Source organism: Gilliamella sp. Pas-s25, from assembly GCF_009795885.1.
GTDB lineage: Bacteria > Pseudomonadota > Gammaproteobacteria > Enterobacterales > Orbaceae > Gilliamella.
This window is the reverse complement of the sequence record NZ_WTEV01000001.1, coordinates 57,672-115,342: the sequence shown is the minus strand read 5'-3', so window position 1 is coordinate 115,342 and position 57,671 is coordinate 57,672. Positions and strand designations below refer to the sequence as shown.

The window sequence follows — 57,671 nt, the reverse complement described above, 5'->3', positions numbered from 1 at the left end:
GTCATTCAAAAGATAGAAAACTAAAAGTTTAAGCGATTACAGGTAAAACGTTTTATGAGCTTTTTAGATGATTATTTTCATCATGAAGTGTAAACAACCCGAAGTATTCCTACCAGCCATATAATTAGTTTTCTGAATAAATGTTAGCAGGATATAACAACAAACTACTAATGAACAAACCTCTGCCAGACGGCAGAGGTCATATCATTAAAATTTAGGAGCGGAAGGACGACCTCGTTTTTTAGCAAATCCTTTATCAGATGTATCAGATTTATTACCTTTACGACCTCGCTTAGGTTCGGACATTGTGCCATTAACTAGGCTCATCTTCATTGGTTGATTAAGCACTCTTACCTTTTCAAAGTGTTTTAATATGTCTTTCGGCATGCCTTTTGGTAACTCAACGGTTGAATAAGTATCATAAAGCTTGATATTACCAATATAACGGCTACTAATATCGGCTTCATTAGCAATTGCTCCAACAATATGACGCACTTCAACACCGTTTTCTTTACCTAGTTCGATACGGTACATATCCATGTCACCCACATCTCGGCGTTCACGACGCTTTGGTGCTTCGCGGTTATCTCCTCGTAGACGGCGCTCACCACCACGATTATCTCGATCACGACTATCGCGTGATGGCTTAAATACCGGATCAGGTGGAAGAATCAATGGACGTTCACCTTGTGCTAATTTGAGCAATGCAGTTGCAATTGTTTCAAGATCAGCACCACTTTCGGCTTGTATTTGCGCTAATAAATTTTGGTATTGATCTAAATCACTACTCTCTAACTGTTTTTGGACTTGCTCCGTAAATTTAGTTAAACGACGTTTTTCGAGCAGCTCTTTAGATGGTAAGCCAACTTCAGGAATCGGTTTTTTGATCGTTTGTTCGATATTTTTAAGCAAGCGACGTTCACGGCTATCAACAAATAAAATAGCGCGACCTGCTCGACCTGCTCGACCTGTTCGTCCGATACGATGCACATAAGATTCAGAATCTAAGGTAATATCATAATTGATAACCAAACTAATACGCTCAACATCCAAACCACGAGCTGCAACATCAGTTGCAATTAAAATATCTAATCGACCATTACGTAAACGATCTAATGTTTGTTCACGCAATTGTTGTGTCATATCACCATTTAAAGCGGCACAACTATAACCGTGTTTTTCAAGCACTTCTGCCACATCTAAAGTAGCCGATTTTGTTCGAACAAAAATAATCGCTGCGTCAAAATCTTCAGCTTCTAAAAAGCGAACAATCGCTTCATTTTTACGCATACCTCGAACAAGCCAATAGCTTTGGTCAATATCAGGTGCCGTTTGTTTAGTACCTTTAATTTGAACTTCTTTAGGATTATGCATAAATCGTTTAGTAATACGGCGAATTGGCGCGGGCATCGTTGCTGAAAATAATGCTGTTTGATGATTTTCGGGTATCGTTGCCATGATGCTTTCAACATCATCAATAAAGCCCATTCTTAACATTTCGTCAGCTTCATCAAGTACTAAACCTTTCAAATTGGAAAGATCTAGTGTTTTACGATTTAAGTGATCAAGCAAACGCCCTGGTGTACCAACCACTATTTGTGGCCCTTGTTTTAACGCACGTAATTGCACGTCATAACGCTGCCCGCCATATAAAGCTAGTACTTTTACTCCTTTCATATATTTTGAATATTCAGAACAAGCATCTGCAACTTGCATAGCCAGTTCGCGTGTTGGAGCTAGCACTAAAAGTTGTGGTGCTTTTAAGCTTGCATCGATATTCATCAAGAAAGGAATTGAAAATGCGGCAGTTTTACCACTACCCGTTTGCGCCATTCCCAATACATCGTTACCTGCTAATAATAGAGGTATACATTCAGATTGAATAGGTGATGGTTTGTTAAAACCAAGATCATTTAATGCATTAAGGATATCCTCGGATAAACCAAGGTCAATAAAAGAAACGTCTTTTGTCATGTAAACTCGCTTATAAACTTTGAATATATAAGCTTGCTTATTTAGTTAGCAAAAAGATTGATAATGATTAACCAATATCAATTAAGATTCCTCTTATTTTTGCTAAACCAAATAAAGAAAGCAGATATAAATTTATGCCAGCTCACTAAATTGAAAATTTACAACTCACCCCAATAACTAACTGCCGATATTGACTCAACAACTATTCGATATAGAAACAACTTAAATTTAAAGCTAATTAATGCTTATATAATCTAAGATAAAGTTAACTGCATTACAAATGTTGAGAATATGTTATTTGGCAAATCAGAACTACGCTATAACAATATTTTCACTTTTAAAACTGGCATGACCCTTGTTACTTTTCTTCAAGTAACTTCATTTCATAGAGTGCCTGTTGATGTTCAACATAGTTATAAATATTATTGGCTAAAGCATATTTAAATAACATTTTGGCACGCTCGTTGTCACCTTTACTTTGATAATACTTACCTAAGTAAAAATAGACTTCACAAAGGCGCTCGGCTAACTGCCGATTATTTTCAGCACCTTGTTGAAGGTTTTGCATTAATTTAGACTCACTTATTTTGTCTAAATAAAATGCAACAATATTGCTACTATAAATCGTTTTATCATTAATCAGATCATAACGTTTTTGTAGCTCATTTTGGGCAACTTTATTGTTGATCTCCTTCTCAATCAGATAAAGCCATAAAATCCTAATAGGTTCATTCACATCATATTGATAAAACTGCAATGCATCTTGCTCGGCTGCTTGATAATGCCCTGTACGATATAACGCAATTGCCCGATTTAAATAAGCATAAGCATAAGTAGGATCAAGCTCTAAGGTTGTATTAAACGATGTTAAAGCTTCATCAAAATTACCTTCTCTAAGCGCATAAGTCCCTAAAAAATTATGAACATCAGGGATTTCTGGATTAAAATTTAACAAATACGAAAAATCGCTTTGTGCAAAGGCTTTAAAACCTAATGAATCGTAAACAATACCACGCTCAAAGATAAGTTGCATTCGCGTTACAGTATCAAGATCTTTTCGTGATAACTGTTGGCTGATCTGAGCAATTTTTAATTCATCATCATATGAAACTTGCTCAGGCACAGCCAGCAAAGGCTGAGAATGAGAACAACCCGACAAAAGAATAACAACTAACAAAAAGCAGTATACAGTCCTCAGGTTGAATAATTTCACTTCTCCCCCCCTAGCCTAGTGACGTGAATCACAGTTTTATTCTGCAGTCGGAGCAACGTCTACTGTCGACTCAACAGCATCTTTCATGCTTAAACGGATTCTGCCTTGGCGATCAATTTCGAGTACTTTCACATTCACTTCTTGACCTACTTTTAAATAATCAGCCACTTTTTCGACTCGATGATCAGCAATTTGAGAAACATGGACAAGTCCCTCTTTTCCGCCAATAACAGAGACAAAAGCACCAAAATCAACAATTCGAGTTACTTTTCCTGCATAAATTTTACCAATTTCGACATCAGCAACTAAATTAGTAATACGCGCCATGGCATCTTTCGCTTTATTACCATCTGAAGCGGCAATCTTAACTGTACCATCGTCAGTGATTTCAATAGTTGTTCCTGTTTCTTCGGTTAAGGCTCGAATAGTTGCGCCACCTTTACCGATAATATCGCGGATTTTATCAGGATTTACATTCATCGTATAAATACGTGGTGCAAATTCTGATATTTCTTGACGAGGTTTATTAATTGCTTGTTCCATTACACTTAAAATGTGTAAACGTGCACCTTTCGCTTGATTAAGTGCCACTTGCATAATTTCTTTAGTGATACCTTCAATTTTGATATCCATTTGTAATGCACTAACGCCTTCACGCGTACCTGCTACTTTAAAGTCCATATCACCAAGATGGTCTTCATCACCAAGAATATCTGACAATACCACAAACTGCTCGCCTTCTTTTACCAGCCCCATTGCAATACCAGCAACCGATGACTTAATTGGCACGCCAGCATCCATTAGTGCAAGTGAAGCCCCACAAACAGAAGCCATTGAAGATGAACCATTTGATTCGGTAATTTCTGACACAACGCGGACAGTGTATGGAAATTCTTCACGACTTGGCATTACAGCTGCAACACCACGTTTAGCTAAACGACCATGACCAATTTCACGGCGTTTTGGTGATCCAACCATGCCTGTTTCACCAACAGAATAGGGTGGAAAGTTGTAATGAAGTAAGAAACGTTCAGTATATTCACCCGTTAATTCATCAATAATCTGAGCATCACGCTCTGTCCCTAAAGTTGCAGTAACTAATGCTTGGGTTTCACCACGTGTAAACAAAGCACTACCATGCGTTCTTGGTAAAACACCTGTACGGATATCAAGCGCACGAATCATATCTTTTTCGCGACCATCAATACGAGGTTCGCCGGCAATAACACGCTTACGAACAATTTGGCTCTCTAAATCGACGATGATATTGATAACTTCGTTTTCATCTAATTCTTCATTTTGTTCTTTTAGTGCGGCTAATACTTCTTCTTTGATTAAATCAATTTGAGCATAGCGCGCTTGTTTTTCGGTTATACGATAAGCTTCACCTAGGCGCTCTTTTGCGAGTTCAACAATGGCATTGTATAGCACTTCGTTTTTAGCTGGCGCTACCCAATCCCATTTTTCACAATTGGCTTTTCCTACAAATTCATTGATATTATCAATAACAACTTGTTGTTGTTCATGACCAAATACTACTGCGGCTAACATTTGATCTTCAGTCAGTAAATCAGCTTCAGATTCAACCATTAATACTGCACTTTTAGTTCCTGCAACCACTAAATCTAAACGACTTGTTGCAAGCTCTTTCACAGATGGATTTAAGACAAATTCATCATTGATAAAGCCGACACGCGCAGCACCGATAGGCCCATGGAATGGCACACCTGATAAGCAAAGCGCAGCAGAAGCACCGATCATAGCAACTAAGTCTGGGCTCACATCAGGATTAACTGAAACAACGGTTGCAATAATTTGGATTTCATTAACAAATCCTTCTGGGAACAATGGGCGAAGTGGACGGTCAATCAAACGTGCAATTAAGGTTTCACCTTCACTTGGGCGACCTTCTCGTTTAAAAAAACCACCAGGAATACGCCCAGCAGCATAGGTACGTTCTTGGTAATTAACTGTTAGTGGGAAGAAGTCTTGACCTTCTTTCACTTTTTTATTGGCAACAACGGTAACAAATACAGCGGTGTCATCCATATTAACCATAACAGCTGCCGTTGCTTGACGAGCCATAATACCTGTTTCTAAAGTAACAGTATGACGACCATATTGAAATTTTTGATGAATCGGATTAAACAAAATAATGTCCTCTTGTTATTTATTATGTTGAAGTTTGATATTTCGACAGGAAGCAGCATTATGCTGCACTTATTGATACTCTCTTCAACAATGTGGGGATAAATTCAACAAAAAGATTATTTCACTGTCACGACTAATGACAAATCTATAAATTATAGAGCTCTCATTAGTCGCGCGAAACATGAGATACAATCTTTACTTTGTTGACTTACATAAAATATTAATTTTTTCGAGCTCTGTATTATATCAGAGTGTCAATTTTTCACAACGAAAAAGAGGCCTAAGCCTCTTTTCAAGTAGATGATGAATTAGCGACGTAAACCTAACTTTTTAATTAATTGGCTATAACGTTCAATATCTTTACGACGTAAATAGTCTAATAATTTACGACGGCTAGACACCATACGTAATAGACCGCGACGGCTATGGTGATCTTTTTTGTGCTCAGAAAAATGACCTTGTAAATCATTAATACGTGCAGTTAAAAGAGCAACTTGAACTTCAGTTGAACCAGTATCTTTAGCATCACGACCATATTCAGCAACAATTTTCGCTTTAGTTTCTACAGTTAGAGACATAACAAACCTCTTAAAATCAAAATAAAATGTGGAGTGACCGATCTCTAATTCAGACACTCCTCGCTATTTTCATATAGTTCTATATGAACTGCGTAATTATACTGAAATTTATTAAAATAGCAATTTGATTTACTTAGTTAACCACAGGATTTACTTGAGTGCAAAACCGTACTCTTCTTGAATAAGTTTTTTTAACGCCTCAATATAATTTTGGGCTGATAGACTTAGTTGAGCTTTTTGCGATGTGATCCAACCAATTAGGATTTTTTCATCTACATCTAACGGTATTGATAAAATATCAGAGCCATTTAAATCGGTACTTAAAACCCCTGTACTTATGGTATAACCGCTAAGTCCATGCAATAGATTAAACAAAGTTGCCCTATCACTGACATGAATACTTTTTTTATGATAAACCGTACTTAAAATCTCTTCGGAAAAATAAAATGAGTTATATTCACCCTGCTCAAAAGAGAGATAAGGATAATCCTCTAAATCATCTAACGTTAATGACTTCATTTCCGCTAATGGATGATGAGTACTAATAAATACATGAGGATGCGCTTCAAAAAGTGGATTAAAGGTCAATCGATGTTCTTTCAGTAGTCGCAAAATTACCTTTTGGTTAAAATCAGTCAAATATAAGATGCCAACTTCACTGCGTAAATTAGCAACATCGGTAATAATATCGTATGTTCTTGTTTCTCTGAGTGTAAACTCGTATTCATCTGTATGATTTTTTTTTATTAAATTAACAAAAGCATTAACCGCAAAAGCATAATGTTGGGTAGATATACTACATAGCTGCTTAGACGGTGCTTTTTTTGAATAGTGTTGTTGCAATAACTCAGCCTGATCTAAAACTTGTTTAGCATAACCTAAAAACTCAACACCATCGCTCGAAAGTGAAACGCCTTTGGAGGTACGTACAAAAATTTCAATACCAAATTCAGCTTCTAAATCCTTTACCGCCGTTGATAAACTCGGTTGTGTAATATACAAATTTTTAGCAGCCTCATTAATTGAGCCTGAACGTGCAATTTCTAAAATATAGCGTAGTTGTTGGAGTTTCATAATATCAGTTAATGTCTTAACACAAACTATCTTGCTTAACACAAATATATACTAAATCATATTTAAGTGAAGTAAATAATTGTTATCGTTTTTATACTCAAACACATACTTTCCTGAAAGTTTTTAACAACGATTTTGTTGCGCTATAAAATAGTGATGAAAAACAAATATTAATGATTAAAATGGTGAGCAATTAAAAGAAGTTTTCGTAAATTAATTTTATACTCATAAGCGTTGAAACAGTAATTAACATTGGTCTGATTAATTTGCGACCTTTAGCAATGACCATCTTAGCGCCAAGTCTTGCACCTATAAATTGACCAACTAACATGACAAGTCCAATTGACCATATCACTTCGCCACCAATAATAAAAAACAGTAAACCGGCTAAATTTGAAGTGAAGTTTAACACTTTAGTATGTGCTGTGGCTTTAGTTAAATTAAAGCCAGCCAGTGTGATATAGGCTAACGCATAAAATGAACCCGCGCCAGGCCCAAAAAATCCATCATAAAAACCAATTGCCAAAGCTGGTATTAGTGCAAATTGGATAACTGAAAAGCGACTTTTACGATCGTTTTCACCAATGGTTGGAGAAAGCAAAAAATAAAGTCCCACGCCAATGGTTAAAATAGGTAGTAATAGCTTTAAAAAATCAGCTTGGACATGCATAACCGACAATGTTCCAACTGCCGATCCAATAAAAGCAAACATGATTGCCCATTTTTGCTGTTTTAAATCCACCATATGCTGACGAATAAAATATAAACTAGCTGAAAATGAACCACCACAGCTTTGTAATTTATTGGTTGCCAAGGCACTGGCTGGCGGCAGTCCAACTGCAAGTAAAGTCGGCACAGTTAATAGACCTCCGCCACCGGCAATTGAATCAATAAAACCTGCTAAAGTAGCAATAATAAACAGTAAGATAAGTAACTCATAACTCATAGCGAATTGACATCATTACATTGAGCGCGATAGCGAAGATAATGATCCATTAGCACAATAGCAACCATCGCCTCGGCTATAGGTACTGCACGAATTCCTACACACGGATCATGTCGACCATGAGTTGATACTGCAACGGTTTCGCCATGAATATTGATTGATTGCCCTGCAATTTCAATACTGGGGGTTGGCTTTAAGGCGATACTGGCTAATATCGTTTGTCCTGAGCTAATCCCTCCTAAAATACCACCAGCATGGTTAGATAAAAAACCTTGCTTAGTTATTTCATCTCGATTTTCACTGCCTCGTTTATTAACAACTGCATAACCATCACCAATTTCAACACCTTTCACCGCATTAATACTCATTAACGCATGTGCAAGTTCAGCATCTAATTTGTCAAATACAGGTTCACCAAGTCCTACTGGAACATTTTCGGCAACAATGCAAACTTTAGCCCCAATTGAGTCCCCTTCTTTTTTCAATGTTCTGAGTAACTGATCAAGCGCCTCTAATTTACTTTCATCAGCACAAAAAAATGGATTTTGTTCAACTTGTTGCCAGTCTTTTAATTCACATTTTACATCGCCCATCTGTGCCAAATAACCACGAATGGTTATGCCAAGCTTTTCTTGCAGATATTTTTTGGCAATCGCGCCAGCAGCAACGCGCATGGCAGTTTCACGAGCAGAAGAACGACCGCCGCCACGATAATCGCGTATGCCATATTTATTTTGATAAGTATAATCGGCATGACTTGGTCTAAAGATATCTTTAATTTTGCTATAATCTTGAGAACGTTGGTCAGTGTTTTCAATAAGTAACCCAATACTTGTACCTGTTGTTACACCTTCAAATACGCCAGATAAAATTTTAACTTGGTCGGCTTCTCGCCGCTGAGTAGTATAGCGAGATGAACCCGGCCGACGGCGATCAAGATCATGTTGCATATCGGATTCAGTTAATGCAAGTCCAGGAGGAACACCATCGACAACACATCCTAATGCTATGCCGTGTGACTCACCAAATGTGGTCACTTTAAATAATTTTCCGATTGAGTTTCCAGCCATAATAAATTTATTCCAATTATTGAAAGCAGCTTATTTAAAACAGTCATGATATTGAACTAGCTCTTCATAGGTGATCGAAAATACGCCCAGACCACCATGCTTAAATTCAATCCAATTAAATGGGACATCTGGATATTGTTGCTGTAAGCTAATCCAGCTATTGCCAACTTCACAGACTAATACACCCTCTGGAGTTAAATAATCCATCGCATCTCGTAAAATTGTTTTTACCAAATCTAAACCGTCAAAGCCCGCCTGTAATGCTAATTTCGGTTCATATAAAAACTCATCGGGCAAATCACTCATATCTTCACTATCAACGTAAGGCGGATTTGTGACAATTAGATCATATTGTTTTGCAGGCACATCATTAAATAGATCTGATAAAATAGGCTTAACTCGAAAATCCATTTCGTGCATTTCAATATTTGTTTGTGCAATATCTAATGCCTCTAATGAAATATCAGTGATATCAACTTGAGCATCAGCAAACTCATAAGCACAAGCAATACCAATACACCCACTGCCTGTGCACAAATCTAAAATATTTTTAGGCTCAGTAAATATTATCTGTTCAAAATGATTATTGATGAGTTCACCAATAGGAGAACGAGGAATTAATACACGTTCATCGACATAAAAAGAATGGCCACAAAACCAAGCTTGATTGGTTAAATAAGGAGTTGGTACGCGATCTTTAATTCGTTTTTGAATAACATCAAAAAGTTGATTTTTTTCATCATTAGTCAGATTTGCCGAATAAAATTCCGTAGGAATAAACAACGATAGTCCTAATGTTGCTAAAATGAGTTGTTTAGATTCATCAATAGGATTATCCGTACCATGCCCTAAAAAGACATCTGATAGATTAAGTTGCGATGCTGTCCAGCGTATAAAGTCCTGAACTGTGCGTAAGTTTTCCATAATGACTCCAAATGCTTTAGGAGAGGAAGGTGTTATTTGTCATTTTAGGCGACTGCCTTCAGTGGGTTTTGCTAGAGTAATCTTGACAGTATGCTTCTAACAACAATGTTGAACCTAATGTTCCACCCTTTAATGACTAACTATTTATGGCGGTGAGGAAGGGATTCGAACCCTTGATACGTTGCCGTATACACACTTTCCAGGCGTGCTCCTTCAACCACTCGGACACCTCACCTAATTATTAGCACCTGCCTTTTCAAGCAGGCTGCATACTATAATGATCACAAGATAATTAATCAAGCTTTTTTAATTCATACAAACAATAATACCAAATGTGGCTAAAACAGCGAGTATACCAACTGTTGTGAGCAAAGCATATTTTATATCTGAACACATTTTATTATCTCCAATTATTTTTTATAATTAATTAGTCTTTTCGATTGGCAAATCAAACGAAATAATCTTGTTAATAGGGCCACTACTTTCAATTTTTGGATATTTAGATGCAAAATCAAGAAGTATCTCGATTGATTCATCTAAGTAAGCATCAGGTTGTTTATAGTCCTTAGGTAAATCATCTAATTTAGTAATTGATGGTAAACCTGCTTTCTTTAGACGTTCATTCATTCTGGTTAAATCACGATCATCATTAGTTTTTTGTTCTGCTTCTCGTTTTTTCTTATTAAGCGAGACAATATATTGACGATCTTTTTTATCATTAAACCGCTTAATATCTTCATCAATATAGATAAATTCAGGATTTTTTGAAATTCGAGCCAAATGTTTAACTTCTAAATCAGGTAACAACGGCTTAATATTGGCAAGAGTCAAATAATTAGCTGATGGTATTTTATCCCAAGGTAACGCATTGTCTAAGAACCGTTCACCTGTCTCATCAACATATTTAACTCTATTCATTTCAATATCTGGTTCAACACCTTTCAATTGTGTACTACCGCCATTAATACGATAGAACTTCTGAATAGTGTATTGAGCACCGCCCAGTTCAGGCCAATTTGGATGTAACCTTGCATCAACTGGATAAGAAATGTTACGTGATGTTTGTACAGTTCCCTTACCATAAGTCGTTTCACCAACAATTAATGCACGTCCATAATCTTGCATAGCGGCAGAAAATATTTCTGATGCTGATGCACTATAGCGATTAATCATCACAACAAGTGGACCGGTATATTCGATACCTTTATTTTTATCATCATAAGTAATGACTTTTTGCAAATTATCTCGAACTTGAACAACAGGCCCGCTATCAATAAATAAACCAGTTAAAGTGATAACTTCGGCTAATGAACCACCACCATTATCACGTAAATCAATAACCAAACCTTGTAAATTTTCTTTATTTGCTTTCGATAAAAGTGATTGAACTTTTTCGGTAAGTCCCAAATAGAAACTTGGTATTTCAATAATACCTACTTTACCGCGCGGATTATCGATAATCTTTAATTTTGCCTCGCGATCTTCAAAATGAATTTTATCTCGAGTAAGCTCAATGACTTTGGCCTTACTATTGTTACCTGCTGGTAAAATTTCTAACTTAACGACAGTCCCTTTTGGTCCACGAATTTTATCGACAATATCATCTAAACGCCAACCAATAACATCTTCAATTGCAGAATTGCTTTGGCCTACGCCAATAATTTTATCCCCTACAGAAAGTTGCTTACTTTTTTCAGCAGGACCACCGGTAACAAAAGACATAATCACTGTATAATCATCTTGCTGACTTAATGTAGCTCCAATGCCTTCGAATGATAAACTCATTTCAGAGTCAAAATCGCGTTTTTTACGTGGCGCTAAATAGCTAGTGTGAGGATCGATCTCTCTTGCAAATGCATTCATAAATACTTGGAAAGCATCTTCATTATTTGATTGCATTATCGTTTTCAAAACACGATTGTAACGTTTAGTTAATACTTCCCGGATCTGCTTTTCATTTTTTCCTGATAAGGATAAACTGAGTTCGTCATATTTAACGCGTTTGTCCCAATAGGTATTGAGTTCAGCTTCAGAAGTTGGCCATGCAATTTCTTCACGATTGAAATCAACTTCATCATTGGCAGAAAAATCCATAGGACGCTGTAAAACTTCAAGAGCATATTGATAACGGTTATAACGCTTTAGTAAAAAAAGATTATAGATGTCATACGCCGTTTTTAGATCACCATCAATTAATTCCTGACCTAAAAACTCTTGTCTGTTTCGAAATTTATCAACATCACTTTGAATAAATATGGATTTATTTCCATCTAATAATTTGAAATAGCGATCAAAAATCTGAGCAGAAAAAACACCATCTAAGGCAAAATTGCGGTAATGTGATTGAGTAAAAAAATTGGTTACACGTTTAGCGACAACCTGATGAATCTCATCTTGCTTCAAAACTGGGATTTGTTCTTTAGCTTGTGGTTTTGCCTGAACGTTTTGGCTAACAATACCGAAAACAAGACTAAGTGCAATAATACCTTTCAGTAATTTATTCATTCAAATTCTCTACTTATTGATAATGTGTTCAGGTTTAACTGTTAACTCCATACCTGCACCAACCTTTACTTTAATATGCTCTTTTTCAATATTAATAATTTGTACTTTTATAGGTCTATTACCTACAATAACTTTAACAAAATCACCAATTTTTGGAGTTTTAGATTTTTTAAAAGGAGCACGAGTCGTTTTACGTTTTTCTTTTGCGCGTTCTTTAAAGCGCGCTTTAGCCTTTTCTTTGCTATCTTTCAACTGTTGTTGAGCATGATCCATCTGTTCTTGGGTGATGACTTCATGAGGGTTGCCATCTAAGTCAACACGATTAGCCCCTTCTTTTATACTATACAAGTAGCGCCAACTCATGGTGTATGCACGCAATGCGGCACGAAGTTTAGTTTTACTAAGCGCTTCACTACCATCTAGACGAGAAAGAATATCTTGAAAAATACCAATTTTTAATGGTTTTGCTTCACCTTCAAGGGTAAAACAATTCGGGAATTGTTGAGCTAAATAAGCAATAATCTCTTTACTATTTGTTAATTGAAACTGACTTTCCATTGTTTATTCCATAGCAACTAAATTTTACGGACGTTAAAGTATATCGCAGCTTATACAATAACACTAATCATCTTTTTTCTGTTTATTAATAAAAGTAATAAAATCTTTGATACCATTTCGCATCAACCATGAGGAGACAATAGATTGTTCATCAGCAGATAGCTGTTTAAATGCAGTCATCCAAAGTTGTAAAGGTTCGATCGGCGAAATGATATAGTTAGCGCTTTCTTCTTCACTATATAGTGCTTTTTTAACATTAAGTGGTAAGCTGCCAATATGATATTCCAAAGCTTTACCTTGAACACCCGCTCTTTTTCGAGCTGTCCAATTTTCAGCTCTGGCTTTACGATTAACACCTTGTATCGTTGACGGCATCCCTGCAATACTTGATAGCTCTTTTGATGAGAACCACTCTTTCATTTTTACTATCCCATTTTAACATATTTAAGAAAAAATTATAGAAATTAAAGAAACTTTGATACAATAAATAAGAAATACTTTATCATTAACAATTTCAGTTCAATTGAAAACTTACTTGTTTTAGTAACTTTAGAGCATAACATAGATATATAAGGTTATAAACTAGGAGGAAATAAAAAATGAAAATAAAGTCTAATGATTGGCATCCAGCAGATATTATCGCCGCCCTAAAAAAGAAAGGTACAACGCTTGCAAATCTATCACGTCAATCAGGTTTAAGCTCATCAACACTCAGCAATGCATTAGTTAGACCATGGACAAAAGGAGAGATCATTATTGCCAAAGCATTAAATTTAGAACCCCATCAAATATGGCCTAGCCGTTATATCGATTCGAAAACAAAGCAACCAATAAAGCGTGTAATCAGGCAGAGCAAAGAATAAATTTTACAATAAGCTGTAGGCAAGAAATGAATTTGAACAAAAATACAGAAAATATGGAAACATATAGAAACAAAATCGTTGTTTCCATGTTTCTGGCTTAATAACAATTTTGCTATGATTAAATATGAGTTAATTTTTCCCAGAAATTATAAATATTTCTTCATCTTGAACGTTGCCCAACATGTGCTATTATTAGCGATTATTAATAAAAGTATTACCATCTCAGGCAACAATATAATGAAAAATGTAACAAAATACCTTATCGCATTATTTTCAATTGTAATATTATCAAGCTGTTCACAAAAGAATTTTGTAGAACAAGGAACTCCGTTAACTAAAGAAAAAGTAAAAAATATAGTCGAAGGTTCAACGACTGAAGACCAAATCATTAGTCTATTTGGCAAACCAACAAGCCAAGAGGAACTTAATTCAAATGAAACACAATGGACTTATCAATACACGAAAAAGAGTTCAACCAGCCATATGTTAATTGGTGAAACTCAATACGATATTGTTGAAGGAAAACTCGATATTATTATCTCTAAAGGTGTGGTAACTTGGTTTAATTATGACGAACACCAAAAACAGAAAAAGTGGTAATTCAAATTATCCAGTGTTATAGCACATCGTCAAGGTGTGCTCATCGCTTAATGTCTCGTCTTTATTGAACATTCTTACCTTAAAAAATGTTTAAACTTCATTCAACTATTCTCTACAGGATACACAAATTCTAGACAAAATTGTGCATTAGGTTATACTCATCAAAGAAATTAACCAGACAATCGCTGCTTTGTTGCTGTCCTTTTATTAAAGGAGACAAACAGAGGGGAGGAAAGTCCGGGCTCCATAGGGCAGAGTGCCAGGTAACGCCTGGGGTTTTTTTGCGAGAGCGAAAATTCACGACTAGTGCAACAGAAAGTAAACCGCCGATGGCTTATTTTATAAGATCAGGTAAGGGTGAAAGGGTGTGGTAAGAGCACACCGCGCAACTGGTAACAGTTGTGGCACGGTAAACTCCACTCGGAGCAAGGTCAAATAGGGATTCATTGGCGCGGCCCGCGTTGAATCCGGGTAGACTGCTTGAGCTAATGCGTGAGCATTAGCCTAGAGGAATGATTGTCCACGACAGAACCCGGCTTATCGGTTAATTTCACTTTCTATTTTTTATTGTGATTTGATGTAGCTTTAGATTGTTTTTTATTACTTATCGAACGTTTGACCGCAAGAAAAACTGAAAATAGCAATCCTAATACCAATAAAAAAACAGGTATTAACATTAACAAAGACATAATTTGCTTTTCGTACTCTTTGAAAATTGGCGATAATCCAAATAAATAACCTAAGGTCACAATCAAGAAAATCCATAGTGTTGCACTGATCAAATTATAGATATGGAATTTTCGACTATGTAATCCTGATAATCCTGCCATCATTGGTAATAATGTACGTACAAAAGCAATAAATCGTCCAATAAATAGCGCCTGTAATCCATACTTATGGAATAATACTTCAGATTTATGATGATATTTTTCAGGTATATGCGCCATCCAACCTTGTACAAGCTTAGTATTGCCAAGCCACAAACCTTGTGCATAACCTAACCAAGTTCCTAAAGCTGCGCCAGCAATTAAAATAAGATTAATTAGACCAAAATGAAATACATTTTGACTAATTAACACACCCGTTAAGAATAATAGGCTGTCTCCAGGCAAAAAAGCTGCGGGTAAGACGCCATTTTCTAAAAGGATAATAACAAACAACATACCATATAGTGCCCATAGCACATTAGGATTTGAAAGCGTTGCAATATCCAAATTAACAAACGCATGATAAAGTGTCATTATTGTTTCCATCTATTCTAAAATCCCATTGATGTATTTTTATTAGTGGTTAATGGTACCACCAACGGTTAAATTATTCACTTTCAAAGTGGGTTGCCCAACCCCAACAGGCACACTTTGACCTGCTTTACCACAAATGCCTACACCTGAATCGAGTTCAAGGTCGTTACCCACCATTGATACTTGTTGCATAGTTTCAATACCTGAACCGATTAGCGTTGCGCCTTTTACTGGCGTTGTTATTTTACCTTTTTCAATCAAATAAGCTTCTGAGGCTGAAAAAACAAACTTACCGGAAGTGATATCAACTTGCCCACCAGCAAAATTCGGTGCATAAAGCCCGTAATCAACACTGCTAATGATATCGTCAAAAGAAGAACTACCCGCCAACATATAGGTGTTTGTCATTCTTGGCATAGGTAAGCAAGCATACCCTTCACGACGCCCATTGCCCGTTGAATGTGTATTCATCAATTTTGCGTTGAGTTTATCAAATAGATATCCTTTTAGGATACCATTTTCAATAAGGACTGTTTTTTGACTTGGTGTTCCCTCATCATCAATTGAAATTGAACCACGCCGATTTTCGATCGTACCATCATCGACAATAGTACAAACTTCTGAGGTGACTTTTTCACCCATTTTTCCAGAAAATACTGAGCTATTTTTACGGTTAAAATCGCCTTCTAAACCATGGCCTACAGCTTCATGTAACAAAACACCTGGCCAACCTGCACCTAAAACAACCGGCATAGTGCCAGCGGGTGCAGCTTTAGCCGAAAGAGAAACGAGTGCTTGGCGTACGGCTTCTCGCGTGTAACTATCCGCATAGCTTTCTGATGTTTTAGGATTGATCGTTAAGAAATATTCATACCCAAATCGCCCCCCTCCACCACTACTTCCACGCTCGCGTTTACCCTCTTTTTCAACCAAAACTGAAACTGACAAACGAACCAAAGGACGAATATCGGCACATAGTGTACCATCTGTTGCTGCAATTAAAATGTCTTCATAACTACCGGTTAAGCTAGCTGATACTTCAATAACGTTTGGGTCAATTGAGCGCGCTAACTTATCAACTTGCTGCAACAACGCTATTTTCTGCTCCTGACAAAACGAATTGATCGGGTTTATTGATGGATAGATTGATACTGTTTGAGTAGATTTAAATGGCGTCACAGCCATGGGCGTTTGTAATTTAGTGATTGAATTTGCCGCTAATACACTTTGTTCTAAACGCGCCAATGAAAGTTGATCAGTATAGGCAAAGCCCGTTTTTTCACCCACAACAGCCCTAACACCAACGCCTTGATCACGATGAAACGAGGCATTTTTTATAATACCGTCTTCAAGTAACCAACTTTCATAATAACCAGATAAGAAATATAAATCACCAAAATCAATTCGCCTTGAACTTAACATATCAAGCAAATGCAGAAGATCTTGTTGGCTTAGATTGTTTGAATTGAGCAATCGTTCACTCACTTGAGTTAGTATCATAAATTCCTTAAACTTTAATTGTGGATGCTAGCTTTTTTGATGGTCGAATCAAAAACTCGAACATAATAATTGTTTAGCTTTCATCATTTTTATACTAAAACGCATAGTTTCCTGAAACTTTTTTACAAAATAGTGCTTATTACATTAACACTACATCGTATTGTTCTTGAATATAAAGTGGTTCAACTTTTACTTCAACACGTTTTCCCACAAATACCTCAACTTCGGCTAAAGCATGAGACTCATCATTAGTTAAAGCATTAGCAACAGCGGCTGAGGCATAAACTAAAAAGTATTCTGAGTGATGCGCTTTATAAATACGCACTATTTCACGTAAAATTTCGTTGCAAACTGTTTCTACCGATTTGACCATACCACGACCTTTACATGCTGGACATTCCTGACACAAAATATGCCCGATACTTTCGCGTGTTCGTTTGCGAGTCATTTCGACCAAACCTAGAGTCGAAAATAAATTAACAGTCGTTCTGGCTCTATCTTTTGATAAAGAATCTTGTAAGGATTGTAACACCCGCTCTCGATGCAGCTCCTCTTGCATGTCAATAAAGTCGATAATAATAATACCACCTAAATTACGTAACCGTAACTGGCGTGCAATAGCAATGGTTGCTTCAATATTAGTATTAAAAATCGTTTCTTCTAAATTTCGATGGCCAACAAATGCACCGGTGTTAATATCAATTGTTGTCATGGCTTCGGTTTGATCAATAATTAAATATCCGCCTGATTTCAATTTAACTTTACGATCTAGTGCTCTTTGTATCTCGTTTTCGGTATCATAAAGATCGAATATCGGTATATTACCACGATAATGTGATAATTTATTGGTCACTTCGGGCATAAATTCTTGCGTAAACTCAATCAGTAAATCATACGTTAATTTCGAGTCTACCAAGATTCGTTCAATGGGATCACCAACAAAATCACGTAATACACGCTGTGATAATGCCAATTCACCATAAACGAGATTTTTACTTACCGGACGAGCCATACGCTGTTGAATTTTAGTCCAAAGTCGTTTTAAAAAATTGGCATCTTGCTCTAACTCATGCGCGCTTGCACCTTCGGCTGCCGTTCTAACAATAAAACCACCTTCGCATGTCACATATTGCTGAACAATATTTTTTAACCTTTCCCGTTCTTGTTCACTTTCTATGCGTTGCGACGTTGCCACATGAGCAGAATTTGGTCCAGGCATTAATACTAAATAACGCGATGGCAAAGTAATATCGGTTGTCAGTCTAGCGCCTTTGGTTCCTAGTGGATCTTTAACCACTTGCACCATTAAGTCCTGCCCTTGACGAACAAGTTCAGAGATATCTTTTACTTGAAATTGTTCTTGTTCAGTATCAGATACACACTCAGTATGAGGCATAATATCTGATGCATGTAAAAAAGCGGCTTTCTCAAGGCCGATATCTACAAACGCAGCTTGCATACCAGGCAAAATACGGATCACTTTGCCTTTATAGATATTTCCAACAATACCACGCCTAGATTCGCGATCAACATGGATTTCTTGCAATACGCCATCTTCTATGTAAGCAACTCTCGTTTCAGATGGCGTTACATTCATTAATAGTTCAACAGACATAAGATTCCCTTTTAATTGATAGCAAAGCTACGCCTTATTAGTCGCAATAATAGATAGATGACAATCCATAATAAACCATCAATACAGCTTGATAGTAAAATTAACGGTGATATCGTGATTGTATGATAAATACTCACTTGGAATAAAAATACCAGTAAATTGTAACATACCGAAACACCAAAGATGATAAACGACTGTTGCCATAACGCTAAATTGCGTATCACTTGGAATTTAAAAACAAGTAAATAAGCAATAAATGAATAAATAAAGGCATGGATCCCCAAGATCGAACCGGTACACAGATCCATTATAGCGCCAAATACAAAAGCAGTGCCAATCCCAACCCGATGCGGAAGAGCAATTAGCCAATAAGCAAAAATGAGGATCAGTAAATGGGGTTTAAACATGTTATATGATTGCGACCACGGAATAATTTGTAAACATAAGCCAATGAATAACGTTATCCAAATAATTAATATTCGATTACGACCCCTCATGTTTTACTCCTTGGTTTCCCCACAATAACAATAAATAACGTAAACGCTTCAGATCTGCTGTTGGTGTTGCTGAAATAATCGGGGTTGAATCGGTAATATCAAGTTTTACTGAACTGACTATTGCTACCGGGTATCCTTCGGGGAAACGACCATCAAGTCCCGAGGTAACTAAAACATCACCTACTTTTATATCAACGTTATTAGGCAAAAATTCTAGCGTTAAATCATTACTACACCCATTACCCACAGCAACCATACCAATATCATTTCTTAGTACTTGTACTGGGATTGCATGTTGATAATCACACACTAAAATTGCGCGACTTGTTGATTGCGCGGTTTCATAAATTTGTCCGACTATTCCTTTCTCATCGACAATAGGTTGCCCAACATAAACGCCATCTTCTTTGCCTTTATTGACAACAAATTGATAAACATAAGGATCAGTATCTGCTAGCAATACTTGCGCAGCCATTTTATGCTCATCATGCCTTAATGGGGAACCAAGTAATTCACGAAGTCTACTATTTTCATGTTTTAAGTGCTCAAGTAATAATAGATCGTTTTTTTGTTGCAATAACTCTGCATGCAATTTTGCGTTTTCATTTATTAGGCTTTCTCGCGTTTTTGACATCTCGTAAAGCGAATCAAACGATGATCTCGGCGCATTCGAAACATGATAAAGAGGCGAAATAATGGTATCGAGATAATAACGAATTTCTTTAAATGGGCGATAATTGACATCTAATACAATTAGAGCCAAGGCTAACGCTAGAGAAGTAAATAATTGCACACTGAGGGGCGAACGTTTAGAAAAAAGTAATTTCATTGTCCAGTACTTACCTGTTTTATGCTCAAGATCTAATTATTTCAAGATATGACTCCGCCGACAAAGTCGGCGGCAGAAAATATGAGATGTTTACTGACTAATTGTTTCATCAATATGAAACTAATTTACTTAACAATAAGGCAGCAATTACTCTTCACTAAATAAATCGCCACCATGCATATCTACCATATCTAGTGCTTTGCCACCACCTCTTGCAACACATGTTAATGGATCTTCAGCCACGACAACATGAATACCAGTTTCAGCTGATAATAATTTATCAATATTACGTAATAAAGCACCACCACCAGTTAAAACCATACCATGTTCTGAAATATCTGAAGCAAGTTCTGGCGGACACTGCTCTAATGCAACTTTAACTGCACTAACAATACCACTTAATGGTTCTTGCAGGGCTTCTAAAATTTCGTTAGAGTTTAAAGTAAAGCTACGCGGAACACCTTCAGCAAGGTTACGTCCACGCACCTCAATTTCAAGCACTTCATCTCCAGGATAAGCACTACCAATAAAATGTTTAATTTTTTCGGCCGTTGCTTCACCAATTAACGCACCATAATTACGACGAACATAATTAATAATCGCTTCATCAAATCGGTCACCACCAATACGTGCAGATGCAGAATAGACAACACCATTTAGCGAAATAACAGCAACTTCCGTCGTTCCACCACCGATATCAACCACCATTGAACCAGTTGGTGCAGATACAGGTAAATCAGCACCGATAGCAGCAGCCATTGGCTCTTCAATTAAATACACTTCACGCGCACCTGCTCCTAATGCTGACTCACGAATAGCACGGCGCTCAACTTGTGTAGCGCCAACAGGAACACAAACAAGCACACGAGGGCTTGGTCTTAAAAAACTATGGCTATGAACTTGGCGAATAAAGTGCTGTAACATTTTTTCAGTGACTGAAAAGTCAGCAATAACACCATCTTTCATTGGTCTAATAGCGGCAATATTACCGGGTGTTCGACCTAACATCAGTTTCGCAGCATGTCCAACAGCAGCAACACTTTTGGGAGTGCCTGTGCGATGATCTTGGCGAATTGCTACAACCGAAGGTTCATTTAAGACAATACCTTGTCCTTTTACATAAATAAGTGTGTTTGCTGTACCTAAATCGATCGATAAATCATTTGAAAACAAGCCGCGAACTTTTTTGAACATAATAAAAACTCTTCCTAGAATAAATCTTGTTTAAGTATATTTTAGTATTTAAAAACAAACCATGGAATCAAAAATATCTATTTTCAGCTTTATCCAAGCTAAATAAGATATTATTTAACCTTTCCAAACCATAGCCAAACCTAATAGTAACTCACTTTCGTTATTGTATCGCAATTATAAAATAATACCTAGAAAATAGTATAACAAGTGTTTGTAAAGGAGATATATAATGACAAATTCAGTTTTACAGTGTATTCTTCCGCGTTAATGTTGAGTTACAACCTTATTATCGGCGAAAACAACACAGTTAGCCATTAATAAGGATGCATTAAAATCATTGTTACTTATATCAAATAAACACGGTGTAATTCATGGATATACGCAAAATTAAAAAATTAATTGAATTAGTTGAAGAGTCAGGTATTTCTGAACTTGAAATTTCTGAAGGTGAGGAATCAGTTCGAATTAGTCGTTCTGCTCCTACTACAAACTATTCGGCGCCAGTACAAAATATTCAAATTCCTCAACCCGCTCCTGTCGTTGTAGCTCCAACAGCTCAAACTGAAGTCGTAACAGAGACTGTTGTAACTGATGGCACAACAATCAAATCCCCAATGGTTGGAACTTTTTATCGTACACCAAGTCCAGAATCAAAAGCTTTTGTTGAAGTTGGTCAAACAGTAAATGTTGGCGATGTGCTTTGCATTGTTGAAGCGATGAAAATGATGAACCAAATCGAGTCAGAAAAAGCTGGTACAATAAAAGCCATCTTGGTTGAAAATGGTCAACCAGTTGAATTTGATCAGCCACTATTCATTATTGAATAATCTGAATTTATTAATGACTATACGATTAAGAGATTGAATATGCTTGATAAAATTCTTATTGCGAATCGTGGAGAAATAGCTCTACGTATATTACGAGCATGTAAAGAACTTGGAATTAGAACTGTTGCAGTTCATTCTACGGCAGATAAAGATTTAAAACATGTATTATTAGCAGATGAAACTGTCTGTATAGGCTCAGCGGCTTCTGTAAAAAGTTACCTTAATGTGCCAGCACTAATTTCAGCTGCCGAAGTAACCGGTGCAGCTGCTATTCACCCAGGATATGGATTCTTATCTGAAAATGCCGACTTTGCTGAGCAAGTTGAGCGGTCAGGCTTTATTTTTGTTGGTCCAAAACCCGACACCATTCGTTTAATGGGCGATAAAGTATCAGCCATTCATGCCATGAAAAAAGCCGGCGTGCCTTGTGTGCCGGGTTCAGATGGGCCACTAGGTAGTGATATTGAAGCCAATAAACAAATCGCTAAACAAATTGGCTATCCTGTGATTATTAAAGCTTCTGGTGGCGGTGGTGGTCGCGGTATGCGTATTGTTCGGGAAGAAAAGGATCTTGAACAATCCATCAAAATGACCAAATTGGAAGCCAAAACAGCTTTCAATAATGATATGGTTTACATGGAAAAATTCCTAGAAAACCCACGTCATATCGAAATTCAAGTACTTTCTGATGGTCAGGGTCATGCTGTTTATTTAGGTGAACGAGATTGCTCAATGCAAAGACGTCATCAAAAAGTAGTAGAAGAAGCACCAGCACTTGGCATCACACCTAAAATGCGTAAATTTATTGGTGAGCGTTGCGTTAATGCATGTATTGAGATTGGCTATCGTGGTGCAGGTACATTTGAATTCTTATTTGAAAACGGTGAGTTTTATTTCATTGAAATGAATACCCGTATTCAAGTAGAGCATCCGGTTACTGAAATGGTAACTGGCGTTGATTTAATAAGAGAGCAAATTTTAATCGCCGCTGGCAAACCACTGTCAATTAAACAAAGCGACATTGAAATCAAAGGCCACGCGATTGAATGCCGAATTAATGCTGAAGATCCCAAAACCTTTATGCCATCACCAGGGAAAATTACCCGTTTTCATGCGCCAGGTGGCTTTGGTATTCGTTGGGAATCACATATTTATGCTGGTTATACTGTCCCGCCTTACTATGACTCTATGATTGGTAAATTAATCGCTTATGGTGAAACACGCGAAGTTGCCATTGCGCGGATGAAAAATGCCTTAGCAGAGCTAGTGATTGATGGCATCAAAACCAATATTGATCTTCATATTGAAATCATGAATGATGAAGGCTTTCAAAAAGGTGGTACCAACATTCATTATTTAGAAAAGAAATTAGGCATTTATGAGTAACAAAATAATCCCTATCTATTAGGGATTATTGCTATATTTAAGTATCAATAAGGTATAGGTAGGTAGATATAAATGAAAAATTGGGAAAAAAGTGCTGAAGAGATTTTAACCATGGGACCTGTTGTTCCGGTTATTGTGATTGAACGTATTGAAGATGCTGTACCGTTAGCCAAAGCGCTCATTGCTGGCGGCGTTAAAGTATTGGAAGTGACGTTACGAACAGCTTGCGCAATTGATGCAATAAAGAAAATCATCAAAGAAGTTCCTGAAGCTGTGGTTGGTGCAGGAACAGTGACAAATGTTGAACAACTAAAACAAGTCACCGAAGCTGGCGTTGAATTTGTCATCACTCCTGGTATTACTGACGCTATTTTAAAAGCTGCAGTTGATGGCCCTATTCCTGTTATCCCAGGTATTGCAACTATTTCTGAACTATTAACAGCACAAGAATATGGTCTAACGGCACTAAAATTCTTCCCCGCTGAAATCAATGGTGGCATTGCAGCATTAAAAGCTTTTGCTGGCCCTTGTGGATATATGAAGTTCTGTCCAACAGGGGGAGTAAACCCTAAAAACTATCGCGATTACCTTGCACTTGATAATGTACTTTGCGTCGGTGGTACTTGGTTTATTCCAACCGATGCAATTGCAAAAGGGGATTTTGCTAAAATTACGGAAATGGCAAAACAAGCCGTTGCTGGTGCAAAATAACGGTTATTATTCCGCCGATATAATACCGGCGGTTAACTACTCGCTGTCGATCCTTCTTAACTTCTTAACCCTCGCCCACTTTCAATAAGTCGCCATGCAATTACATAAAGTACGGTAACAAACAAAATCAGCATTGAAAATGTGATCCCTAATGGCACGTCTGTCACGCCCAAAAATCCATAACGAAAACCGTTAATCATATAAACGATTGGATTAATTTTTGAAACCCACTGCCAAAAGTCTGGCAACATAGTAATGGAATAAAAAACACCACCAAGATAAGTTAATGGTGTTAATACAAATGTTGGAATAATGCTTATATCATCAAATGACTTGGCAAATACCGCATTTAATAAGCCAGCTAATGAAAACAGAATTGAGGTCAATAGCAATGTACAAACAACAAATAACCAAGAATGAACTTCGTAACGAACAAAAAATAGTGATACGATAGTCACTAAAATACCAGTTAAAATACCACGCATCACGCCACCACCAACATACCCCAAAATAAGAATATGCGTTGGTACAGGTGCGACCAATAACTCTTCAATGTTACGTTGAAATTTAGCGCTAAAAAAGGATGAACAAACATTGGTATAAGAATTGGTAATAACTGACATCATAATTAATCCCGGCACAATAAATGCCATATAGCTAAATCCCCCCATCTCACCAACACGAGAGCCAATTAAATTACCAAAGATAATAAAATAAAGAGACATGGTAATAACGGGCGGAATTAGCGTTTGAACCCAAATTCTTAAAAATCGTGTCACTTCTTTACGCCAAATACTTTTTAAGGCAATCCAATATAAATTATTCATCAAATATCACCTTTTTGTTTGGTATCATTGTGCAATAGATCAACAAATAACTCTTCTAACCGATTTGCTTTATTTCGTACGCTGATCACTTTAATATTTTGTTGATTTAATTGTTCAAATAGTTGGTTTAATCCATGTTGCTTATCTACTTGCACTTCTAACATGCCGGGCTCCACATCAGAATAACTGTAGCCTTGTAATTTAATTGGTTCAGATGTAGGGACATAATCAATAACAATTGTTTCAGATTGGCTTTTGGCCAATAGATCACGCATGGATGAGTTAGCTATCAATTGACCATGCTGAATGATACCAATATTTCGACATAGCATTTCGGCTTCTTCTAAATAATGGGTGGTTAGAATAATTGTGATACCTTGCCGATTGATTTCACGTAAAAAATCCCACATAGAACGGCGTAATTCAATATCAACACCTGCGGTTGGTTCATCAAGAATCAATAATTTAGGCTCGTGCACAAGCGCTCTGGCTATCATTAATCGCCTTTTCATACCACCGGACAACATGCTAGCTCGACTGTGGCGTTTGTTCCATAAATCTAAAATTCGCAAATACTTTTCAGCACGCTCTAATGCAAGTTTTCGGGGCAATCCATAATAACCACCTTGATTAGTAACTATTTGTAGCACTTCTTCAAATTGATTAAAATTAAATTCTTGCGGGACGAGCCCTAATTGTCTTTTAGCATTGACAACATCTGTATCTAAATCATAACCAAAAATTTTAACTTGTCCCGCTGTTTTGGTGACTAATGAGCTAATAATGCCTATGGTTGTTGACTTCCCTGCACCATTTGGTCCTAGCAAGGCATAAAAATCGCCGGCTTGTACAGTTAAATTGATACCTTTTAATGCTTCTATACCATTTTTATAAATTTTTTTCAGTGAGATTAACTCAAGTGCGGGAATTGATGGCATAAATATATCCTAAGTGAATCAATTGCTATTTAAATAATATGATATCATGTTAAATCAATTGACAATAAAATCAATCAATGTACAGGTCTTTTTAATTTTATTTATATCAATGCGAATAAATTATCATTGTAAGATCATAGCGCATATTATTATTGGTTGGGCACAAACAGTGTAGTTTTAATTTTCAAGCTGTGTGCCTTTATCGTTGAAGGAATAAGTAGCATGTTTAAAATTGGGTTAGTTTCAGTATCAGATAGAGCTTCAAGTGGCGTTTACCAAGATGAAGGCATTCCATCATTAGTTTCATGGTTACAAACCGCATTGAAAACGCCTTTTGTAACCGAAAATCGTATTATTCCTGATGAACAAGCTGTCATTGAACAAACATTATGTGAGCTGGTTGATAATCTACATTGCCATTTAATTTTAACCACCGGAGGCACTGGCCCTGCAATTAGAGACGTAACACCTGATGCAACACTTGCGATCGCTGATCGGGTGATGCCAGGGTATGGAGAACAAATGCGTCAAATCAGTTTGCATTTTGTACCAACCGCGATTTTATCAAGGCAAGTTGCTGTTATTCGCAAAAAGTGTTTAATCATAAACCTACCAGGCCGACCAAAATCAATAAAAGAAACCCTTGAGGGAGTTAAAGATAACCAAGGTAATGCCATTGTTAGTGGCATTTTTGCTAGTATCCCCTATTGTATACAACTATTAGAAGGTCCTTACATTGAAACCCATGAACAAGTCATAAAGGCTTTTCGTCCTAAAGATGCAATTAAACCAACTCTTTAATTTTATGCCAATTTAACTCATAATTATCTATATCGAAATTATTATTAATGCTATCTAAAATAGCAGGCGTTATTTTAATTTGAATAGCAAGAAAATTTTATTATAAGTATTATGACTGCATATATTGGTACAATATCAATAACAAATTAAAAACCAAGGAACATTATGAAACAAGCCGATCTCACTAAAACATTTAAAGAGATACTTCGTCAAGAGAAGTTTAGTTCGCAAGTAGAAATCGTACAAGCGCTACAAGAACAAGGTTTTGATAACATCAATCAATCCAAAGTTTCGCGCATGCTAACCAAATTTGGCGCAGTGAGAACCCGAAATGCAAAATCCGAAATGGTCTATTGTTTACCTGCTGAAATCAGCGTACCAACTACAAGCAGCCCATTAAAAAATTTAGTAATTGATATTGATTTTAATAGTTCAATGGTAGTGATACGCACCAGCCCTGGTGCCGCCCAGCTTATTGCTCGGTTACTAGACTCAATTGGTAAATCAGAAGGTATTTTAGGTTCCATTGCGGGGGACGACACAATTTTTAGTACACCAACTAAAGAGTGTACAGTAAAACAATTGTATCAAACCATTATCGAATTGTTTGAGCGAGAATTATAGGACTTGCAATTTTCACTTATTACACCTAATAATTTTTAATATTTAACCTATTGACACAATTAATAAAATCGTTAATCCTATATAACGCTGACTTCGTTACTGAAGTTGCAAAAACGAAGAGGCGCATTACTCAGGTAAATCATTTTAGGGACTGGAACCACGAATAAATGATCGAGGGGATGTAATGCCGAGGTTTGATTGCCAATCCAGAAGCCATCAAATCGACTGCAAGGGCTGAATCCCTTGGGTTGTCACCTTAACAGGTGGAGCGCTTCATGGTCTGTATTTTTTAATTGTAAATAGGACACACCCGCTCTAACTCTGTTAAAAATAAACATTTTTAATATGAGGAATTTATGGAAACATCATTTGTAATTGCTAAATTTGGTGGTACTAGTGTTGCCGATTATCCTGCAATGGTAAATAGTGCCAATATTGTAATAGCGAATCCTAACGTAAAAGTTGTGGTACTATCGGCCTCTGCTGGCGTGACAAATTTATTAGTCGCCTTAGCCGAAGGACGTGATACCGAAGTTCGATCTCAACATATTGCCAAAATCCAATCAATCCAATACAACATCTTAGAACAATTACCTGAAAATCCCACACTACGAACTGAAATTGACAAAATCATTGCTAACATAGCTTCTTTGTCTGAAGCCGCAAGTTTAGCTACATCACCTGCATTAACTGATGAGCTGGTTAGTCACGGTGAAATTATGTCTTCAAAACTGTTTGTCGAAATATTGAAAGAAAAACAAAAAAATGCCATATGGTTTGACGTCCGTAAAGTTATGCGCACCGATGATAAATTTGGTAAAGCCACACCTAAAATTGAAGATATTAAACAGCTTTGCTGTGCGCATTTAAAATCACTAAGCAGTCATAGCATCGTTGTAACACAAGGATTTATCGGTAGTGAAAGTTCAGGCAAAACCACCACTTTAGGCCGTGGGGGAAGCGATTATACCGCAGCGTTATTAGGTGAAGCATTAAATGCCACTCAAATTGACATTTGGACTGATGTTGCAGGAATTTATACTAATGATCCTCGTATTACGCCAGCAGCTAAACGCATTGATGAAATATCATTTGCAGAAGCGACCGAAATGGCAACGTTTGGTGCAAAAGTACTACACCCAGCAACACTAGTCCCTGCTGTGCGTAGTAATATCCCTGTTTTTGTTGGTTCAAGTAAAGCGCCTCAAGAAGGAGGAACTATTGTTTACAACACTAACAGCATTACATCTAAATTACCAGTATTTAGAGCGTTAGCGTTACGTCGCAAGCAAACATTATTAACACTTACTAGTTTAAATATGCTGCATGCACAAGGTTTTTTAGCTAATGTGTTTACGATATTAGCCAAACATAATATTTCGGTTGATTTAGTCACAACATCGGAAGTCAGTATCGCATTAACTATTGATACCACAGGCACTAACACTAACGGTAACAGTTTATTAACAAAAGCATTATTTGATGAACTATCAACTGTGTGTCATGTCACAGTTGAAGAAGACTTAGCACTAATTGCTATTATTGGAAATAACCTAACTTCAACAAAAGGGATAGCAAAAGAGGTGTTTGGTGTATTAGATGATTTTATTATTAGACTTTGCTGCTATGGGGCAAGTACTCACAATCTTTGCCTATTAGCAAAAAGCAATGACGCAGAATCGATTATTAAAATTCTACATAACACAATTTTTGAACAATAATTTTATAAGGGAGATTTAATCTCCCTTATACTTTGCTCTAATTATCAGCTTCTCTTGTTTAATATATGTTAAGAGAACGAAAACAGGACAAAAAATTATTAGCTTTTATTATCCATAATTATAAAATGTAAAATAATTTATGCATTCACAATATTTTATCCATAAGTGAGTTTTTAAATTAAATCCCTATTTTCTTTAGTGGTATTAGTTATTAATATATTTTGCATATTATTTATGACTCTCAATTAATCGATTAAAGCTATTTCATTGAACATTATCTTCTGTTAGATTTTTTAATTAATTTAAGTAAACTAAAGTTAATTTCAATCACAAGAGGAAATTATCATGGGTATTATAAGTTGGATAATTCTAGGATTAATTGCCGGCTGGATTGCCAAGTTTTTTATGCCACTAGGAAGTGTAGGTGTATTTAAAACTATTTTATTAGGCATTGCAGGTGCTTTAGTGGGTGGCTATATTAGCACCTTCTTTGGTTGGGGTAGTGTAACTGGATTTAACTTCCCTAGTTTGTTAATTTCAGTGCTTGGTTCGATTATAGTCATTTATATCTATCGTCACATAAAAAAATAATCTGTTCCTGTTACACTGGCGGGTTTCCCGCCAGTTTAAATACATTTCATGCTTAATATTTCCAGATATATCATCCTTATCTCCATTTGTAGTGCTAGCCTTACTTGCATTGTTTACCTAATTTGAGCAACGACTGTAATAAATACTTATAAAAACGAAACTAATACGAAAATACCTCGTGAGGCATTAAATAACATAATACCTATTGAATATAAAACACTAAAACAGGCAGCGTAATTTTCTATATCAGTTTTGTACTCACTATGAGGTATTTCCCCAGCGGTTCACTTCTTAGGTTCTATTTTTTGTAAAAAATATTCAGGAGTCTATACCGTTTCGCAATTAATTGAGAATTTGCAGTACCTATTTGTTACAACATGTGACAACTATCGTATCAATCAAAAATTCCCCCCCACCACCTGCCCGATAACAAATAGGAAAAATGAAAACATAATATGAACTTTCATAGATATATGGCATAATCTGCAAATAGTTGGCGATGCAAAAGATAGAAAAGATTTATTCACTACATAAATGGAAAAACGCCTTATGCGTTATTAGAGTGGAATGGTAACACATTTTAAACAAAGGAAATTATCATGGATAATATAAGTTGGATAATTGCTCTAGGGTTAATTTCTGGATTAATTGCTGGCTTCATTGCCAAGTTTTTTATGCCACTAGGACATATTGGCATAATTAAAACGACTTTATTAGGCTTGGCAGGTACCGTAATAGGTGGGTGTATTAGCCCCATCTTTGGTTGGGGGAGTGTAACTGGTTTTAACTTTCCTAGTATATTAATTTCAGTAATTGGGACGATTATACTCATTTATCTCTATCGAATTTAAAACAATAATTCGTTTTAAGCTTATACTTTCAGATATATCTTCTTTATCTATTAAGGCATAGATCAAAATCATAATCGAAAAGCTATTATTTTGATCTATGCATATTCCCACTATTTCTTTACAAAGTTTAGAATAAGTAATTTCGTCATATCCAGATTTTTGTTATATTATTTAACAAAATTCATTAATTTTAACCTGTAGATAATAATGTTAAAAATATTCAACACATTAACCCGAGAAAAGGAAATCTTTCAGTCTATTATCCCAAATAAAGTTGGGCTATATGTTTGTGGAGTAACCATTTACGATCTTTGCCATATTGGTCACGGGCGTACTTTTGTTGCATTTGATGTTGTCACCCGTTATTTACGTTTTTTAGGTTATGATTTAACTTATGTACGTAATATTACTGATGTGGATGACAAAATCATCAAACGTGCACTCGAAAACGGCGAGAGTTGCGATCAACTTACCGATCGAATGCTACAAGAAATGTATGCAGATTTTGATGCACTGAATATAAAACGCCCAGATATAGAACCGCGTGCTACTCATCACATGCCACAAATCATCCAATTAGTTGAAAAATTAATTGCCAAAAATCATGCTTATATTGCCGATAACGGCGATGTGATGTTTTCAGTAGACAGTGATCCTAATTATGGTGTTTTATCGCGACAAAATTTAGAACAGCTACAAGCTGGCGCTCGTGTTGATGTGGTTGATGTTAAACGTAATCCAATGGATTTTGTGTTATGGAAAATGTCAAAACCGAATGAACCAAGTTGGGATTCACCGTGGGGTAAAGGTCGCCCAGGTTGGCACATTGAATGTTCTGCGATGAATAGTTATCAGTTAGGTAATCACTTTGATATTCACGGTGGCGGCTCAGATTTAATGTTCCCACATCATGAAAACGAAATTGCCCAATCAACCTGTGCGCATGATGGTCAATATGTCAATTATTGGATGCATTCCGGCATGGTTATGATAGACCAAGAAAAAATGTCAAAATCACTCAATAATTTTTTCACAATTCGCGATGTATTAAAACATTATGATGCCGAAACAGTGCGTTACTTTTTACTATCAGGTCATTATCGAAGCCAACTCAACTATAGTGAAGAAAATTTAAAGCAAGCAAGAATGGCACTAGAGAGACTCTATACAGCACTACGAGATACGGATCCAACTCATCCACACATGACGCCTGACAGCGATTATTATCGCCAATTTTGTGATGCAATGAATGATGATTTTAATACGCCAGAAGCTTATTCAACTCTTTTTGATTTAGCTCGTGAAATAAATAAAGCCAAAGCAGATAATAATATGTCACTTGCTAATGAATTAGCTGCTGAATTACGTTATTTATCAGCAGTACTTGGACTATTAGAGCAAGATCCCATAAAATTTTTACAAAGTAATCAGCAAGATGATGTTGATATTGCATTAGTCGAAGCGTTAATTAAACAACGAAACGAAGCCAGAGCAAGCAAAAATTGGGCACAAGCCGACGAAGCTCGCGATAAATTAAATGCAATGAATATTGTACTTGAAGATGGCGCGAATGGTACAACATGGCGGAAAAAAAGTTAATATTATCAAAATAAGAAGTTTGATGAATAAATAGCGCATTAAACATTGTCGATTGAAAAATAACACCCACAACCCCGAGGGTGTTATTTTTTGTGATTATTGTAACGTTTTATCAATCGAAGTTAAAATACCTCGCAAAATATTCAGCTCCTGTTGTTCAATACGTGCACGTGTAAATAATCGACGTAAACGCCCCATAATTTGCCCTGGATGGTTGGCCTTAATAAAGCCTGTGTGTAATAAAGTCTGTTCCAAATGCTGGTAAAAACGCTCTATATCGGCATCAATAGGAAATTCAGTTTCTGACATATTCCCATTTTTTTGCTCTGATATGTTATTTTCAAGGTTTAACATTGACATACGAATTTCATAACACAAAACTTGCACCGACATGGCAAGGTTTAAAGAACTATAATCAGGATTAGCAGGAATGCCAACATGATAATGGCACTTTTGCAATTCTTCATTCGTTAAACCGACACGTTCACGCCCAAACACCAAAGCAACTTGGGCATAGCTCTTAGTTGCTTCTTGAATAATCTTATCGCCACACGTTTTTGGGGTTAAGTGTGGCCATTGCAAACTACGGGAGCGGGCACTAGTGCCAATCACTAAAGTACAATCAGCAATGGCTTGTTCAAGCGAAGAAAAAATTTGTGCATTTTTAATAATATCACTCGCACCTGCCGCTAACGAAATTGATTGAGAATCAGGCTTGATGACTGGATTAACTAAACAAAGATTCGTTAATCCCATGGTTTTCATTGCTCTTGCGGCAGATCCCATATTACCTGTATGAGATGTTTCAACCAAAACAATCTTTACATTATCTAAATAACTCACATTATCCTCATTCATTGAAAATATCTTATAACGCAGAATAAACTAAATACTTATTGATACAGTATATAGTAAAATCAGTGTCAGCCCCACTGTTATGCAATAGCTAATTAATAGAATCTATTTTTGAATTAAATTCACAAAAATGTGATCAATAACCAATATCTTATTGACGAGACTAAAATAATTTGCCAATGTAGTGATAACAATTTTTAAAAAGGTTAGATTTATTGATAAAAAGCGGAGGTCAACTATGGCGTTAAGTATTACCAGTAAACAAATGGATATTACCCCTGCAATTCGTAGCTATCTAGAAGATAAGTTTTCAAAATTAGATAAATGGAGAGCGCAACTAATCAACCCTCATTTTATTTTATCCAAAGAACCAGACGGATTTATTGTTGATGCAACAATTGCCACCAAAGGAACGCCATTAGTTGCATCTGCCAAACATATTGACATGTATGCTGCAATTAACGATCTTATTGATAAACTTGAAAAACAACTTAATAAGCTACAACATAAAGGCGAAGCTCGTCGAGCATTTAATAGCATAAAAGAAGCTATACCAGAAGGGGAATAATTCCCCTTCTATAAAATAAAATCGCAATAACAGTGATATTAAGTATAAGTATGTTCGGCGCAAAACTGGCAGCAATACTCATTCTCAATTTAGAAAATGTAGTCTTATGGGCTCACACAGACATCGCCGACATTATCATATTGATCTTCTTCGATTACCCTAGTGGTATATCCTGAGCAATTGACGTTACCAAACATTGAATTTGCAAAGAGTATTTCAGAACCAGATCGGCAGGTGTTATTCGACTGGGAAACCCAATATGCATGATTCAAGAAAGCGTTGTTAGGGGTATCTGTAATATAGCCCCACTCATTAAGTATCCCGCCAATCCAACGATTACTATCTCGGTAACTTAAACGTCTTTGATAATTGTTAATGTTTCTGCCCGGTATACCTCCGGTCCAGCCATCCCCATTAGCATTAGTTAAGTCATTAGCATCAGGGACTCGATAGCCATTACCTAAATTACGACAAAATTTTTGAATATCCTCATAAGTGTGACTCCGTTGAATCGGGATTATATACCAACGCTCTATCTTGAAACTGTATAACAATTCTAAATGGGTACTATCTGCATAAATATTAAATAATGAAGGGGTAAATGCCTTATTATTTGAGCTTATATCAGGTCCATTTAGTTCTATCTTTAATGCTGCTTCACCTAAAGGTAGGTCGCGCCAACCTGTTGTACTCTTGCTTAATGATAATGTCACCCCCATACCATTTGTTGCACTTACCTTTGTACCATTTGCAGCGATTACTTGTTCTGGGGTTATGTTTTTTAAGAGTAAAAAGAAATACAATTTGTTTGCTCCCGTGGTCGGGAAGTTCTTTGTTGTGTCACCAACATCGGCGACTTTAAACCCTTTTTGATCATTCCATAAATCTGGCGACTCATCTCCAGCAGAAAACAGTAAATTGGGCTGTGCAAAAGCAACGGAAGGACATGGCCTATCCATATTAGGAACAACAATATGATAGCTATAACGATCAGCTATAAAGGTATTGCTATTTGGCTGACCATACTTTGTTGATATACTACTGCTTGTTGCCGTTAGTGTCAGTTTATAAGGTGCGCTACACGCACTTAATGTTGCTTTTTGGTGATTTTTGACTTGTATTGTGATATCTTGACCTTTTTTGTCTTGCCATTGGATCGCCAAACTCCCCGTTGCACTTATTTCAACATCACCATCGTCATCTTTCCCATAATTATACGGCGAATTAACCAATTTATTTAACTCAATGCTAGGATAACTTGCCACTGGTACCATTGTTTGTATATCAGCAAACGTTGTGGTACTTGGTAACTCAATAGGATTGCTTGCGCTTGAAGTATCTATCGTCGCATTAGGATAAAGCGCACTATTTACCCCTGGCGGAATATAATGGCCATTAGGTAACGTTATTCCTAATAGTCCTTCAGCACTATTTATTTTAGTTTCCCCACCATCCAAGCTTAAGTACGGAGCGCTTCCATTTACCACATTTGCTGTCGCTGCCGATAATGCATTCGCATTATTAACAAATAACACAGGATAAATAATAATCAATAGAATTAAACGTAAATTGCTACATTTTAACAATGAAAAAGTACGTTCAACTAACTTAGTTACTACACAGAGGCGATAATTAAAATAAGAAGCTAACCATGTAAAAAGAAAAGTATTTTTTGAAATTAATTTTTGTGGGTGATCAAGAAATGTGTTTGATTCCTTCATTTTATAATTACCTATTCCTTTTGATAATTTTTTAACTTATTTTCAATTTTCTAAAATAAAATTCTATAGGTACTTTTTTTATCATTCATTAATGATATTTTTCCATGCAGATATTAAGAACTGTACAAATTAGCATATAGAACTTGCATTATAAATAAAAAACCGTTGTGTGAAAGTAAAAAACTAGATTTTTGTTAAGATTTGTAAATATATTGTACAAACGCTACACGTTTATACCAAAGACTTGAGATAGATTTTTTGAATATATTATAATGACCTAAAAATCTTGGTGATTTAGACACTTTTTACATCATGACAATAAACAGAAAATAAAAACTTTTGTTATATCGAGTCCACTAGTAGGTATGCCTTTATTCTATCATAAAAATAGACTTTGATGGTGTCTTTATTTTTTTGCTTGTTATAATACAAACTATCTTTTTTAAAATATTTAATAAAAATGACTACAAACCCTTTATTACCTTTACGAGATAAGATTAATGAGCTAGATAAAACGTTGTTAGAACTTATTGCTGAACGTCGCAGACTCTCAACGCAAGTAATTCATACTAAAATTGAAGCAAACATTCCGGTACGTGATATTGAGCGTGAGCGTTTACTCATAAAAGCTTTAATCAATCAAGGCAAAAATTATCATCTTGATGATCTATTCATTAAACGCTTATATCAATTAATTATCGAAGATTCTGTACTATTACAACAAAAAATCTTACAAGAAAAACTTAATCGCGGCACTATTGTCACGGCCAAAGTTGCTTTTTTAGGGCCAAAAGGATCTTATTCTCATTCCGCAGCACGCCATTATGCAAGCGCTCATTTAGATGAAATGATTGAATTAAGCTGTTCAACCTTTAAAGACATTTTTGAACAAGTCGAAAATGGTGCTGTAGATTATGGCATTTTACCAATAGAAAATTCTAGCTCGGGCTCAATTAATGAAGTTTATGATTTATTGCAAAAAACCAATTTACACATTATTGGTGAGCTTTCTTTACCTATTGATCATTGTGTTCTTGCCGGGCCAAATTCAAAAATTGAACAAATTGATACCATTTATAGCCATCCACAACCATTCCAACAATGCAGTAACTTTCTAGAAAGCTATCCACATTGGAAGATTGTATACTGCGATAGTACATCGTCAGCAATGGAAACTGTTGCAAAATTGAATCAGCCTAATGTTGCCGCAATGGGTAATAAAGATGGCGGTGAATTATATGGACTGCAAGTCCTTGAACATAACTTTGCCAATCAAAAAGAAAACATTACTCGGTTTATTGTGCTGGCTCGTCAGCCGATTGAGGTTTCGGATCAAATTCCAGCTAAAACTACAATTTTAATGAAGACCGGTCAACAAGCAGGTGCTTTAGTTGATGCACTATTAGTATTACGTAATCATAACATCATCATGACTAAGCTTGAGTCACGTCCGATTCATGGTACACCATGGGAAGAAATGTTTTATATTGATTTGCAAGGCAATATCCATTCTTATGAAATGCAAACAGCACTCAAAGAACTAGCAACAATGACATTATATACCAAGGTGCTCGGATGCTATCCAAGTGATTCCATTGTTGCTGTAATGTAAATAACTATGACTATGCAACAGTTTTCGCAAGCTGTACTTAACTGGTATGAACTGTACGGTAGAAAATCGCTACCTTGGCAAATCGAAAAAAGCGCTTATCATGTTTGGTTATCAGAAGTGATGTTGCAACAAACTCAAGTTGCAACGGTAATCCCTTACTTTAACCGTTTTATTGAACAATTTCCCAAGGTTACTGACCTAGCAACATCGCCAATTGACGATGTGTTGCATCTTTGGACAGGGCTTGGTTATTATGCAAGGGCACGAAATTTACATAAAGCAGCACAAATGATTGCCGAACAGTTTAACGGCGTGTTCCCTACACAATTTGACGATGTCATCGCCCTACCCGGTGTCGGGCGTTCCACTGCAGGAGCAATTTTATCACTTTCACAAAATCAGCATTATCCAATTTTAGATGGCAATGTAAAACGTGTTTTAACCCGATATTTTGCTGTTGAAGGCTGGCCGGGTATTAAAACTGTTGAAAATAAACTCTGGCAATTAAGTGAGCAAGTTACCCCTCAAAAAGAGGTTGCAAAATTTAATCAAGCCATGATGGATATTGGCGCAATGGTTTGTACTCGCACTAAACCTAAGTGCACTTTATGCCCATTGCATAATCATTGCCTTGCCTATAAAAATGAAACTTGGCAACAATATCCAGCCCCAAAACCTAAAAAGACTATTCCTGAAAAAACAGCCTATTTTTTAATGCTTGAATATCATCAAGCTATTTGGCTAGAAAAAAGACCACCATCGGGTATTTGGGGAGGACTATATTGTTTACCTCAGTTTTCAAGTAAGCAAGCATTAACTGACTGGTTAAAAAAACAAGGCATTGAAACAACAAAACCAAAGCAACTTGTTGCTTTTCGCCACACCTTTAGCCATTTTCACTTAGACATTATTCCTATCCATTGTGTTATCACTAATTATACAAAATGTTGGGATGAATCTTGTGGCTATTGGTATAATCTTAACTCTGACAATGCCAAAATAGGCTTAGCAACGCCTGTTTATAACTTATTAAAACAAACGAGTTATTAACGCCTATTTATCAGAATCTACATTATTTTTAGTATATAATTACTCATTATTTTTTACTCTATTAAGTTATGCAAAGCAAACAACATCAAAGCTTATCTGGCTACTTAGTGTTTTTAATGGCATTTGCTATTGGTATTACTATAGCTAGCAATTATTATGCTCAGCCGCTATTACATTCGATTACAAATAATCTGCATATAAAAGTAGAAAATGCAGGATCAATCATTATGGCAGCACAATTTAGTTATGCTGTGGGTTTACTTTTTATCACACCACTTGGTGATAAACTAGAGCGTAAAAGATTGATTATTATTTTAATGATATTATCCACTTGTGGACTGATGGTAAGCGCTTTATCTCAAAATATAGAAATGCTTATAATAGGCACAGCTATGACAGGGTTATTTTCAACGGTAGCACAAGTCTTAATTCCTTTTGCAGCTACATTATCAAGACCAGAACATCGTGGTAAAATCGTGGGCACATTAATGAGTGGTATGTTACTAGGTATTTTATTGGGTCGAACCTTTGCGGGTGCCATTTCAACCATTGCCGATTGGCATGATGTGTATTGGATTGCAACAGGTATTATGGCCATTGTGACACTATTACTCTGGGTTTCGCTACCCAGTTACCGCTGTGATATTAACATTAATTATTTTAAGCTGTTATGGTCGATTGCTATATTATATAAACAAGAGCCAACACTTAGAATTCGTTCACTATTAGCCATTATATCATTTGCACTATTTTCACTATTATGGACACCTCTTGCTTTCTTACTAACTAATGCACCATACCACTATTCTGATTTTATTATTGGCTTATTTGGACTTGCTGGTGCGGCTGGTGCAATGGGATCACCAATAGTGGGAAAATTATCAGACAAAGGCAAAGGTTTTATTGCAACCACTATTGGATTATGTTTATTGCTGTTAGCTTGGTTACCCCTATCGTTAGCGCAATATTCAATTTTCGCCTTAATTTTCGGCGTAATTTTGTTAGATTTAGCCGTACAAGTTACCCATGTGTCGAATATGAATGCTATTTATCAAATCAGACCCGAAGCACGCAGCCGAATGAATACAGGTTATATGGTATGCTATTTTATTGGCGGAATGCTAGGATCTGTGGGTTCGACCTATTTATTTAGTCATTACGGATGGATAGCGATAATCATTGCAAGCACGTCTTTAGCAATATTAGGCATCATATGCTGGCTTTTTTATACTAAAACGCATTGCTACCTGAAACTTTTTGACAAAAATCACATTAACTAAATGTTGACCTAAATCAAATATGCATAGCGTATTTGATCAATTGTTTTTTTAATAGTGAACTGTGATTAATAGCATTCATGCCAATGGTTCTTAATGTCTTTTTCAGCACATTATCTCCATTAAACATATCTTGAATTGTTCTCATGGCTGTGAGCATCACTAACGTATCTTTACGACGGTTAAACTCAAATGACTTTAAATTATTTACAAGTCCGATATCTTTTTGTGTGTCAATTAATTGTTTAATGGTCGAAACTAATAAAGCGGAGTCTTGAAACCCTAAATTCACACCTTGTCCAGCTAAAGGATGAATCGTGTGCGCAGCATCACCAATCAGTACTAAGCGATGTCTAACAAATTGTTTGGCAAAACGCGCTTTTAATGGAAATACCATGCGCGGATTAATTAATTGGCACTTGCCTACTTTATCGCCCGTTAACGCTAGTAATTGATTTGCAAATTCAGATTCACAAAGCGTGGTTAAATTTGCCGCATTATCTGGTTTAGTCGACCAAACTAAGCAACTTTTATTGGCATCCCAAAGCGGAAGAAAAGCGATAATTCCATTAGGATAAAACACTTGTCTAGCACAAGATTGATGTGGATACTCAGTTTCAACAGTTGTAATAACAGCATGATGAAGATAATCGCGTTCAAAAACAGGAATATTTTTGCATCTACGTACCCAAGAATGAGCACCATCAGCACCAATCATTAATTTAGATTGTAAAACAGTTTTATCTGCAAGTGTCAAAAAGGCAAAATCGTCATTAAATGTACAATCAATTGCTTCAAAACTATAAAAATGAATATTGGAACACTTTTTAGCATATTGGTAAAGATAATGAGAAATAACATTATTTTCGATTATATATCCAAGATTTGAATAACCATAATCTTTAGCATGAGCAGACAAATGAGCTTGACCATATTTTTCCCATACACCTATTTCGGTAAACTCTTGCACACGGTGACTAGCGCACAGATCATCCCATATACCGATTTGCGAAAAATACCGTTGACTTGCACCATTAATGGCTGAAGCTCTAATACCAACTTCTTCATGTGACAAGGATGCATGCTGATGAATTTTAGTATCTATAATTGCAATGTTTAGCGCATATTGACTAAGTGCGCAGGCCGTTGCTAAACCCACTAACCCACCACCGACAATTGCTACATCAAAATGAATATTCATACCAATAAATACAACTATTTATTATCTAACTTATCATCATGTTTTGATTCAACTTCGTCATCATTCATCGCTTTTTTAAAGCCTTTTAATGCTGAACCCAGATCCGAACCTAAATTACGCAATTTTTTAGTGCCAAATAATAAAATAACTACGGCCAAAAACACTAAAAGATGTGGAATGCTAAAAGACATAATCAAATCCTCTCAATAAATATAACGCTCTATTTAAGGTAGGCTTTAAAATAGATTTTATAAAATGTTTATTATACTCTTTTTGTGACGTGATTTCATGAATAGTTAGAGAATAAAAAAGACCTGTATAAAATTATACAGGCCAACATGAAATATAAGGAATATAAGGAAAGAAAACAATGAAAAATCCTTACCCTGCTTATTATCCATTTTTTTTCGCTTTAGTCAACGTTTTTATTTGTTTTTTATCTTATTTAACCACCTCACAAAAAATAAACAAATTGAATAAAAACATAATAATAAGCAAAAACAAACCATAAACAACCACCTGATAAAAATCAAATTTAATAAAAAAAACACTTACAAAACATTAAAATAAACAAAATTCACAGAAAAATACAAGAAATCAAGCAGAAAAAACAAAAAATAATCATTTTTTTTAACAACACGATCATTCTTATATTAAAAAACGAAAAAACAACATAAAATCGAATATATAAAATTAAAAAAGCACATTAACCTAGAATAAAAACCATTTAATTGATTTTATATACTATTTTCATATACAAAATCACAAAAAAATGCACTATAATTGATGAATTTATGCGATAAATAATGGATCAAAGATGAATTCAATTAAAAATAATAATGTTAAAACTTTCAAAGATAGATTACACAGCTCAATGCAAGGTTTATCTGTTTCTGCATTCGCGAAAAAATGCGATATGTCAGAAACAGTAATTAGAGATTACCTATCTGGTAAAACGTACCCATCGCTTACCCGTTTAGAAGTCATTGCTGAAAAATGTAATGTTTCTTTCAATTGGCTGGCCACTGGACATAGGCTAGAATTTGTAGATTCTAAAAATGAAGAAGATGTTTACAACGAAAATATTTATCGAATCCCTGTTTATAAAAAACAATTACCAACCAAAGAAGAAGCGCAAAAGGAACGTTTTGTTAGAGAAACACCGCCATTAATGAACTATCCTATTATTGAGGGTTGGGCTAAGCATCGCGGTTTAGATGCTAAAAAATTAATTATATACTGGGCAAAAGGCGATTTAATGTCGCCAGAAATAGAAAACAATAACGGGCTAATTTTAAACACTGAAATAACTGATATTGTTGATGGTGCAATATACCTAATTGAATATGAAGATATTACCTTTTTAAGAAAAGTACGTTTAACACTCGATGGGTGGTTATTAATTTGTAATAATAGCCAACATCCAACTATTGAAGTTTCCAAGATAGATTTTCATAAATACCATATTGTTGGGCGAGTGGTGCTTATTATTAAAGACATTTTTTAGAACAACTAATCGCTATATATTAACTTTCAAGATATAATCAAAAAACGGGGAAATATGAAACACTTTATTTCCTCACTAACTTCTTTGATATTGATAAATTTATAAATAACAAGTATATAGCTAAGTAATACTTATTTAAATTTCATTTAAAATTTGAGTGTAAAAACAATTTATAGCTATTTGCACTCACCCCATTTTTCTATATCATTGACAATATAATCAAAGAAAACCTTATTATTAATTAGGTCTAAATATGTATCAATTCTTCGAAAAATTGGTGTCATCTTATCCGACAGATGAACCAGAGCCTATGGCTAAAAACTTTTTTAGTTTCATATGGCAATCAACTAAAGGAACTCGTTTATTTCTACTATTATTAATTATTTTTAGTGCATTAGGTGGAGCTTTTGAAGCCTTTTTATACGCAGCCCTTGGTAAAGTCATTGATTGGCTTGCAGTTGTTGAACCTAGCCAATTTTGGCAACAAGAAAAAGCAACATTAGTCTTATTAGCCTTAACCATCTTCGCAAGTACCATTATCATTGGACTACAAACGATTATTAAACATCAGTGCCTAGCAGGGAATTTTCCAATGCGAATGCGCTGGAATCTACATCGACTAGTACTTAATCAAAGTATGCGCTTTTTTCAAGATGAGTTTGCCGGAAGAATATCAGCAAAAGTCATGCAAACATCACTAGCAGTTCGTGATACTTGCTTTTTAGTGGCGGATATTTTTATCTATGTCCTAATTTCGTTTATTACTATGGCAACAATCATCGGCCAATTAGATATTTGGTTATTAATGCCATTTATGTGTTGGTGTCTGACTTATGGCATTGCTATGTATTATTTTATTCCCCGATTAAGTAAGGTGGCTAGTATGCAGGCTGATGCTCGTTCTACAATGACAGGACGAGTAACCGATGCCTATACTAACATTATGACAGTAAAACTATTTTCTCATGCAGGCAATGAGGCAAAATATGCTAAAGAATCAATGGATGAGTTTTTAGTGACTGTTAATAAACAGATGCGTCTAGTCAGTAGTTTTGAAATTGTTAATCACTTATTGTCTATTTCGTTAGTACTAAGTACCACAGGCGTTGCACTGTGGTTATGGACCGATAAATTAATTGGCGTTGGCGCAATTGCAACAACAACAGCCGTTGCACTTCGTTTAAATGGTTTTTCGCATTGGATCATGTGGGAAATAGCCGCCCTATTTGAAAATATTGGGGTTGTTAAAGACGGTATTAATACTTTTTCAGCAACTAAAACGGTTGTTGATCACCCCAATGCAACATCACTTAATGTTACTCAAGGAAAAATCGAATTTAAACACATTTATTTTTCCTATGACAAAAAACAGAGTCATTCAGTCATTGAAAATTTAGATTTAACAATTAAATCTGGTGAAAAAATCGGATTAGTTGGTCGTTCAGGGGCAGGTAAATCAACACTTATCAATTTATTGCTTCGCTTTTACGATTTACAAAGTGGCAAGATTGTTATTGATGATCAAGATATTACCGCTGTGAGTCAAGAAAGCCTGCGAGCACAAATTGGCATGGTGACACAAGATACTTCTTTATTGCATCGAACAGTACGAGAAAACTTGCTCTATGGTAATAATCACGCAACTGAAGAACAAATGATTGAAGCTGCCCAAAAAGCACATGCTGATACCTTTATTCAAACGCTAATTGATGCAAAAGGTAGAACTGGGTATGACGCATTTGTTGGTGAGCGAGGCATAAAATTATCTGGTGGGCAAAGACAGCGTATTGCAATTGCTCGCGTCATTCTTAAAAATGCCCCTATTTTATTATTAGATGAAGCAACAAGTGCGCTGGATTCTGAAATTGAACAAGCCATTCAAGAAAGCCTATACACTTTAATGGAAGGTAAAACCGTTATTGCCATTGCTCACCGGTTATCAACCATTGCAGCAATGGATAGATTAGTCGTTATAGATCAAGGTAAAATCATCGAGCAAGGAACTCACCAAGAATTACTGATAAAAAACGGACTGTACGCCCAGCTGTGGAAACATCAAAGCGGTGGATTTTTAGCGGCTAATATTTAATTTTATTAGTAAATAAGTTTTAGGACACATACTCATTTTCGATAAAACTTATGTGTCCTTATTACTAAATTATTAATTAATAAAATTTTTATAAAATTCTGATTCAAATCGCATAATTGCACTATTTTTTGGCTCATTTTGTCTATCGGCGTGGTAACCCGATATTAACTGCACAAAAGCCACATATCTACCATCAGACTTTTGGATAAATCCAGCTAAATTATAGCATCCTTGAATATAACCAGTTTTGGCTCGTATTGTCTCTTTAAAAGGCGCTTGATTAAAACTCTTACGATTTTGCAACGTACCATCAACCCCGGCAATTGGTAACATTTCAATAATCCTTAATTGCGTATTATGGGCAGCAATGTATTGCAAAATTTCCATTAATTTGTCAGCACTCATCAAGTTTAATCGAGATAATCCAGAACCATCAGCAATAACTAGGTTCTCAAGATTAATACCTGCTTTTTTGCGTAAAATTTGCTTAACAGCATCACCACCATTACGCCACGTACCTTGAACATGATAATAATGAGCACCTAACGTTCTAAAAATAGCATCTGCATATAAATTATTCGATTTTTTAAGCATCACGGTTAACAGATCAGAAAGAGGTGCTGATTGATTAGAAGCTAGCAAAGACAACTGCTCGTTAGTCCTCTCATTACGTTCAAAGAGTGATCCGGTATAAGTGATTTGTTGTTGTTTAAGTTCATTTTTAAAGATAGTAGAAAAATATTCAACACCATCAATTACCGCAAATTTTAACGGCGTTTTATCCGAACTTGAGGCAATGCACCCTGATAGATAATAACGATTTTTACCTGAATAGGTAACATCTAATTCACAATACTTATCATTGAGATCTTTACTGTTTTTTGCGATCGTTTTCACATCACCTGTCACGACAACAGGAATATTTGATGACTTAGAAATAGAGGCCTTCGCGCCTACTTTACCTGGGGTCACTGTTGCATAGAAACAATTATCATCAATAATCACTGCTGATGGTGGAGCATTGTAACACGCTGTTAGATTATTCCATGACCATCCCTGAGCTTTGTCATGACTTGTAAATATTGAAGTATCGAGAATCACATTTCCTACAATTTTTTCAATACCTTTTTGACGTAGCTCCGCAATCATATTTTTTAATTGCGCGCGAGTAAAAGTAGGATCGCCACTAAACTGAATAATTAGATCACCATTTAACTGTCTATTACTAACCGTGCCATTAGTTTGCATGCGCGTTATAAACCTGAAATCACGTCCTAGTTCAAGTTCAGCAGCCAAAGCGGTTATTACTTTTTGAGTGCTTGCAGGTTGTTTAAACTGATCACTTTTATATTTTGCTAATGTCTTAGGATTACTTCCTACAGACTGAATCAAAATGGATAAATCACTTCCTTTAGGTAAAGAAGATACGTAAGGTTCCACTGATTGTGCATGTAATAACCCTGAAAAAAGAGGAAGAAGAAAGAAAATAATTACCCTAAATTTTATCATGAATGTTGGCTCAGAAAGTGATTAAATTAAAACAGTTAAACGAGACCTGCAAATATAACTTTTTTTGATTTAGCTAGCAATATATACTCAATCACTTTTATAATTATGATCTATTTAATGATTCAACATAATAAGAAACAAAATTCACTCCATATAGCATTTAATACTAGGTAATATAATTATGATTCAAGACTCATTAGGCTTTCCAATAGAAACTATATTGGTATTTATTGGACTAGCCCTAGCCGCAATTATTATTGATTTATATGCTCACCATAACGATAAACCAATTAGTTTAAGCAATGCCATTATTTGGTCACTATTTTGGATAATAGTTGCCCTAGGGTTTGCACTCTATTTGTACCTTCATCATGGCAGTACTATAGCCAGCTTATTTATTACAGGTTATGTCCTTGAAAAAGCATTATCGGTCGATAATTTGTTTGTGATTATGGCTATTTTTTCGTGGTTTGCAGTACCCAATAATTATCGTCATCGCTTACTTTATTGGGGAGTTATTGGTGCTATTATATTTCGCGCCATATTTGTCGTAATTGGTACAGGTTTGTTATATTTGGGTCCTTGGATGGAATTTGTATTTTCAATCTTAGTTGCTTGCACAGGAATTATGATGTTGAAAAATCAAGACAATGACCAAGATATCAAAGATTACTCAAATCACTTTGCGTTTCGCATTGCCAAACGTATTTTTCCATCTTATCCCAAAATTGTCGGCCACCACTTTTTATTATCTCAAAAACAACTTGATACAGAACTTACTAAACCTGAAAACAAAAATTTAGTTGATACAATACCCAAAAGTACTTTTTATGCTACACCGCTGTTTTTATGTATTATTGTAATTGAACTTAGTGACATTATGTTTGCCTTTGATTCTGTTCCTGCGGTAATTGCTGTCAGCCAAGAGCCACTAATCGTCTATAGTGCCATGATCTTTGCTATTTTAGGTCTTAGAACGATGTACTTTATTTTACAAGCCATGAAACAGTACTTAGTTCACCTTGGTAAGGCGGTTATCTGCTTACTCTTTTTTATTGCCGGAAAATTAGCTTTAAATGCAAGCAATCATTTATTGGGATATGGTATTGATATCGATCCAACTACAAGTCTTTATATCGTTTTAGGCATACTTGCTTTGGGTATTATTGCCAGTATTATCTGGCCAGAAAAAAGTAAAGCTCAATAAATGCAATAATGATATGGCAGGTTTTCCTGCCACTTTGAGTTTAGATTCATTGGCGTTTTAAAGAGCGAATAAAATAGCTCACGCCTAAAATAACAAACCAAATAGGGGTTGCTACTAACGCTTGGCGGGTATCAGCCTCGAAAGTAAGTAACACAATCACGAAAGCAAAAAACGCTAAACAAACACCGCACATCAAAACACCACCGGGCATTTTAAATAGAGATTGTTCATGCAAGTTTACTTTTTTACGACGATAAGCAAGATAAGAAATAAGAATCATCGACCAAATAAACATAAATAAAATAGCTGAAATTGTGGTTACTATAGTAAAAGCTTCCATGACATTAGGCACTAAGTAAATCAAAACCACACCACCAAATAAACAAGCACACGAAAATACTAAACCATTAGCTGGCACCGAACGACTTGATAATTTACCAAAAGGCTCTGGCGCATCTTGTTTTTTAGCAAGTCCAAATAGCATTCTGCTTGTTGAGTAAATACCGCTATTAGCAGAAGATGCAGCTGATGTTAGTACTACAAAATTAATAATACTGGCAGCCGCAGGCAGTCCAATTAAAGTAAATAACTCAACGAATGGACTTTTATTTGGGGAAATTAACGTCCAAGGTGTGACACTCATAATAATGATTAAAGCAAAAACATAGAAAAAGATAATACGTGCTGGTACAGAGTTAATAGCACGAGGTAAATTTTTGTTCGGATCGACTGTTTCTGCAGCGGTTGTGCCAACTAATTCAATTCCCACAAAAGCAAAAATCGCAATTTGAAAGCCAGCAAAAAAACCCATAGTACCATGAGGGAATAAACCACCGTATTGCCATAGATTTGAAAATGTAGCTGTGGTATCAGTTTGTTCGGAATGGAAAGCCGTTACAATAAGCATTAGTCCAATACCAATCAGAGCTAAAATTGCAACAATCTTAATCATTGAAAACCAAAACTCTGTCTCGCCAAACATTTTTACAGTTAATAGATTTAAAGTTAATAGTAAGACAACCGTCAATAACATTGGTATCCAAGATTGCAGTTCAGGAAACCAATGCTGCGCATATCCAGCAATTGCAATAACATCCGCAATTCCTGTAACCACCCAGCAAAACCAATAAGTCCAACCAGTAAAAAAACCCGCCCAAGGGCCTAAAAGGTCGTTGGCAAAATCACTAAAAGACTTGTACTTCAAATTAGAAAGAAGAATTTCCCCCATTGCGCGCATAACAAAAAAAAGGATAAAACCAATAATCATATACACAAAAATAATAGAAGGTCCAGCAAGGCTAATTGTCTTCCCTGAGCCCATAAATAAGCCAGTACCAATTGCACCACTAATTGCAATTAATTGAATATGACGGTTAGAAAGGTTTCGCTTTAGATCATGCTTTGAGGATGTAATGCTCATCGCTTTTATTACCTTTTAGTTTTCAAAATGTTCTAATATTTCTTTCATTATAGGACTATAAAGTCTCCAACGTTAAATCGCAAGCTGAATCTTTATGAAAAATTTTTATGGTTAGTTCATAATTATTGGTAGTTTCTTATAATAGAATTGTGTAGCATAAATAGCTATATTACTTAACTTATTATAATAATCTACCAAGATGAAAGAAAAAGAACACTATTATCGTTTTTATTTTTTATGTACTTTGTTTATTTTATCCCTTCTAACTACTAGTAGCCAAAGCGTCTCAAATAAACCAATCAAACAAGGTCAACAATATCAAGATGGAAACCTTTTTTTACCACTTAACATAAACTACCCTAAGTTAGGTACTCCTGTAAATATTTCAGACTACCTTATCCAAATTGCCAAAATTAAATCATCATCACCATCTTTGTATCGTAAAAATGAACATATCTATAAGGCCATCGATGCTTGGATTAATCGTTCTTTAGGAACTGATGAGTTTAATAAAGTTGGACTTAATAGCTATGAAATGTCTGGACAAGATGGGTATGGAAATGTACATTTGACAGGTTATTACACCCCAATAATCAAAGTAAGAAACCAACCTACCATAGAATTTAAATATCCTATCTACAAAATGCCCACTGATAGTGAAGAGCAATTACCCAATCGTGAACAAATTTATAATGGTGCACTTGCCAATAAAAATCTTGAAATAGCCTACAGCAATTCTTTGATAGATAACTTTATTATGGAAGTACAAGGTAGTGCTTATGCTGATTTTGAAGATAATTCACCTTTAGTCTTCTTCAGCTATGGTGGTAAAAATGGTCATGGCTATTCAAGTATTGGAAGATTATTGGTAGAACAAGGTGAAATAGAAAAAGAAAAAATGTCGATACAAGCTATCAAAAATTGGGCTAACAATAACAGTGAAACAAAACTTAAAGACTTGTTAATTCAAAACCACTCATTTGTGTTTTTCGAACCACAATATAACGCTGAAGTAAAAGGAGCTGCGGCAGTACCTTTAGTTGCCAATGCATCTATCGCATCTGATACTTCACTAATACCTATTGGTTCTGTAGTATTAGTTGATGTTCCTCTTCTTGATAACGATGGCACATATCGTGGCAGACGGGAAAATCGTTTAATGGTGGCTCTTGATGTAGGTGGTGCGATAAAAGGCCAGCATTTTGACCTTTATCTGGGCATTGGTGATAAACCAGGCGAATTAGCAGGATACTATAACCACTATGGACGTGCATGGGTGCTAAAGCCTTAAACGACTAACATCGACGCCATTAAAAGAACCTGTTAGAATAAAGCAATACAAGCTGAATTGAGGATAGCTCATGAGATTATGCGACAGAGATATCGAAGCGTATTTGCAAAATGGTAAATTAAAAATAACACCGCAACCTGCTACAAGCAGTATTAATGGTGCGACAGTTGATGTTAGATTAGGCAACCAATTTCGAACTTTTCGAGAACATACCACACCTTATATAGATTTAAGTGGGCCTAAAGAAGAAGTATCAGCAGTGTTAGAACGAGTGATGAGTGAAGAAATTGTATTACCTGAGGGTGATGCCTTTTACCTACACCCTGGAGAATTAGCATTAGCGGTAACATTAGAATCAGTCACCATTCCTGACAATTTGGTTGGTTGGTTAGATGGACGTTCATCGCTCGCCAGACTAGGACTTATGGTTCATGTCACAGCTCATCGCATCGATCCCGGTTGGCAAGGACAAATTGTTTTAGAATTTTATAATTCAGGAAAAATCCCATTAGCGCTTAGACCAGGAATGACAATCGGAGCGCTCAGCTTTGAAACACTTACTGGATCTGCTGCAAGACCATATAATAGAAGGCAAGATGCAAAATATAAAGACCAACATGGCGCTGTCGCCAGTCGTATTGATAAAGACTAAGCAGTTTATAACTATAATAAAGGAACATTAATATGATCAAAAAAATATTGGTTATTCTATTTGCCTTAATTCTACTTATCACAATTAGTATTTTTTCGCTTATTGTTTTTGTTGATCCTAACAACTTTCGTGGGTTTATCTCTGATACAGTGAAAGATAAAACAAGTTATGAGTTATCTATTGATGGCAATTTGCGCTGGCATATATGGCCACAAGTGAGTATTCTAACCGATTCAGTAAAACTATATGATAATGGTGCTCAAAAACCGATTTTAACAGCAGATAATATGAGACTAGATGTTGAATTACTACCTCTTTTCTCAAAAAAATTATCAGTTAAAAATGTATTTATCAAATCAGCAATCATCAACATTACCGATGAAAGTAAAGGCAATATTGCAAAAAATGATACTAACCGACCATCTATTAACGCTAATACTCATGAGGCATCTAATTCAAAAGATCAAAAAAATTCATCTAATTGGAAATTTAGCTTAAATAAATTTGAAGTTGCTGATAGTACTGTGGTGCTGCAACATAAAAATGATCTCATTAACTTCAGAAATATTAATCTAATAGTAGAACAAAATAAAGATAAAAATATCTCAATCGATCTAAACGGTAATATTGATAAAAATCAACAAAATGCATCATACATTGCCCATGCTTATGTCGATTTAAATCAATTCCCTGAACAAGCAACAATCAACTTAAAACAATTTGATTTCACTTATAAAGGCGTCGCTAATTCAACCAAAGAACTAAAAGGTAACATAAATGGCGTATTTAACTATCAGCAGACGCCTAAGTTGCTGAAAAGCCAAAATTTATCTTTTTCAATTAATGACAATTATTTTACTGGTACTATCAATGCAGATTTAGCAAATAAACCGTACATAGATTTGCAATTAAATTCAGATAAAATCGATCTCTCTTCATTTTTGAAAATAGATGAAAAATCGAATAAAAAGACAACTAACCAACAAACCTCGCCTGTGGTATCAAATATCACAAAAACCACTAATGAATTAAGCTTTCTAAATACTTTTAATGCTAAAGCTAAGTTAAATATTAAACAAATCAATGCCAACAAAATAACATTAAACAATATTGACATTGATATGACTAATAATGACGGTATTGCAATATTTAAAAACATCAGTTTAGATTTTGCTAAGGGTCATATAGTTGCAACAGGTATTGCAAATGGCAAACAAAAAAATACACTAGTCAAACTTAATACCAAGATAACTGATGTTGATTTAAATACATTTTTTAACCAAATAGATACAGCTCATGATCTAGAAGGTTTATTTAACGCTACTGGGGATTTAGAAAGTAACAGCATATCAGGCACTAAATTATTAGCTAGCTTACAGGGTGATGTGGCAATTATTGTGACTAATGCAAGACTCAACAATATGAATATTCAAAGTATTATCCAAAATGCTGTAGCTCAATATTCAAAAGATGTCATAACACCTGAAAATCAAAAAAAATATACCGAATTTCATAAAATTTCGGCCAATGCTGGCTTGAAACAAGGTAATTTGGAATTTTCAACTTTAACTGCTAATTCTGAAACACTTGATATCATTGATGGTTCAGGCAAAGTCGGAATATTAAAACAGGACTTGGATATAAATTTGAACTTAAAAATGCTAGGTGGCTGGAATGCTAAAAATGAAACTATTGCAAAACTACAAAAGTTGACAATACCGCTACGCATTTATGGTCAATTTACTAAGCTTCGTTACCAAATTGATATTGGCAAATTAGTTACCGATGTTCTGAGCGATAAATTACAAGAACGTTTAGAAAAACTTCGCGATAAATTAGAAAATCATAATTCTAAAGATAATTCGAAATCTAAATCAAGAGCTACCGATATTTTAGGAGAATTATTAAGAAAGTAACAATAAAAAAGGTGAGCAAAACTCACCTTTTTTATGTCTAAGATATAAGCTGATTATAAAATAAACTTACTTAAATCTTCATCTGCAACAAGTTTATCTAAATGATCACCAACATATTTAGCATCAATTGTAACCGTTTGTCCATCAAGTTCACTAGCTTCAAATGAGACTTCTTCCATCAAACGCTCTAATACAGTATGCAATCTACGCGCACCAATATTTTCATTTTGCTCATTCACTTGCCATGCTGATTCTGCAATCTTACGAATACCGTCAGGAGTAAAATCGATATTAACACCTTCGGTAGCCATTAGCGCCTTATATTGAACAGTAAGCGAAGCATTTGGTTCAGTTAAAATACGCTCAAAATCTTCACTAGTTAGTGCTTGTAATTCAACTCGAATAGGCAACCGACCTTGCAATTCAGGGATTAAATCAGATGGATTTGCTGTTTGGAAAGCACCTGAAGCAATAAACAAGATATGATCTGTTTTAACAGAGCCATGTTTAGTCGACACAGTACAACCTTCAACTAATGGTAACAGATCCCGTTGCACCCCCTCACGTGAAACATCTGGACCTGATGAGTTACCACGTTTACAAACTTTATCTATCTCATCAATAAAAACAATTCCGTTTTGTTCAACTGCCTCAATAGCTTCATGTTTAAGATCATCAGGATTAACTAATTTAGCAGCTTCTTCTTCAATTAACTGTTTAAATGCATCTTTGATCTTCATTTTCCGTGGTTTAGTTTTTTGTCCACCTAAATTTTGAAACATTGACTGTAACTGATTAGTCATCTCCTCCATACCTGGAGGCGCCATAATTTCAACACCAATATTGACACCTGCGACTTCAATTTCAATCTCTTTATCATCAAGTGCACCTTCACGTAGTTTTTTGCGAAAAGCTTGCCTTGCAGCTGAATCAGAATTATTCTCAACCTGTCCCCAACCATCTTTAGCTGGTGGTACAAGTACATCTAAAATCCGATCCTCTGCTAATTCTTCCGCTCTATTACGGTTGCGTTCAATTGCTTGTTGACGGATCATTTTTACCGCAGAATCGGTTAAATCACGAATAATGGAATCAACTTCTTTACCCACATAACCAACTTCAGTAAATTTAGTCGCTTCGACTTTAATAAACGGTGCATGTGCTAATTTTGCTAAACGTCTTGCAATTTCCGTTTTACCAACACCTGTTGGGCCAATCATAAGTATATTTTTGGGCGTAACCTCATGACGCAATGTTTCATCAAGTTGCATGCGACGCCAGCGATTACGCAGTGCTATAGCCACAGAACGTTTTGCTTTATCTTGTCCTATGATGTGTTGGTTTAGTTCGCTTACAATTTCGCGAGGAGTCATTTCAGACATAATAATATTCTCTTTAATTCGGTTGATTAGTAATTGAGTTCTTCAATAGTTTGGAAGTTATTGGTATATACACAAATATCGCCCGCTATTGACAATGATTTTTGTACGATATCGTGTGCAGAAAGTGAGGTATTATCTAGTAAAGCTCGAGCCGCTGCTTGCGCATAAGGACCGCCAGACCCAATTGCAATTAAATCATCTTCTGGCTGGATAACATCACCCGTACCTGTAATAATCAATGATGCACTTTCATCAGCAACAGCAAGTAATGCTTCTAGTTTGCGTAACATTCTGTCTGTTCGCCAATCTTTAGCTAGTTCAACAGCGGCTTTGGTTAAATGCCCTTGGTGCATTTCTAATTTCCGCTCAAACAACTCAAATAGTGTAAAAGCATCAGCAGTACCACCAGCAAAACCTGCAATCACTTTGTTATTATATAAACGACGAACTTTACGGGCATTACCCTTCATAATAATACGTTCGCCTAACGTGACTTGACCATCACCACCAATAACGACTTGCCCCTCACGACGGACACTGACAATTGTTGTCATGTTCTGCTCCTTCTTTTACTTAAAAACTTGATTCGAAATGAATAGAGGATATATTGGGATGATTAATGTAATTTCAATATTCACATTTGAAGATATAGATAATTTATTGTAAAAAAGTTTCAGAAAACATCGTGTTTGCGTATAAAAATTATTTCGGTTGAAAGTCAATTGTCATCGTTTTGACTTGATTATAAAAACCACTTGCAGGTTTGGGAATTACAGCTTGTTTAGTCGCCGCAAGCGCTTCTCGACATAATGCGTCATCACCACCTTTTGCACTAACATCAAGTAATAAGCCATCAGGTGCTATTTGAATATCTAACACACAATTTCGACCACTATATAATTTGTTAGGATTAATAAACTTATTACTGATGGCATTTTGAACTAAAGATTTATATTTATTAAGTTCTCCATCTGAAACACCTTTACGAGCAGCGGCACCACCTGATGGAGTTGGTGCGCCTGATGTCAATCCACCTAGCAGATTATCAAGTTCTTTATCTTTTTTAGCTTGTGCGGCTTTTTTTGCTTTTTCGGCAGCCTTTTCTGCAGCGGCTTTTTCAGCGGCTTGTCTTTTTGCTTGTTCTTCTTTTTGCTTATTTAATTCTTCTTGTTTACGTTCATTTTCAATTCGTTGCTTTTCAATAAGTTCTTGCTCAGCTTTAGCTTTAGCTTCTTGTTTCGCCAATTCTTGTTGTTTACGCAAAGTTTCTTCTCGTTGTTTATCCAACAATTCTCGCTCTGCTTTTAATTTAGCCTCTTGCTCTGCTTTTTGCTTTGCTAATTCAGCCTGCTGTTGCTCTAAACGCTGTTTTTCAGCCTGTCTTTTTTGCTCTTCTAACTGTTCTTTTACTTTGCGAGCTTCTTCTTCTTTTTGCCTTGCTAGCTGTGCAGCTTGTGCAGCCTCTGCTTCTTGCCTTTGTAGCTGTTCAACTTTTAAACGCTCCTTTTCTAGCTCTTTAAGTCGCTGTTGTTGGGCAAGCTGCTGCTCTTGTAGTTTTTGAGCCTGCTCATCTACTTGTTGCTGCCTTTGTTGTTCTGCTTGTTTTTGGCTAACCTGTGCCTTTAATTGCCTTTGGTATTGTTCGGTCATGACGGAAGGATCAACCATAATAGCATCAATTGCATTTCCATTAACGCTACCATAGTTAACATCGTTATCATACATAGCTCGGTAACCCAAAATAATAATTAAAATCACATGTAATATAATGGATACTATAATAGCTATACTTAATTTTGAATTTGACTTATAAGACATTGCAAACTTCTTGCTATATTATTTTATTTAAATTGGTTGAGTCATTAAACCTACAGACTTAACACCTGCAGATTGTAATAAATTCAACGCTTTTATAATTTCTTCATAGGGAACATCTTTAGCGCCACCAACTAAAAAAACAGCTTTTTCGTTAAGTGACATCTGTTGCTTAACTTCTGCAACAATTTGTTCTTGTGGTAAATTAGATTGACGGTTCTGATCAATAATCAATGAATATATACCAATACCTGACACTTCAATAATGATTGGTTTATTTTCTGAAGAGGAGACCGTTTTAGATTCCGACGCTTGTGGCAGATCAACCTCAACACTTTGACTAATAATTGGCGCTGTTGCCATAAAAATAAGCACTAGCACTAATAATACATCAAGCAAAGGTACGATATTGATTTCAGATTTAGGTGTATAACGTGAACGTCTACTCATAATTATTTCCTGACAGCAACGGCTTGACGTTGTAAAATTGCTGAAAATTCATCAATAAAGTTAAGGTAGCTTTGTTCAATTCGGTTGACACTTAATGACAAGCGATTATAGGCAAGAACCGCAGGAATAGCGGCAAATAAACCAATTGCAGTTGCAATCAATGCCTCAGCAATCCCGGGTGCAACCATTTGTAATGTTGCTTGTTTAGCAGAGCCTAAAGAAATAAATGCATTCATAATACCCCAGACAGTACCAAACAAACCAATATATGGACTAATAGAACCCACTGTACCTAAAAAAGGGATACGCAATTCTAAAATATCAAGCTCACGATTCATTGCTAAGCGCATAGAGCGTGATGCACCATCTAAAGCCGATTCAGCCATATTTGGGTTAATTTGATATAGACGTGAAAACTCTTTAAAACCTGAATAGAAAATATGTTCTGTACCACTAATATCTTCTTTATTAAATTTTGCTTTATCAAATAACACATTTAAATCATCAGCGGCCCAAAAGCTATTATCAAATTGTTCAATTTGTTTCGTTGCTTTACCTAAGATTTTAGTTCGTTGAAATATAATAGCCCACGACATAACAGAAAAAATAAGTAACAACAGCATAACGCATTTTACTAACAAACCTGCTTGCAAAAACAGATCAATAATATTCATATAAACTCCAAAACTAATAACTCAGGAAGCCCACATGGCTTCATCTTAGTGATATTCACACAAGCAATAAGAACATCCGCTGTGCTGATAACTTGGTTATTTTGATTAAAAATAGTCTGCTTAAAAATAATAGACGCCTTGCGAACTTGCTCAGCACTAGTCTTAATAGTCAGCATATCATCTAAACGAGCTGGGAAATGGTAGCTAATATCCATCTTTTTAACCACAAAAGCAATACTTTCTTGTAATAGCTTTTGCTGGCTAATATTAAGTTGCCTTAGCATTTCTGTCCTAGCTCGTTCAAAAAAAGCAAGATACCTAGCATGGTAAACGACACCACCCGCATCTGTGTCTTCATAATAAACTCTTGCATTCCATATAAATTGTTTCATGTTCAAATCGCACTAATTAAATTTGAGACTATTATATCTGAATACAAAATTCGCTGCACTATGATATGAAAAAAATCAAATGAAAACAATTATCATTTATTATTTATTTTTAACAGCATATCCAAAAATAAAAAAGGTGGCTATTTGCCACCTTTTTTATTACTTTTTAAATCATATTATTTGTTATTAGACTCTTTTTCGCTACTGTCTCGCTCAACCCATAAGCCAATTACAGCGGATAGCATACATGCAGCAATAAGTCCTATAAACCATAAAACGTAATACATAGTAGTTCCTTAATAAAGAGAATGTTTATTATTTTCGATATGATTTTTATCCAGTCTTCCAAACATTTTAATATATGACCAAATGGTATAAAAAAGAACAATAGGTAAAAATATAAGAACAACAACAAACATAATATTAAGTGTTAATTGACTTGATGATGCATCCCATATTGTCAAACTTGCATTTGGCATAATGCTTGAAGGCATAATGAATGGGAAAGTTGCAATGCCATAGGTGAATAGAACACACGCAATGGTTAATATTGATGAAATAAATACTAATGCATTTTTATTTAAACTAGAAAAAAGAATAGTTAATAGTGGTAATATTACACCCAAAGCAGGCACTATCCATAAAATAGGATAATTCATATAATTGGCTAACCACGATGCATCAGTAGATACTGTTTTACTTAGCGGATGAGATGACGCAGTATAATCAATCACACTAGTAACTTCATAACCATGAATACCAAATGCCACCCAAACACCTGCTAACACAAATGCAATTAACATAACTAAACTAGCGATTTGTGTAGCTTTTCTGGCTCTTAAATAGAGCTCACCTGATGTTTTCATTTGTAACCA

Annotated in this window: 55 protein-coding genes, 1 tRNA gene, 1 other RNA gene and 1 riboswitch (1 of these 58 only partly in view); of the genes, 22 read left to right on the top strand and 35 right to left on the bottom strand. The window is 35.6% G+C overall.

All coding sequences use genetic code 11. The annotated features are described in order from the left end of the window. Nucleotides 1-207: 207 nt before the first annotated feature. From GQ593_RS00570 to GQ593_RS00510, 13 genes are all read right to left on the bottom strand, one after another. Entirely contained in the window at nucleotides 208-1,974 is a 1,767-nt protein-coding gene (locus GQ593_RS00570; RefSeq protein WP_160430145.1) for a DEAD/DEAH family ATP-dependent RNA helicase, read from the bottom strand. Nucleotides 1,975-2,332: 358 nt separating this feature from the next. Beyond that, a complete protein-coding gene (nlpI, locus tag GQ593_RS00565; protein WP_160430144.1) occupies nucleotides 2,333-3,187 on the bottom strand; it encodes a lipoprotein NlpI in 855 nt (284 codons plus the stop codon). A 36-nt stretch (nucleotides 3,188-3,223) separates the two neighbouring features. Then, nucleotides 3,224-5,338, bottom strand: coding sequence for a polyribonucleotide nucleotidyltransferase (gene pnp / locus GQ593_RS00560; RefSeq protein ID WP_160430143.1), 2,115 nt, complete (start codon nucleotides 5,336-5,338; stop codon nucleotides 3,224-3,226). A 308-nt stretch (nucleotides 5,339-5,646) separates the two neighbouring features. Then, on the bottom strand, nucleotides 5,647-5,916 hold the full coding sequence (rpsO, locus tag GQ593_RS00555; protein ID WP_160430142.1) for a 30S ribosomal protein S15: 270 nt from the start codon (nucleotides 5,914-5,916) through the stop codon (nucleotides 5,647-5,649). Between the two features lie 150 nt (nucleotides 5,917-6,066). After that, on the bottom strand, nucleotides 6,067-6,990 hold the full coding sequence (locus GQ593_RS00550; RefSeq protein WP_160430215.1) for a LysR family transcriptional regulator: 924 nt from the start codon (nucleotides 6,988-6,990) through the stop codon (nucleotides 6,067-6,069). 193 nt (nucleotides 6,991-7,183) lie between these two features. Beyond that, nucleotides 7,184-7,936: a TSUP family transporter gene (locus tag GQ593_RS00545; RefSeq protein ID WP_160430141.1), complete on the bottom strand. Its 753-nt coding sequence runs from the start codon at nucleotides 7,934-7,936 to the stop codon at nucleotides 7,184-7,186. Then, nucleotides 7,933-9,006, bottom strand: a complete 1,074-nt coding sequence (aroC, locus tag GQ593_RS00540; RefSeq protein ID WP_160430140.1) for a chorismate synthase — start codon at nucleotides 9,004-9,006, stop codon at nucleotides 7,933-7,935. Before aroC ends, GQ593_RS00545 begins: the two co-directional genes overlap by 4 nt. Nucleotides 9,007-9,036: 30 nt before the next feature. Then, nucleotides 9,037-9,930, bottom strand: coding sequence for a 50S ribosomal protein L3 N(5)-glutamine methyltransferase (gene prmB, locus GQ593_RS00535; protein ID WP_160430139.1), 894 nt, complete (start codon nucleotides 9,928-9,930; stop codon nucleotides 9,037-9,039). 147 nt (nucleotides 9,931-10,077) lie between these two features. After that, nucleotides 10,078-10,165, bottom strand: a tRNA-Ser gene (locus tag GQ593_RS00530). Between the two features lie 71 nt (nucleotides 10,166-10,236). Further along, nucleotides 10,237-10,326 (bottom strand): cytochrome bd-I oxidase subunit CydH, encoded by a 90-nt coding sequence (cydH, locus tag GQ593_RS00525; RefSeq protein ID WP_143421848.1) that lies wholly within the window; start codon nucleotides 10,324-10,326, stop codon nucleotides 10,237-10,239. A gap of 27 nt (nucleotides 10,327-10,353) precedes the next feature. Continuing rightward, nucleotides 10,354-12,435, bottom strand: coding sequence for a carboxy terminal-processing peptidase (gene prc / locus GQ593_RS00520; RefSeq protein WP_160430138.1), 2,082 nt, complete (start codon nucleotides 12,433-12,435; stop codon nucleotides 10,354-10,356). Nucleotides 12,436-12,444: 9 nt separating this feature from the next. Next, a complete protein-coding gene (gene proQ, locus GQ593_RS00515) occupies nucleotides 12,445-12,993 on the bottom strand; it encodes an RNA chaperone ProQ (RefSeq protein ID WP_160430137.1) in 549 nt (182 codons plus the stop codon). 63 nt (nucleotides 12,994-13,056) lie between these two features. Beyond that, nucleotides 13,057-13,413 carry a DNA-binding protein gene (locus GQ593_RS00510; RefSeq protein ID WP_160430136.1) on the bottom strand — a complete coding sequence of 119 codons (357 nt, stop codon included), beginning with the start codon at nucleotides 13,411-13,413 and terminating at the stop codon, nucleotides 13,057-13,059. Between the two features lie 179 nt (nucleotides 13,414-13,592). Here GQ593_RS00510 and GQ593_RS00505 point away from each other — a divergent pair, with 179 nt between their 5' ends. From GQ593_RS00505 to rnpB, 3 genes are all read left to right on the top strand, one after another. Beyond that, on the top strand, nucleotides 13,593-13,856 hold the full coding sequence (locus tag GQ593_RS00505; RefSeq protein WP_160430135.1) for a helix-turn-helix domain-containing protein: 264 nt from the start codon (nucleotides 13,593-13,595) through the stop codon (nucleotides 13,854-13,856). Between the two features lie 237 nt (nucleotides 13,857-14,093). After that, nucleotides 14,094-14,456, top strand: a complete 363-nt coding sequence (gene bamE, locus GQ593_RS00500) for an outer membrane protein assembly factor BamE domain-containing protein (protein ID WP_160430134.1) — start codon at nucleotides 14,094-14,096, stop codon at nucleotides 14,454-14,456. A 166-nt stretch (nucleotides 14,457-14,622) separates the two neighbouring features. Next, an RNA gene (gene rnpB / locus GQ593_RS00495) (RNase P RNA component class A) lies at nucleotides 14,623-15,012 on the top strand. Between the two features lies 1 nt (nucleotide 15,013). Here rnpB and GQ593_RS00490 read toward each other — a convergent pair. The 6 genes from GQ593_RS00490 to GQ593_RS00465 form a co-directional block, all read right to left on the bottom strand. Further along, entirely contained in the window at nucleotides 15,014-15,709 is a 696-nt protein-coding gene (locus GQ593_RS00490) for a DedA family protein (protein WP_160430133.1), read from the bottom strand. Nucleotides 15,710-15,739: 30 nt separating this feature from the next. Beyond that, nucleotides 15,740-17,197 (bottom strand): metalloprotease TldD, encoded by a 1,458-nt coding sequence (tldD, locus tag GQ593_RS00485; RefSeq protein WP_160430132.1) that lies wholly within the window; start codon nucleotides 17,195-17,197, stop codon nucleotides 15,740-15,742. 139 nt (nucleotides 17,198-17,336) lie between these two features. Then, nucleotides 17,337-18,812, bottom strand: a complete 1,476-nt coding sequence (gene rng / locus GQ593_RS00480) for a ribonuclease G (RefSeq protein ID WP_160430131.1) — start codon at nucleotides 18,810-18,812, stop codon at nucleotides 17,337-17,339. A gap of 11 nt (nucleotides 18,813-18,823) precedes the next feature. Further along, nucleotides 18,824-19,309 (bottom strand): rod shape-determining protein MreD, encoded by a 486-nt coding sequence (mreD, locus tag GQ593_RS00475; protein WP_160430130.1) that lies wholly within the window; start codon nucleotides 19,307-19,309, stop codon nucleotides 18,824-18,826. Next, nucleotides 19,296-20,138, bottom strand: a complete 843-nt coding sequence (mreC, locus tag GQ593_RS00470; RefSeq protein WP_160430129.1) for a rod shape-determining protein MreC — start codon at nucleotides 20,136-20,138, stop codon at nucleotides 19,296-19,298. Before mreC ends, mreD begins: the two co-directional genes overlap by 14 nt. 147 nt (nucleotides 20,139-20,285) lie before the next feature. Further along, a complete protein-coding gene (locus tag GQ593_RS00465) occupies nucleotides 20,286-21,332 on the bottom strand; it encodes a rod shape-determining protein (protein ID WP_034909698.1) in 1,047 nt (348 codons plus the stop codon). Between the two features lie 371 nt (nucleotides 21,333-21,703). Here GQ593_RS00465 and accB point away from each other — a divergent pair, with 371 nt between their 5' ends. The 3 genes from accB to GQ593_RS00450 all read left to right on the top strand — a co-directional run bounded on the left by accB (nucleotide 21,704) and on the right by GQ593_RS00450 (nucleotide 24,256). Then, a complete protein-coding gene (accB, locus tag GQ593_RS00460) occupies nucleotides 21,704-22,159 on the top strand; it encodes an acetyl-CoA carboxylase biotin carboxyl carrier protein (protein WP_160430128.1) in 456 nt (151 codons plus the stop codon). 39 nt (nucleotides 22,160-22,198) lie between these two features. Then, on the top strand, nucleotides 22,199-23,545 hold the full coding sequence (accC, locus tag GQ593_RS00455; RefSeq protein ID WP_160430127.1) for an acetyl-CoA carboxylase biotin carboxylase subunit: 1,347 nt from the start codon (nucleotides 22,199-22,201) through the stop codon (nucleotides 23,543-23,545). A gap of 72 nt (nucleotides 23,546-23,617) precedes the next feature. Further along, a complete protein-coding gene (locus GQ593_RS00450; protein ID WP_160430126.1) occupies nucleotides 23,618-24,256 on the top strand; it encodes a bifunctional 4-hydroxy-2-oxoglutarate aldolase/2-dehydro-3-deoxy-phosphogluconate aldolase in 639 nt (212 codons plus the stop codon). 56 nt (nucleotides 24,257-24,312) lie between these two features. Here the strand turns inward: GQ593_RS00450 and GQ593_RS00445 are convergent, their stop codons facing one another. Together GQ593_RS00445 and GQ593_RS00440 are read right to left on the bottom strand one after the other, a co-directional pair. Further along, a complete protein-coding gene (locus GQ593_RS00445; protein ID WP_160430125.1) occupies nucleotides 24,313-25,083 on the bottom strand; it encodes an ABC transporter permease in 771 nt (256 codons plus the stop codon). After that, on the bottom strand, nucleotides 25,083-26,021 hold the full coding sequence (locus tag GQ593_RS00440) for an ABC transporter ATP-binding protein (RefSeq protein ID WP_160430124.1): 939 nt from the start codon (nucleotides 26,019-26,021) through the stop codon (nucleotides 25,083-25,085). The genes GQ593_RS00445 and GQ593_RS00440 overlap by 1 nt, the downstream gene beginning before the upstream one ends. 222 nt (nucleotides 26,022-26,243) lie before the next feature. Here GQ593_RS00440 and mog point away from each other — a divergent pair, with 222 nt between their 5' ends. The 6 genes from mog to cysS all read left to right on the top strand — a co-directional run bounded on the left by mog (nucleotide 26,244) and on the right by cysS (nucleotide 32,208). Beyond that, nucleotides 26,244-26,822: a molybdopterin adenylyltransferase gene (mog, locus tag GQ593_RS00435; RefSeq protein WP_160430123.1), complete on the top strand. Its 579-nt coding sequence runs from the start codon at nucleotides 26,244-26,246 to the stop codon at nucleotides 26,820-26,822. 165 nt (nucleotides 26,823-26,987) lie between these two features. Further along, the gene (argR, locus tag GQ593_RS00430) at nucleotides 26,988-27,446 is read left to right on the top strand and encodes a transcriptional regulator ArgR (protein WP_160430122.1); all 459 of its coding nucleotides are present in this window, start codon (nucleotides 26,988-26,990) and stop codon (nucleotides 27,444-27,446) included. 108 nt (nucleotides 27,447-27,554) lie between these two features. Next, nucleotides 27,555-27,728, top strand: a riboswitch (Lysine riboswitch). A gap of 74 nt (nucleotides 27,729-27,802) precedes the next feature. Beyond that, nucleotides 27,803-29,167: a lysine-sensitive aspartokinase 3 gene (lysC, locus tag GQ593_RS00425; protein WP_160430121.1), complete on the top strand. Its 1,365-nt coding sequence runs from the start codon at nucleotides 27,803-27,805 to the stop codon at nucleotides 29,165-29,167. Nucleotides 29,168-29,512: 345 nt separating this feature from the next. After that, the gene (locus GQ593_RS00420) at nucleotides 29,513-29,758 is read left to right on the top strand and encodes a GlsB/YeaQ/YmgE family stress response membrane protein (protein ID WP_160430120.1); all 246 of its coding nucleotides are present in this window, start codon (nucleotides 29,513-29,515) and stop codon (nucleotides 29,756-29,758) included. Nucleotides 29,759-30,357: 599 nt separating this feature from the next. Further along, nucleotides 30,358-30,609, top strand: a complete 252-nt coding sequence (locus GQ593_RS00415) for a GlsB/YeaQ/YmgE family stress response membrane protein (protein ID WP_160430119.1) — start codon at nucleotides 30,358-30,360, stop codon at nucleotides 30,607-30,609. Nucleotides 30,610-30,816: 207 nt separating this feature from the next. After that, nucleotides 30,817-32,208, top strand: a complete 1,392-nt coding sequence (gene cysS / locus GQ593_RS00410) for a cysteine--tRNA ligase (protein WP_160430118.1) — start codon at nucleotides 30,817-30,819, stop codon at nucleotides 32,206-32,208. Between the two features lie 96 nt (nucleotides 32,209-32,304). On the opposite strand, the gene trmJ is transcribed toward cysS, so the two are convergent. Beyond that, nucleotides 32,305-33,066, bottom strand: coding sequence for a tRNA (cytosine(32)/uridine(32)-2'-O)-methyltransferase TrmJ (gene trmJ / locus GQ593_RS00405; RefSeq protein ID WP_160401946.1), 762 nt, complete (start codon nucleotides 33,064-33,066; stop codon nucleotides 32,305-32,307). A gap of 235 nt (nucleotides 33,067-33,301) precedes the next feature. Here trmJ and raiA point away from each other — a divergent pair, with 235 nt between their 5' ends. Beyond that, the gene (raiA, locus tag GQ593_RS00400; protein ID WP_160430117.1) at nucleotides 33,302-33,631 is read left to right on the top strand and encodes a ribosome-associated translation inhibitor RaiA; all 330 of its coding nucleotides are present in this window, start codon (nucleotides 33,302-33,304) and stop codon (nucleotides 33,629-33,631) included. A gap of 104 nt (nucleotides 33,632-33,735) precedes the next feature. Here raiA and GQ593_RS00395 read toward each other — a convergent pair whose 3' ends face one another. Beyond that, the gene (locus GQ593_RS00395) at nucleotides 33,736-35,352 is read right to left on the bottom strand and encodes a hypothetical protein (RefSeq protein WP_160430116.1); all 1,617 of its coding nucleotides are present in this window, start codon (nucleotides 35,350-35,352) and stop codon (nucleotides 33,736-33,738) included. 460 nt (nucleotides 35,353-35,812) lie between these two features. Between GQ593_RS00395 and pheA the strand changes: the two genes are divergently transcribed. The 3 genes from pheA to GQ593_RS00380 all read left to right on the top strand — a co-directional run bounded on the left by pheA (nucleotide 35,813) and on the right by GQ593_RS00380 (nucleotide 39,294). Then, the gene (pheA, locus tag GQ593_RS00390; RefSeq protein WP_160430115.1) at nucleotides 35,813-36,964 is read left to right on the top strand and encodes a bifunctional chorismate mutase/prephenate dehydratase; all 1,152 of its coding nucleotides are present in this window, start codon (nucleotides 35,813-35,815) and stop codon (nucleotides 36,962-36,964) included. Between the two features lie 6 nt (nucleotides 36,965-36,970). Then, a complete protein-coding gene (mutY, locus tag GQ593_RS00385) occupies nucleotides 36,971-38,014 on the top strand; it encodes an A/G-specific adenine glycosylase (protein ID WP_160430114.1) in 1,044 nt (347 codons plus the stop codon). A 68-nt stretch (nucleotides 38,015-38,082) separates the two neighbouring features. Further along, a complete protein-coding gene (locus tag GQ593_RS00380; RefSeq protein WP_160430113.1) occupies nucleotides 38,083-39,294 on the top strand; it encodes an MFS transporter in 1,212 nt (403 codons plus the stop codon). A 13-nt stretch (nucleotides 39,295-39,307) separates the two neighbouring features. On the opposite strand, the gene GQ593_RS00375 is transcribed toward GQ593_RS00380, so the two are convergent. Then, entirely contained in the window at nucleotides 39,308-40,492 is a 1,185-nt protein-coding gene (locus tag GQ593_RS00375; protein WP_160430112.1) for an FAD-dependent monooxygenase, read from the bottom strand. Between the two features lie 14 nt (nucleotides 40,493-40,506). Beyond that, nucleotides 40,507-40,683 (bottom strand): Sec-independent protein translocase subunit TatA, encoded by a 177-nt coding sequence (locus GQ593_RS00370; protein WP_202115313.1) that lies wholly within the window; start codon nucleotides 40,681-40,683, stop codon nucleotides 40,507-40,509. A gap of 626 nt (nucleotides 40,684-41,309) precedes the next feature. On the opposite strand from GQ593_RS00370, the gene GQ593_RS00365 reads away from it, so the two are divergent. Then, nucleotides 41,310-41,999: a LexA family transcriptional regulator gene (locus GQ593_RS00365; RefSeq protein ID WP_065637332.1), complete on the top strand. Its 690-nt coding sequence runs from the start codon at nucleotides 41,310-41,312 to the stop codon at nucleotides 41,997-41,999. A 253-nt stretch (nucleotides 42,000-42,252) separates the two neighbouring features. Next, a complete protein-coding gene (locus tag GQ593_RS00360) occupies nucleotides 42,253-44,088 on the top strand; it encodes an ABC transporter ATP-binding protein (protein ID WP_160430111.1) in 1,836 nt (611 codons plus the stop codon). A 72-nt stretch (nucleotides 44,089-44,160) separates the two neighbouring features. Here the strand turns inward: GQ593_RS00360 and dacB are convergent, their stop codons facing one another. Beyond that, entirely contained in the window at nucleotides 44,161-45,597 is a 1,437-nt protein-coding gene (gene dacB, locus GQ593_RS00355; protein WP_160430110.1) for a serine-type D-Ala-D-Ala carboxypeptidase, read from the bottom strand. Between the two features lie 181 nt (nucleotides 45,598-45,778). Between dacB and GQ593_RS00350 the strand changes: the two genes are divergently transcribed. Continuing rightward, nucleotides 45,779-46,804: a TerC/Alx family metal homeostasis membrane protein gene (locus tag GQ593_RS00350; RefSeq protein ID WP_160430109.1), complete on the top strand. Its 1,026-nt coding sequence runs from the start codon at nucleotides 45,779-45,781 to the stop codon at nucleotides 46,802-46,804. A gap of 46 nt (nucleotides 46,805-46,850) precedes the next feature. Here the strand turns inward: GQ593_RS00350 and cycA are convergent, their stop codons facing one another. Continuing rightward, nucleotides 46,851-48,224, bottom strand: a complete 1,374-nt coding sequence (gene cycA, locus GQ593_RS00345; protein ID WP_160430108.1) for a D-serine/D-alanine/glycine transporter — start codon at nucleotides 48,222-48,224, stop codon at nucleotides 46,851-46,853. 199 nt (nucleotides 48,225-48,423) lie between these two features. On the opposite strand from cycA, the gene mltA reads away from it, so the two are divergent. The 3 genes from mltA to asmA all read left to right on the top strand — a co-directional run bounded on the left by mltA (nucleotide 48,424) and on the right by asmA (nucleotide 52,083). Further along, the gene (gene mltA, locus GQ593_RS00340) at nucleotides 48,424-49,515 is read left to right on the top strand and encodes a murein transglycosylase A (protein ID WP_160430107.1); all 1,092 of its coding nucleotides are present in this window, start codon (nucleotides 48,424-48,426) and stop codon (nucleotides 49,513-49,515) included. Between the two features lie 70 nt (nucleotides 49,516-49,585). Beyond that, complete coding sequence (dcd, locus tag GQ593_RS00335) at nucleotides 49,586-50,167, top strand: dCTP deaminase (RefSeq protein ID WP_160430106.1); 582 nt, start codon at nucleotides 49,586-49,588, stop codon at nucleotides 50,165-50,167. A gap of 32 nt (nucleotides 50,168-50,199) precedes the next feature. Beyond that, nucleotides 50,200-52,083: an outer membrane assembly protein AsmA gene (gene asmA, locus GQ593_RS00330; RefSeq protein ID WP_160430105.1), complete on the top strand. Its 1,884-nt coding sequence runs from the start codon at nucleotides 50,200-50,202 to the stop codon at nucleotides 52,081-52,083. A gap of 53 nt (nucleotides 52,084-52,136) precedes the next feature. Here asmA and hslU read toward each other — a convergent pair whose 3' ends face one another. From hslU to cydB, 8 genes are all read right to left on the bottom strand, one after another. Next, a complete protein-coding gene (hslU, locus tag GQ593_RS00325; RefSeq protein ID WP_160430104.1) occupies nucleotides 52,137-53,465 on the bottom strand; it encodes an HslU--HslV peptidase ATPase subunit in 1,329 nt (442 codons plus the stop codon). A gap of 26 nt (nucleotides 53,466-53,491) precedes the next feature. Next, entirely contained in the window at nucleotides 53,492-54,019 is a 528-nt protein-coding gene (hslV, locus tag GQ593_RS00320) for an ATP-dependent protease subunit HslV (protein WP_025316169.1), read from the bottom strand. A gap of 148 nt (nucleotides 54,020-54,167) precedes the next feature. Then, nucleotides 54,168-55,283: a cell envelope integrity protein TolA gene (gene tolA / locus GQ593_RS00315; RefSeq protein ID WP_160430103.1), complete on the bottom strand. Its 1,116-nt coding sequence runs from the start codon at nucleotides 55,281-55,283 to the stop codon at nucleotides 54,168-54,170. A 27-nt stretch (nucleotides 55,284-55,310) separates the two neighbouring features. Continuing rightward, complete coding sequence (gene tolR / locus GQ593_RS00310; RefSeq protein WP_160430102.1) at nucleotides 55,311-55,730, bottom strand: colicin uptake protein TolR; 420 nt, start codon at nucleotides 55,728-55,730, stop codon at nucleotides 55,311-55,313. A 2-nt stretch (nucleotides 55,731-55,732) separates the two neighbouring features. Continuing rightward, on the bottom strand, nucleotides 55,733-56,404 hold the full coding sequence (gene tolQ / locus GQ593_RS00305; RefSeq protein ID WP_160430101.1) for a protein TolQ: 672 nt from the start codon (nucleotides 56,402-56,404) through the stop codon (nucleotides 55,733-55,735). Beyond that, on the bottom strand, nucleotides 56,401-56,802 hold the full coding sequence (gene ybgC / locus GQ593_RS00300; RefSeq protein WP_442903581.1) for a tol-pal system-associated acyl-CoA thioesterase: 402 nt from the start codon (nucleotides 56,800-56,802) through the stop codon (nucleotides 56,401-56,403). Before ybgC ends, tolQ begins: the two co-directional genes overlap by 4 nt. Nucleotides 56,803-56,972: 170 nt before the next feature. Beyond that, nucleotides 56,973-57,083 carry a cytochrome bd oxidase small subunit, CydX/CbdX family gene (locus tag GQ593_RS00295; RefSeq protein WP_160430099.1) on the bottom strand — a complete coding sequence of 37 codons (111 nt, stop codon included), beginning with the start codon at nucleotides 57,081-57,083 and terminating at the stop codon, nucleotides 56,973-56,975. 9 nt (nucleotides 57,084-57,092) lie between these two features. Then, nucleotides 57,093-57,671 carry the 3' portion of a cytochrome d ubiquinol oxidase subunit II gene (gene cydB / locus GQ593_RS00290; RefSeq protein ID WP_160430098.1) on the bottom strand. It continues 558 nt past the right edge of the window, so the window shows 579 of its 1,137 coding nt (coding positions 559-1,137); its start codon lies beyond the right edge, outside the window; it ends in the stop codon at nucleotides 57,093-57,095.

What these genes read in the sequence shown, in the direction of transcription:
- GQ593_RS00510 (WP_160430136.1), bottom strand. Translation starts at nt 13,413, where the DNA reads ATGAAAGAGTGGTTCTCATCAAAAGAGCTATCAAGTATTGCAGGGATG.
- mog (WP_160430123.1), top strand. Translation starts at nt 26,244, where the DNA reads ATGTTTAAAATTGGGTTAGTTTCAGTATCAGATAGAGCTTCAAGTGGC.
- mutY (WP_160430114.1), top strand. Translation starts at nt 36,971, where the DNA reads ATGACTATGCAACAGTTTTCGCAAGCTGTACTTAACTGGTATGAACTG.
- hslU (WP_160430104.1), bottom strand. Translation starts at nt 53,465, where the DNA reads ATGTCTGAAATGACTCCTCGCGAAATTGTAAGCGAACTAAACCAACAC.
- trmJ (WP_160401946.1), bottom strand. Translation starts at nt 33,066, where the DNA reads ATGAATGAGGATAATGTGAGTTATTTAGATAATGTAAAGATTGTTTTG.
- cydH (WP_143421848.1), bottom strand. Translation starts at nt 10,326, where the DNA reads ATGTGTTCAGATATAAAATATGCTTTGCTCACAACAGTTGGTATACTC.
- prc (WP_160430138.1), bottom strand. Translation starts at nt 12,435, where the DNA reads ATGAATAAATTACTGAAAGGTATTATTGCACTTAGTCTTGTTTTCGGT.
- GQ593_RS00395 (WP_160430116.1), bottom strand. Translation starts at nt 35,352, where the DNA reads ATGAAGGAATCAAACACATTTCTTGATCACCCACAAAAATTAATTTCA.
- GQ593_RS00295 (WP_160430099.1), bottom strand. Translation starts at nt 57,083, where the DNA reads ATGTATTACGTTTTATGGTTTATAGGACTTATTGCTGCATGTATGCTA.
- GQ593_RS00375 (WP_160430112.1), bottom strand. Translation starts at nt 40,492, where the DNA reads ATGAATATTCATTTTGATGTAGCAATTGTCGGTGGTGGGTTAGTGGGT.
- cysS (WP_160430118.1), top strand. Translation starts at nt 30,817, where the DNA reads ATGTTAAAAATATTCAACACATTAACCCGAGAAAAGGAAATCTTTCAG.
- GQ593_RS00415 (WP_160430119.1), top strand. Translation starts at nt 30,358, where the DNA reads ATGGATAATATAAGTTGGATAATTGCTCTAGGGTTAATTTCTGGATTA.
- asmA (WP_160430105.1), top strand. Translation starts at nt 50,200, where the DNA reads ATGATCAAAAAAATATTGGTTATTCTATTTGCCTTAATTCTACTTATC.
- GQ593_RS00490 (WP_160430133.1), bottom strand. Translation starts at nt 15,709, where the DNA reads ATGGAAACAATAATGACACTTTATCATGCGTTTGTTAATTTGGATATT.
- proQ (WP_160430137.1), bottom strand. Translation starts at nt 12,993, where the DNA reads ATGGAAAGTCAGTTTCAATTAACAAATAGTAAAGAGATTATTGCTTAT.
- argR (WP_160430122.1), top strand. Translation starts at nt 26,988, where the DNA reads ATGAAACAAGCCGATCTCACTAAAACATTTAAAGAGATACTTCGTCAA.
- GQ593_RS00570 (WP_160430145.1), bottom strand. Translation starts at nt 1,974, where the DNA reads ATGACAAAAGACGTTTCTTTTATTGACCTTGGTTTATCCGAGGATATC.
- GQ593_RS00550 (WP_160430215.1), bottom strand. Translation starts at nt 6,990, where the DNA reads ATGAAACTCCAACAACTACGCTATATTTTAGAAATTGCACGTTCAGGC.
- GQ593_RS00420 (WP_160430120.1), top strand. Translation starts at nt 29,513, where the DNA reads ATGGGTATTATAAGTTGGATAATTCTAGGATTAATTGCCGGCTGGATT.
- GQ593_RS00445 (WP_160430125.1), bottom strand. Translation starts at nt 25,083, where the DNA reads ATGAATAATTTATATTGGATTGCCTTAAAAAGTATTTGGCGTAAAGAA.
- raiA (WP_160430117.1), top strand. Translation starts at nt 33,302, where the DNA reads ATGGCGTTAAGTATTACCAGTAAACAAATGGATATTACCCCTGCAATT.
- accB (WP_160430128.1), top strand. Translation starts at nt 21,704, where the DNA reads ATGGATATACGCAAAATTAAAAAATTAATTGAATTAGTTGAAGAGTCA.
- rng (WP_160430131.1), bottom strand. Translation starts at nt 18,812, where the DNA reads ATGTCTGTTGAACTATTAATGAATGTAACGCCATCTGAAACGAGAGTT.
- prmB (WP_160430139.1), bottom strand. Translation starts at nt 9,930, where the DNA reads ATGGAAAACTTACGCACAGTTCAGGACTTTATACGCTGGACAGCATCG.
- mreC (WP_160430129.1), bottom strand. Translation starts at nt 20,138, where the DNA reads ATGAAATTACTTTTTTCTAAACGTTCGCCCCTCAGTGTGCAATTATTT.
- lysC (WP_160430121.1), top strand. Translation starts at nt 27,803, where the DNA reads ATGGAAACATCATTTGTAATTGCTAAATTTGGTGGTACTAGTGTTGCC.
- tldD (WP_160430132.1), bottom strand. Translation starts at nt 17,197, where the DNA reads ATGATACTAACTCAAGTGAGTGAACGATTGCTCAATTCAAACAATCTA.
- aroC (WP_160430140.1), bottom strand. Translation starts at nt 9,006, where the DNA reads ATGGCTGGAAACTCAATCGGAAAATTATTTAAAGTGACCACATTTGGT.
- tolQ (WP_160430101.1), bottom strand. Translation starts at nt 56,404, where the DNA reads ATGAATATTATTGATCTGTTTTTGCAAGCAGGTTTGTTAGTAAAATGC.
- GQ593_RS00505 (WP_160430135.1), top strand. Translation starts at nt 13,593, where the DNA reads ATGAAAATAAAGTCTAATGATTGGCATCCAGCAGATATTATCGCCGCC.
- mltA (WP_160430107.1), top strand. Translation starts at nt 48,424, where the DNA reads ATGAAAGAAAAAGAACACTATTATCGTTTTTATTTTTTATGTACTTTG.
- rpsO (WP_160430142.1), bottom strand. Translation starts at nt 5,916, where the DNA reads ATGTCTCTAACTGTAGAAACTAAAGCGAAAATTGTTGCTGAATATGGT.
- tolR (WP_160430102.1), bottom strand. Translation starts at nt 55,730, where the DNA reads ATGAGTAGACGTTCACGTTATACACCTAAATCTGAAATCAATATCGTA.
- tolA (WP_160430103.1), bottom strand. Translation starts at nt 55,283, where the DNA reads ATGTCTTATAAGTCAAATTCAAAATTAAGTATAGCTATTATAGTATCC.
- GQ593_RS00365 (WP_065637332.1), top strand. Translation starts at nt 41,310, where the DNA reads ATGAATTCAATTAAAAATAATAATGTTAAAACTTTCAAAGATAGATTA.
- GQ593_RS00380 (WP_160430113.1), top strand. Translation starts at nt 38,083, where the DNA reads ATGCAAAGCAAACAACATCAAAGCTTATCTGGCTACTTAGTGTTTTTA.
- dcd (WP_160430106.1), top strand. Translation starts at nt 49,586, where the DNA reads ATGAGATTATGCGACAGAGATATCGAAGCGTATTTGCAAAATGGTAAA.
- hslV (WP_025316169.1), bottom strand. Translation starts at nt 54,019, where the DNA reads ATGACAACAATTGTCAGTGTCCGTCGTGAGGGGCAAGTCGTTATTGGT.
- pheA (WP_160430115.1), top strand. Translation starts at nt 35,813, where the DNA reads ATGACTACAAACCCTTTATTACCTTTACGAGATAAGATTAATGAGCTA.
- GQ593_RS00440 (WP_160430124.1), bottom strand. Translation starts at nt 26,021, where the DNA reads ATGCCATCAATTCCCGCACTTGAGTTAATCTCACTGAAAAAAATTTAT.
- accC (WP_160430127.1), top strand. Translation starts at nt 22,199, where the DNA reads ATGCTTGATAAAATTCTTATTGCGAATCGTGGAGAAATAGCTCTACGT.
- GQ593_RS00370 (WP_202115313.1), bottom strand. Translation starts at nt 40,683, where the DNA reads ATGTCTTTTAGCATTCCACATCTTTTAGTGTTTTTGGCCGTAGTTATT.
- GQ593_RS00350 (WP_160430109.1), top strand. Translation starts at nt 45,779, where the DNA reads ATGATTCAAGACTCATTAGGCTTTCCAATAGAAACTATATTGGTATTT.
- cycA (WP_160430108.1), bottom strand. Translation starts at nt 48,224, where the DNA reads ATGAGCATTACATCCTCAAAGCATGATCTAAAGCGAAACCTTTCTAAC.
- GQ593_RS00465 (WP_034909698.1), bottom strand. Translation starts at nt 21,332, where the DNA reads ATGTTCAAAAAAGTTCGCGGCTTGTTTTCAAATGATTTATCGATCGAT.
- GQ593_RS00545 (WP_160430141.1), bottom strand. Translation starts at nt 7,936, where the DNA reads ATGAGTTATGAGTTACTTATCTTACTGTTTATTATTGCTACTTTAGCA.
- dacB (WP_160430110.1), bottom strand. Translation starts at nt 45,597, where the DNA reads ATGATAAAATTTAGGGTAATTATTTTCTTTCTTCTTCCTCTTTTTTCA.
- GQ593_RS00450 (WP_160430126.1), top strand. Translation starts at nt 23,618, where the DNA reads ATGAAAAATTGGGAAAAAAGTGCTGAAGAGATTTTAACCATGGGACCT.
- GQ593_RS00360 (WP_160430111.1), top strand. Translation starts at nt 42,253, where the DNA reads ATGTATCAATTCTTCGAAAAATTGGTGTCATCTTATCCGACAGATGAA.
- bamE (WP_160430134.1), top strand. Translation starts at nt 14,094, where the DNA reads ATGAAAAATGTAACAAAATACCTTATCGCATTATTTTCAATTGTAATA.
- mreD (WP_160430130.1), bottom strand. Translation starts at nt 19,309, where the DNA reads ATGAGGGGTCGTAATCGAATATTAATTATTTGGATAACGTTATTCATT.